Origin of the sequence: Microbacterium sp. SORGH_AS_0454 (assembly GCF_031453395.1) — a bacterium.
In the GTDB taxonomy this organism is placed as follows: Bacteria; Actinomycetota; Actinomycetes; order Actinomycetales; family Microbacteriaceae; genus Microbacterium.
On the sequence record NZ_JAVIYS010000001.1, the window covers coordinates 1825608 to 1880917 of the forward strand.

56 protein-coding genes, 1 tRNA gene and 1 pseudogene (2 of these 58 cut by a window edge) are annotated in these 55310 nt (G+C 70.9%); 35 read left to right on the plus strand and 23 right to left on the minus strand.

Going from position 1 to position 55310, the window contains the following annotated elements:
- Nucleotides 1-980, minus strand: partial view of an ABC transporter permease gene (locus tag QE454_RS08460; protein ID WP_307456155.1) — the 5' portion only. The gene continues 82 nt to the left of window position 1, outside the view; only the first 980 of its 1062 coding nucleotides appear in the window; it begins with the start codon at nucleotides 978-980; the stop codon falls past the left edge of the window.
- Between the two features lie 146 nt (nucleotides 981-1126).
- Here QE454_RS08460 and QE454_RS08465 point away from each other — a divergent pair, with 146 nt between their 5' ends.
- From QE454_RS08465 to QE454_RS08485, 5 genes are all read left to right on the plus strand, one after another.
- A complete protein-coding gene (locus QE454_RS08465) occupies nucleotides 1127-2290 on the plus strand; it encodes a sensor histidine kinase (protein WP_210073425.1) in 1164 nt (387 codons plus the stop codon).
- Nucleotides 2287-2907 (plus strand): response regulator transcription factor, encoded by a 621-nt coding sequence (locus QE454_RS08470; protein WP_210073427.1) that lies wholly within the window; start codon nucleotides 2287-2289, stop codon nucleotides 2905-2907. Before QE454_RS08465 ends, QE454_RS08470 begins: the two co-directional genes overlap by 4 nt.
- Before the next feature lie 37 nt (nucleotides 2908-2944).
- Nucleotides 2945-3481 (plus strand): bifunctional nuclease family protein, encoded by a 537-nt coding sequence (locus tag QE454_RS08475; protein ID WP_309668586.1) that lies wholly within the window; start codon nucleotides 2945-2947, stop codon nucleotides 3479-3481.
- 54 nt (nucleotides 3482-3535) lie between these two features.
- Nucleotides 3536-4597: a phosphogluconate dehydrogenase (NAD(+)-dependent, decarboxylating) gene (gene gnd, locus QE454_RS08480; protein ID WP_267787821.1), complete on the plus strand. Its 1062-nt coding sequence runs from the start codon at nucleotides 3536-3538 to the stop codon at nucleotides 4595-4597.
- Nucleotides 4598-4687: 90 nt separating this feature from the next.
- Nucleotides 4688-5254: a ribonuclease H gene (locus QE454_RS08485; protein ID WP_307456150.1), complete on the plus strand. Its 567-nt coding sequence runs from the start codon at nucleotides 4688-4690 to the stop codon at nucleotides 5252-5254.
- Here the strand turns inward: QE454_RS08485 and QE454_RS08490 are convergent.
- Entirely contained in the window at nucleotides 5251-6207 is a 957-nt protein-coding gene (locus tag QE454_RS08490) for an NAD-dependent epimerase/dehydratase family protein (RefSeq protein ID WP_307456147.1), read from the minus strand. The genes QE454_RS08485 and QE454_RS08490 overlap by 4 nt on opposite strands.
- Nucleotides 6208-6396: 189 nt before the next feature.
- Between QE454_RS08490 and yiaA the strand changes: the two genes are divergently transcribed.
- Nucleotides 6397-6864, plus strand: a complete 468-nt coding sequence (gene yiaA / locus QE454_RS08495; RefSeq protein WP_307456144.1) for an inner membrane protein YiaA — start codon at nucleotides 6397-6399, stop codon at nucleotides 6862-6864.
- Nucleotides 6865-6868: 4 nt separating this feature from the next.
- On the opposite strand, the gene QE454_RS08500 is transcribed toward yiaA, so the two are convergent.
- On the minus strand, nucleotides 6869-8035 hold the full coding sequence (locus QE454_RS08500; protein ID WP_307456142.1) for a GNAT family N-acetyltransferase: 1167 nt from the start codon (nucleotides 8033-8035) through the stop codon (nucleotides 6869-6871).
- A 193-nt stretch (nucleotides 8036-8228) separates the two neighbouring features.
- On the opposite strand from QE454_RS08500, the gene QE454_RS08505 reads away from it, so the two are divergent.
- Both QE454_RS08505 and QE454_RS08510 read left to right on the plus strand, forming a co-directional pair.
- Nucleotides 8229-8531: a hypothetical protein gene (locus QE454_RS08505; RefSeq protein ID WP_307456140.1), complete on the plus strand. Its 303-nt coding sequence runs from the start codon at nucleotides 8229-8231 to the stop codon at nucleotides 8529-8531.
- A gap of 29 nt (nucleotides 8532-8560) precedes the next feature.
- Nucleotides 8561-9052, plus strand: a complete 492-nt coding sequence (locus tag QE454_RS08510; RefSeq protein ID WP_307456138.1) for a hypothetical protein — start codon at nucleotides 8561-8563, stop codon at nucleotides 9050-9052.
- A gap of 15 nt (nucleotides 9053-9067) precedes the next feature.
- On the opposite strand, the gene QE454_RS08515 is transcribed toward QE454_RS08510, so the two are convergent.
- Nucleotides 9068-9532, minus strand: coding sequence for a GNAT family N-acetyltransferase (locus QE454_RS08515; RefSeq protein ID WP_307456136.1), 465 nt, complete (start codon nucleotides 9530-9532; stop codon nucleotides 9068-9070).
- A gap of 84 nt (nucleotides 9533-9616) precedes the next feature.
- Nucleotides 9617-10651 carry an LLM class flavin-dependent oxidoreductase gene (locus QE454_RS08520; protein ID WP_307456134.1) on the minus strand — a complete coding sequence of 345 codons (1035 nt, stop codon included), beginning with the start codon at nucleotides 10649-10651 and terminating at the stop codon, nucleotides 9617-9619.
- A 90-nt stretch (nucleotides 10652-10741) separates the two neighbouring features.
- Here QE454_RS08520 and QE454_RS08525 point away from each other — a divergent pair, with 90 nt between their 5' ends.
- The 3 genes from QE454_RS08525 to QE454_RS08535 all read left to right on the plus strand — a co-directional run bounded on the left by QE454_RS08525 (nucleotide 10742) and on the right by QE454_RS08535 (nucleotide 14485).
- A complete protein-coding gene (locus tag QE454_RS08525; protein WP_307456132.1) occupies nucleotides 10742-11491 on the plus strand; it encodes a hypothetical protein in 750 nt (249 codons plus the stop codon).
- A gap of 63 nt (nucleotides 11492-11554) precedes the next feature.
- Complete coding sequence (locus QE454_RS08530) at nucleotides 11555-14086, plus strand: RNA helicase (RefSeq protein ID WP_307456130.1); 2532 nt, start codon at nucleotides 11555-11557, stop codon at nucleotides 14084-14086.
- 114 nt (nucleotides 14087-14200) lie between these two features.
- Nucleotides 14201-14485, plus strand: coding sequence for a hypothetical protein (locus QE454_RS08535; protein ID WP_103206024.1), 285 nt, complete (start codon nucleotides 14201-14203; stop codon nucleotides 14483-14485).
- 99 nt (nucleotides 14486-14584) lie between these two features.
- Here the strand turns inward: QE454_RS08535 and QE454_RS08540 are convergent, their stop codons facing one another.
- Entirely contained in the window at nucleotides 14585-15145 is a 561-nt protein-coding gene (locus tag QE454_RS08540) for a Dps family protein (RefSeq protein WP_103206025.1), read from the minus strand.
- A 170-nt stretch (nucleotides 15146-15315) separates the two neighbouring features.
- Between QE454_RS08540 and QE454_RS08545 the strand changes: the two genes are divergently transcribed.
- The gene (locus QE454_RS08545; RefSeq protein WP_210073476.1) at nucleotides 15316-17121 is read left to right on the plus strand and encodes a glycoside hydrolase family 15 protein; all 1806 of its coding nucleotides are present in this window, start codon (nucleotides 15316-15318) and stop codon (nucleotides 17119-17121) included.
- Nucleotides 17122-17174: 53 nt separating this feature from the next.
- Nucleotides 17175-18068 carry an SDR family oxidoreductase gene (locus QE454_RS08550; protein WP_210073478.1) on the plus strand — a complete coding sequence of 298 codons (894 nt, stop codon included), beginning with the start codon at nucleotides 17175-17177 and terminating at the stop codon, nucleotides 18066-18068.
- A 78-nt stretch (nucleotides 18069-18146) separates the two neighbouring features.
- Here QE454_RS08550 and QE454_RS08555 read toward each other — a convergent pair whose 3' ends face one another.
- On the minus strand, nucleotides 18147-18608 hold the full coding sequence (locus QE454_RS08555; RefSeq protein WP_210073480.1) for a GNAT family N-acetyltransferase: 462 nt from the start codon (nucleotides 18606-18608) through the stop codon (nucleotides 18147-18149).
- 83 nt (nucleotides 18609-18691) lie between these two features.
- Between QE454_RS08555 and QE454_RS08560 the strand changes: the two genes are divergently transcribed.
- On the plus strand, nucleotides 18692-19621 hold the full coding sequence (locus QE454_RS08560) for a helix-turn-helix domain-containing protein (protein WP_210073482.1): 930 nt from the start codon (nucleotides 18692-18694) through the stop codon (nucleotides 19619-19621).
- A gap of 4 nt (nucleotides 19622-19625) precedes the next feature.
- Here the strand turns inward: QE454_RS08560 and QE454_RS08565 are convergent, their stop codons facing one another.
- Complete coding sequence (locus QE454_RS08565) at nucleotides 19626-19898, minus strand: hypothetical protein (RefSeq protein WP_210073484.1); 273 nt, start codon at nucleotides 19896-19898, stop codon at nucleotides 19626-19628.
- Nucleotides 19899-20040: 142 nt separating this feature from the next.
- On the opposite strand from QE454_RS08565, the gene QE454_RS08570 reads away from it, so the two are divergent.
- A complete protein-coding gene (locus QE454_RS08570; protein WP_210073487.1) occupies nucleotides 20041-20199 on the plus strand; it encodes a hypothetical protein in 159 nt (52 codons plus the stop codon).
- Between the two features lie 84 nt (nucleotides 20200-20283).
- Here the strand turns inward: QE454_RS08570 and QE454_RS08575 are convergent, their stop codons facing one another.
- Entirely contained in the window at nucleotides 20284-21288 is a 1005-nt protein-coding gene (locus QE454_RS08575; RefSeq protein WP_307456126.1) for an epimerase, read from the minus strand.
- A gap of 195 nt (nucleotides 21289-21483) precedes the next feature.
- Between QE454_RS08575 and QE454_RS08580 the strand changes: the two genes are divergently transcribed.
- The 3 genes from QE454_RS08580 (at nucleotide 21484) to QE454_RS08590 (ending at nucleotide 25175) form a co-directional block, all read left to right on the plus strand.
- A complete protein-coding gene (locus QE454_RS08580; RefSeq protein ID WP_210073491.1) occupies nucleotides 21484-22083 on the plus strand; it encodes a hypothetical protein in 600 nt (199 codons plus the stop codon).
- 272 nt (nucleotides 22084-22355) lie between these two features.
- A complete protein-coding gene (locus QE454_RS08585) occupies nucleotides 22356-23795 on the plus strand; it encodes a PepSY-associated TM helix domain-containing protein (RefSeq protein ID WP_373459390.1) in 1440 nt (479 codons plus the stop codon).
- Nucleotides 23796-23846: 51 nt separating this feature from the next.
- Nucleotides 23847-25175 (plus strand): Cpe/LpqF family protein, encoded by a 1329-nt coding sequence (locus tag QE454_RS08590; RefSeq protein WP_307456123.1) that lies wholly within the window; start codon nucleotides 23847-23849, stop codon nucleotides 25173-25175.
- Between the two features lie 17 nt (nucleotides 25176-25192).
- Here the strand turns inward: QE454_RS08590 and QE454_RS08595 are convergent, their stop codons facing one another.
- Nucleotides 25193-25675 carry a hypothetical protein gene (locus QE454_RS08595; protein WP_307456120.1) on the minus strand — a complete coding sequence of 161 codons (483 nt, stop codon included), beginning with the start codon at nucleotides 25673-25675 and terminating at the stop codon, nucleotides 25193-25195.
- Between the two features lie 124 nt (nucleotides 25676-25799).
- Here QE454_RS08595 and QE454_RS08600 point away from each other — a divergent pair, with 124 nt between their 5' ends.
- The gene (locus QE454_RS08600) at nucleotides 25800-26792 is read left to right on the plus strand and encodes an aldo/keto reductase (RefSeq protein ID WP_210073497.1); all 993 of its coding nucleotides are present in this window, start codon (nucleotides 25800-25802) and stop codon (nucleotides 26790-26792) included.
- 65 nt (nucleotides 26793-26857) lie between these two features.
- Here the strand turns inward: QE454_RS08600 and QE454_RS08605 are convergent.
- Nucleotides 26858-27311: pseudogene (locus QE454_RS08605) on the minus strand (SRPBCC family protein).
- Nucleotides 27312-27487: 176 nt separating this feature from the next.
- Nucleotides 27488-28681: an FAD-dependent oxidoreductase gene (locus QE454_RS08610; protein WP_309668587.1), complete on the minus strand. Its 1194-nt coding sequence runs from the start codon at nucleotides 28679-28681 to the stop codon at nucleotides 27488-27490.
- A 258-nt stretch (nucleotides 28682-28939) separates the two neighbouring features.
- Between QE454_RS08610 and QE454_RS08615 the strand changes: the two genes are divergently transcribed.
- Together QE454_RS08615 and QE454_RS08620 are read left to right on the plus strand one after the other, a co-directional pair.
- On the plus strand, nucleotides 28940-29299 hold the full coding sequence (locus tag QE454_RS08615) for a sugar ABC transporter ATPase (RefSeq protein ID WP_267787788.1): 360 nt from the start codon (nucleotides 28940-28942) through the stop codon (nucleotides 29297-29299).
- 87 nt (nucleotides 29300-29386) lie between these two features.
- Entirely contained in the window at nucleotides 29387-30214 is an 828-nt protein-coding gene (locus QE454_RS08620; RefSeq protein ID WP_307456114.1) for a UbiA family prenyltransferase, read from the plus strand.
- A 78-nt stretch (nucleotides 30215-30292) separates the two neighbouring features.
- On the opposite strand, the gene QE454_RS08625 is transcribed toward QE454_RS08620, so the two are convergent.
- The 5 genes from QE454_RS08625 to QE454_RS08645 all read right to left on the minus strand — a co-directional run bounded on the left by QE454_RS08625 (nucleotide 30293) and on the right by QE454_RS08645 (nucleotide 34838).
- Nucleotides 30293-31411: an NAD(P)/FAD-dependent oxidoreductase gene (locus QE454_RS08625; protein WP_307456112.1), complete on the minus strand. Its 1119-nt coding sequence runs from the start codon at nucleotides 31409-31411 to the stop codon at nucleotides 30293-30295.
- Nucleotides 31404-32066 carry a methyltransferase domain-containing protein gene (locus tag QE454_RS08630; protein ID WP_373459417.1) on the minus strand — a complete coding sequence of 221 codons (663 nt, stop codon included), beginning with the start codon at nucleotides 32064-32066 and terminating at the stop codon, nucleotides 31404-31406. Before QE454_RS08630 ends, QE454_RS08625 begins: the two co-directional genes overlap by 8 nt.
- Before the next feature lie 38 nt (nucleotides 32067-32104).
- Entirely contained in the window at nucleotides 32105-33199 is a 1095-nt protein-coding gene (locus tag QE454_RS08635) for a type III polyketide synthase (RefSeq protein ID WP_307456107.1), read from the minus strand.
- A 78-nt stretch (nucleotides 33200-33277) separates the two neighbouring features.
- Nucleotides 33278-34474 (minus strand): glycosyltransferase, encoded by a 1197-nt coding sequence (locus QE454_RS08640; RefSeq protein WP_307456105.1) that lies wholly within the window; start codon nucleotides 34472-34474, stop codon nucleotides 33278-33280.
- A 175-nt stretch (nucleotides 34475-34649) separates the two neighbouring features.
- Nucleotides 34650-34838: a hypothetical protein gene (locus tag QE454_RS08645; RefSeq protein WP_210073515.1), complete on the minus strand. Its 189-nt coding sequence runs from the start codon at nucleotides 34836-34838 to the stop codon at nucleotides 34650-34652.
- A 197-nt stretch (nucleotides 34839-35035) separates the two neighbouring features.
- On the opposite strand from QE454_RS08645, the gene QE454_RS08650 reads away from it, so the two are divergent.
- Nucleotides 35036-35488: a MarR family winged helix-turn-helix transcriptional regulator gene (locus QE454_RS08650; RefSeq protein ID WP_210073517.1), complete on the plus strand. Its 453-nt coding sequence runs from the start codon at nucleotides 35036-35038 to the stop codon at nucleotides 35486-35488.
- Between the two features lie 34 nt (nucleotides 35489-35522).
- Here QE454_RS08650 and QE454_RS08655 read toward each other — a convergent pair whose 3' ends face one another.
- Entirely contained in the window at nucleotides 35523-35864 is a 342-nt protein-coding gene (locus QE454_RS08655; RefSeq protein WP_210073519.1) for a hypothetical protein, read from the minus strand.
- 416 nt (nucleotides 35865-36280) lie between these two features.
- Between QE454_RS08655 and QE454_RS08660 the strand changes: the two genes are divergently transcribed.
- Complete coding sequence (locus QE454_RS08660; RefSeq protein ID WP_210073521.1) at nucleotides 36281-37216, plus strand: AraC family transcriptional regulator; 936 nt, start codon at nucleotides 36281-36283, stop codon at nucleotides 37214-37216.
- Nucleotides 37217-37292: 76 nt separating this feature from the next.
- Here QE454_RS08660 and QE454_RS08665 read toward each other — a convergent pair whose 3' ends face one another.
- The gene (locus QE454_RS08665; protein ID WP_210073523.1) at nucleotides 37293-38786 is read right to left on the minus strand and encodes a SulP family inorganic anion transporter; all 1494 of its coding nucleotides are present in this window, start codon (nucleotides 38784-38786) and stop codon (nucleotides 37293-37295) included.
- A gap of 115 nt (nucleotides 38787-38901) precedes the next feature.
- Between QE454_RS08665 and QE454_RS08670 the strand changes: the two genes are divergently transcribed.
- Together QE454_RS08670 and QE454_RS08675 are read left to right on the plus strand one after the other, a co-directional pair.
- Nucleotides 38902-39273, plus strand: a complete 372-nt coding sequence (locus QE454_RS08670) for a MerR family transcriptional regulator (protein ID WP_307456101.1) — start codon at nucleotides 38902-38904, stop codon at nucleotides 39271-39273.
- Nucleotides 39270-39845, plus strand: coding sequence for a GNAT family N-acetyltransferase (locus QE454_RS08675; RefSeq protein ID WP_307456099.1), 576 nt, complete (start codon nucleotides 39270-39272; stop codon nucleotides 39843-39845). Before QE454_RS08670 ends, QE454_RS08675 begins: the two co-directional genes overlap by 4 nt.
- A gap of 84 nt (nucleotides 39846-39929) precedes the next feature.
- On the opposite strand, the gene QE454_RS08680 is transcribed toward QE454_RS08675, so the two are convergent.
- Nucleotides 39930-40673 carry a FadR/GntR family transcriptional regulator gene (locus QE454_RS08680; protein WP_307456097.1) on the minus strand — a complete coding sequence of 248 codons (744 nt, stop codon included), beginning with the start codon at nucleotides 40671-40673 and terminating at the stop codon, nucleotides 39930-39932.
- 77 nt (nucleotides 40674-40750) lie between these two features.
- On the opposite strand from QE454_RS08680, the gene QE454_RS08685 reads away from it, so the two are divergent.
- The 5 genes from QE454_RS08685 to QE454_RS08705 all read left to right on the plus strand — a co-directional run bounded on the left by QE454_RS08685 (nucleotide 40751) and on the right by QE454_RS08705 (nucleotide 44933).
- A complete protein-coding gene (locus tag QE454_RS08685) occupies nucleotides 40751-41641 on the plus strand; it encodes a proline iminopeptidase-family hydrolase (protein ID WP_307456095.1) in 891 nt (296 codons plus the stop codon).
- A 37-nt stretch (nucleotides 41642-41678) separates the two neighbouring features.
- Nucleotides 41679-43103, plus strand: a complete 1425-nt coding sequence (locus tag QE454_RS08690) for an APC family permease (RefSeq protein WP_210073532.1) — start codon at nucleotides 41679-41681, stop codon at nucleotides 43101-43103.
- On the plus strand, nucleotides 43100-44026 hold the full coding sequence (locus QE454_RS08695; protein WP_307456092.1) for an acetamidase/formamidase family protein: 927 nt from the start codon (nucleotides 43100-43102) through the stop codon (nucleotides 44024-44026). The genes QE454_RS08690 and QE454_RS08695 overlap by 4 nt, the downstream gene beginning before the upstream one ends.
- 52 nt (nucleotides 44027-44078) lie before the next feature.
- On the plus strand, nucleotides 44079-44819 hold the full coding sequence (locus QE454_RS08700; RefSeq protein WP_307456090.1) for an MgtC/SapB family protein: 741 nt from the start codon (nucleotides 44079-44081) through the stop codon (nucleotides 44817-44819).
- Nucleotides 44820-44841: 22 nt separating this feature from the next.
- Nucleotides 44842-44933, plus strand: a tRNA-Ser gene (locus tag QE454_RS08705).
- Nucleotides 44934-44994: 61 nt separating this feature from the next.
- Here QE454_RS08705 and QE454_RS08710 read toward each other — a convergent pair.
- Genes QE454_RS08710 through QE454_RS08720 form a run of 3 tightly spaced genes read right to left on the minus strand, consistent with a single transcriptional unit; the run spans nucleotide 44995 to nucleotide 49608 of the window.
- Entirely contained in the window at nucleotides 44995-47316 is a 2322-nt protein-coding gene (locus QE454_RS08710) for a DUF3488 and transglutaminase-like domain-containing protein (protein ID WP_307456088.1), read from the minus strand.
- Nucleotides 47303-48559, minus strand: a complete 1257-nt coding sequence (locus QE454_RS08715; RefSeq protein WP_309668591.1) for a DUF58 domain-containing protein — start codon at nucleotides 48557-48559, stop codon at nucleotides 47303-47305. Before QE454_RS08715 ends, QE454_RS08710 begins: the two co-directional genes overlap by 14 nt.
- Entirely contained in the window at nucleotides 48556-49608 is a 1053-nt protein-coding gene (locus tag QE454_RS08720; RefSeq protein ID WP_307312873.1) for a MoxR family ATPase, read from the minus strand. Before QE454_RS08720 ends, QE454_RS08715 begins: the two co-directional genes overlap by 4 nt.
- 167 nt (nucleotides 49609-49775) lie before the next feature.
- Between QE454_RS08720 and QE454_RS08725 the strand changes: the two genes are divergently transcribed.
- The 5 genes from QE454_RS08725 to QE454_RS08745 form a co-directional block, all read left to right on the plus strand.
- Nucleotides 49776-50708: an ROK family protein gene (locus tag QE454_RS08725; RefSeq protein ID WP_307456086.1), complete on the plus strand. Its 933-nt coding sequence runs from the start codon at nucleotides 49776-49778 to the stop codon at nucleotides 50706-50708.
- Between the two features lie 88 nt (nucleotides 50709-50796).
- Complete coding sequence (locus QE454_RS08730) at nucleotides 50797-52002, plus strand: ROK family transcriptional regulator (RefSeq protein ID WP_307456085.1); 1206 nt, start codon at nucleotides 50797-50799, stop codon at nucleotides 52000-52002.
- A 138-nt stretch (nucleotides 52003-52140) separates the two neighbouring features.
- On the plus strand, nucleotides 52141-53499 hold the full coding sequence (locus QE454_RS08735; RefSeq protein WP_307456083.1) for an extracellular solute-binding protein: 1359 nt from the start codon (nucleotides 52141-52143) through the stop codon (nucleotides 53497-53499).
- Between the two features lie 2 nt (nucleotides 53500-53501).
- Nucleotides 53502-54434 carry a carbohydrate ABC transporter permease gene (locus QE454_RS08740; protein ID WP_210073548.1) on the plus strand — a complete coding sequence of 311 codons (933 nt, stop codon included), beginning with the start codon at nucleotides 53502-53504 and terminating at the stop codon, nucleotides 54432-54434.
- A protein-coding gene (locus QE454_RS08745) for a carbohydrate ABC transporter permease (RefSeq protein ID WP_267787752.1) crosses the window boundary here: on the plus strand, nucleotides 54431-55310 show its 5' portion. It continues 32 nt past the right edge of the window; 880 of the gene's 912 nt are visible here — the first part of the coding sequence; its start codon is at nucleotides 54431-54433; its stop codon lies off the right edge, out of view. Before QE454_RS08740 ends, QE454_RS08745 begins: the two co-directional genes overlap by 4 nt.

The window sequence follows — 55310 nt, forward strand, 5'->3', positions numbered from 1 at the left end:
ACGACCATGACCGCCGCGGGGGCGAGGGTCGTGAGCGGGTTCAGGACGAAGGGCAGCGCTGCGCCGGCGAGGGTGCCGAGCAGGGCGGTCAGGCCGATCCCGATGCCGACTCCGAGCCCCAGCACGACCAGAGCCTGACCGAGGGCATCGCGCACGAGTGCGGGAGTGCTCGCCCCGAGCGCTTTGAGCACGGCGATGTCGGCCGAGCGCTGCATCGTCCAGACCGTGAAGAACGCGCCGACCACGAGCGCCGAGACGCCGAACAGCATCGCGATCATCAGCGCGAGCGAGCCGATCTCGGAGCGGAAGGTCGTCAGCGCCGTGAGGCTCGACAGGGGAGTGGATGCCGTGGTCCCGGTGTCGGCGGCCACGGTGTCCCACGCCGGGGAGCCGGTGACGGCGAGAAGCGTCGGTTGCCCCGTGCCGCCCAGGTGCTGATCGAGAGTCGTCCACGCGTGCGCGTCGAGTGTGGCCACGGGGGTGTGGCTGTACCACCGGTCGCCTTCGATCGCGGCGACGCGGTATGAGAATCCCGCCACCGTGACCTCGTCGCCGACCGTCGCGCCCAGGCTCTCGGCCGCACTCGCCGACAGGTCGATCTCATCGTCGCGGTGGGGAGCGCCGAAGCTCGTTCCCGCGTCGAGGCCGAACAGGGCGACGGCGCCGACGGCTCCGGGTCCCTCCGCCCGTGTCTGCGTGATCCCGACGGCGGTGACGCTATCGACCCCCGGGGCCGCGCGCCATGCCGCGACGGTGTCGTCGTCGATCGTGGAGTCGGCGAAGGTCGCGCTCGCGCCGCCGACGGGGTGCAGGACGAGCCGGTCCCCGGGCAGGGCGAGAACGGCCGAGACGTTTTGCGCTGCGAGTCCGCCCGTGAGCCCGGAGAGGAACCCGACGAGCAGGGTGATGAGGGCGACGACCGCCCCGATGAGGGCGAATCGCCCGCGGGCGAACCGCAGATCGCGCCATGCGACGTACACGTCGCCTCCTTCCGCCGGCGTCTCTCGTCGGCTCCGTCCCACCCTCGTCCGGACCGCTCCGGCCGTCATCGGCGGGGTGGGCGAACCCTTCCTCCACCTTTCGGATGATCCGCCGGGGTCCCGGCATCCGTAGCCTGGATCGGGAAATGACCCATCGACCCCTCGCCCCGGTCTTCGCGGGGCTGCGCGCGGGCTTGCACGCTCTCTTCGGCGGACTGCTCGCTCTCGTCGTCGCGCGCGTGCTGCTGACGGACGGGTCCGTGCTCGCCCTCGTGCTCGCGGGAGCGCTGGGCGCGGTGTACCTCGCGGGACTCTGGATCGCCCGCGCGGGGCGATCGCGGCGCGGTGTCGTGTGGGTGGCGGCGCTCACGGTGGTGTGGGCGGCGCTGGTGTGGCTCGTCCCCGAGGCCGCGTATCTCGTCTTCCCGCTCTTCTTCCTGTACCTGCACGTGCTCCCGGGGGGAGCGGGTCCCCTCGCGGTCGTGGGCACGACCGCCCTCACGATCGCGGCCTTCGCCGTCCACGGGGGTCTCACGGTGGGCGGCGTCGTCGGGCCCGTCGTCGGTGCGGGTGTGGCGCTTCTCATCGGCCTCGGCTACAACGCCCTCGAGCGCAGGGCCGCGGAGCGCGAAGCCCTCGTCGCCGAGCTTCTCGCCACGCGCGACCGGCTCGCCGCCGCCGAGCGCGAGCAGGGGACCCTCGCCGAACGAGCGCGCCTGGCCCGCGAGCTGCACGACACCGTGGCGCAGGGACTGTCGAGCATCCAGATGCTGCTCCACGCGGCGGAGAGAGCGGATGCCGAGGGTCCCGGCATCGACCACGTACGGCTGGCGCGCCAGACGGCGGCAGACGGCCTCGCCGAGACCCGGCGGTTCATCCGAGAACTGGCCCCGCCGAGCCTCGACCGCGGCCTCGGCTCCGCCCTCGAGCGTCTCGCCGGCGGATGGGGTGCTCGCGAGGGTATCGACGTGGAGGTGGAGGTGGATGCCGTGGTCTCGCTGCCCATGGACGCCCAGACGGCCCTGCTGCGCATCGCCCAGGGGGCCCTCGCGAACGTCGCCCAGCACGCGCGGGCACGCTGCGTGCGCATCCGGCTCGTGCCGCAGTCGGGCGGGGCGCGTCTGACCATCTCCGACGACGGCGCCGGGTTCGACGTGCGACGCGCCGAGGCCGCGGCATCCGGAACGGACTCTTTCGGACTCCGGGCCATGCGCGAGCGCGTCGATCAGCTCGACGGCGTGCTCGACGTGGACAGCGCGCCGGGTGCCGGATCCACCATCACCGTGGTGCTGCCGGGGGGAGCGTCGTGATCCGCGTGGTGATCGCCGACGACCACCCGGTCGTACGGGCGGGCGTGCGCGCCCTGCTCGACGCCGAGACCGACATCGAAGTGGTCGGAGAGGCCGCCGACGCCGACGAGGCCGTCGCTCTCTCGGCATCGCTGGCGCCGGAGCTCGTGCTGATGGACCTGCAGTTCGGCGAGCGGGCCGCGGGGGCCGAGGCCACGCGGCGGGTGCGTGCGCTCGCCGCCCCGCCGTACGTCCTCGTCCTGACGAACTACGACACCGACGGCGACATCCTCGGCGCCGTCGAGGCGGGGGCCAGCGGGTACCTGCTGAAGGACGCCCCGCCCCACGAACTGCTCGCGGGCGTCCGCGCCGCCGCCGCGGGGCAGAGCGCCCTGGCCCCGGCGATCGCGGGGCGCCTTCTGGCTCGCCTGCGCGAGCCCCGCGTGACCCTCTCGGCGCGCGAGATCGAGGTGGTGCGACTCGTCGCCCGAGGGGCCTCGAACGCCGAGGTGGCCGCCCGTCTGCACATCACCGACGCGACGGTGAAGTCTCACCTCGCGCACGTCTTCTCGAAGCTCGGCGTCTCGTCGCGCACCGCCGCCGTCTCGGCGGCGCGGGCTCTCGGCATCGTGCGCTGAACCCTCTCGCGACGGGCACTCCCCGTACGATGGCTCCATGATCCGGGTGCGCGTCGTCGGGGTCGCGCTCGACCCGGGTCAGCAGCACGTCATCCTGCTCAAGCCCGTCGATACCGCGACCGACGGCAACCGGGTGCTCCCCGTGTGGATCGGGCCGCAGGAGGCCATGTCGATCCTCGTCGCGATCGAGCGCACCGGCTCGCCGCGGCCCCTCGCGCACGACCTCATGACCGCGATGCTCGGCGAGCTCTCGGCATCCGTGGACCGCGTCGAGATCACCCACCTCGACGAGGGGACCTTCCACGCCCGGGTGGTGCTGAACACCCCGGCGGGGCCACGGACCTTCGACTCCCGTCCCTCGGACGGCATCGCCCTCGCGTCCCGAGCCGATGCACCGATCCTCGTGGCGAACGCCGTCTTCGACGAGGCCGGTGTGCCGGACGAGGCCGTCGAGCTCGACGGCGGGGGCGAGGACGAAGACCGGGTGGAGGAGTTCCGGCGCTTTCTGGAGGGGCGTCGATCCCGAGGATTTCCAGGGCTAGCACCGATCCCTGGTGCCTCCGGACGCTCCTAGACTCGCGGAGGGACCGCGCGGCGCGGCCCGTCATGCACGACGAACGGGGAACCAATGCAACTCGCCATGGTCGGACTCGGACGAATGGGCGCCAACATCGTCCGCAGGCTCATGAAGGACGGTCACGACTGCGTCGTGTTCGACGTGAACCAGGATGCCGTGGCGTCGCTGGTCGCGGAGGGCGCCACCGGGGCGACGAGCATCGCCGACCTGGCCTCGAAGCTGCACAAGCCCCGCGCCGTGTGGCTCATGATCCCCGCCGGTCTCACCGGCACGGTCGTCGACGAGGTGGCCGAGGTGCTCGAGCCGGGCGACATCATCATCGACGGCGGCAACTCGAACTACCGCGACGACGTGCGTCGTGCGAAGAAGCTCGACGAGAGCGGCATCCACTACGTCGACGTGGGCACCAGCGGCGGCGTCTTCGGTCTCGAGCGCGGCTACTGCCTCATGGTGGGCGGCCACGACGAGGCCGTCTCCCACCTCGAGCCCGTGCTGCGCACCATCGCCCCCGGTCCCGGAGAGGTCGAGCGCACGCCCGGCCGCACCGGCGACTACACGACCGAGGAGCGCGGGTACCTGCACTGCGGTCCGTCGGGCTCGGGCCACTTCGTGAAGATGGTCCACAACGGCATCGAGTACGGCATCATGGCCGCGCTCGCCGAGGGGCTGAACGTGCTGAACAACGCCGACGCGGGCCTGCGTCAGGGCGAGCACTCCGCCGAGGTGGCGCCCCTGGAGGAGCCCGAGTACTACCAGTTCGACATCGACACGGCTCGCGTCACCGAGCTCTGGCGCCGAGGCTCGGTCATCTCGTCCTGGTTGCTCGACCTCACCGCGGCGGCGCTCGCGCAGAACCCGACGCTCGACGGTCTGGCCGGCCGCGTCTCGGACTCGGGCGAGGGACGCTGGACCGTCAAGGCCGCCGTCGACACGGGTGTGCCGGTGCCCGTGCTGGCCGCGTCGCTGTTTGAGCGGTTCGCCTCGCGCGGCGAGGACCACTTCGCCAACCAGGTGCTCTCGGCGATGCGTCTGCAGTTCGGCGGGCACCAGGAATTGCCCGCGGGCGATGTGCTCGAGGCCGGACAGAAGAAGGCCGAGAGCGGTCGCGACTGACCCTCGTGCAAGCGCCCCCGCCGTCGGTCGTTCACGCCGACGGCGGGGGCGTCGTCGTTCGTCCGTGGTGCTGCGGGGGAGACTAGAGGGATGAGCAGTACCGATTCGCCCGCATCCTCCGACCGCTACGTCGTCGCCACCGACGGCGCCTGCAAGGGCAACCCGGGTCCGGCGGGCTGGGCGTGGGTCGGCGAAGACGGACACTGGGCCGCCGGATCGATCCCCGAGGGCACGAACAACATCGGAGAACTGCTCGGGCTGCTGTACGCGATCACCGATCACGCCGACGTGCGCGAGCTGGTCGTGCAGGCCGACTCGAAGTACGCCATCGACACCTACTCGAAGTGGATGGACGGCCACCGCCGCCGCGGCTGGGTCACGAGCGCGAAGAAGCCGGTCGCCAACCAGGGCATCCTCGAAGCCCTCATCGCCGCGCGCGACGCGCGGCGGGCGGCGGGCCTTCCCGACGTCGTGCTCGAGCACGTGCGCGGGCACTCCGGGCACGTGCTCAACTCGTGGGCCGACGAGCGGGCCGTGCGCGCGTCGCAGCATGCGGCGAAGGGCGAGGAGCTCATCTGGACCTCGCTTCGCGGTCTCGACAAGCTCGAGGTGTCGTCGGCGCCTCCGCGTACTGCGGCTGACCGCAACGGGCGTTAGGCGCCGACGATCTCCGCCTCTTCGGCGGGTGTGAGTCCGGCGCGGCGGGGGCGGTCCAGTCCGCGCTCGCGCTCATCGTCGAGCGTGCGGCGTATCGTCTCGGCGAGGGAGCGGCGACGCCCGCCGGATGCCACGAAGGCGGCGTCGCTGCGCCGCGCGAATCCTCCCGCGCTCTCGGGCAGCCACAGGGGGAGTGAGCGCGGCCCGGCCCAGTAGGCGACGCCGCGCGCGATGAGGGTGTCATCGTCGAGGGTGACGGTCTCGCTCGCCGTTCCGGCCGCATCGCGGGCCGCCGCGAGCACCGCGGCGAGCGGCAGTTCTTCGCCGACCGCGTTGATCGGGCCCGTGACGCCCGTGCGTCCGGCGTGCGCGATCCACGCGGCGAGATCGTCCACGTCGATCGCCTGGACGTGACGGTCGGCCGCCACGGGCGCGACGACCCGCCCGCCGCGGGCATAGCGCGCGGGCCAGTAGCCGAAGCGGTCGGTGGGATCGCCCGGCCCCGCGATCAGCCCCGCCCGCGCGAGGAGCACCCGGTCACCCAGCCGCGCCGAGGTGAGCCGTTCTGCGTGCACCTTGGCATCCGGATACTGCTCGAGGTCGTTCGGCTCGACGAGCTCCGCCGTCTCGTCGGCGAAGGGGATGTCCGAGCGGGCATACACCGAGACGCTCGAGATCAGGCTCCAGTGCGCTGCGCGGTCGGCGAGGGCGTCGAGGGCGGATGCCACGAATCCCGGGTCCCACGAGAGCTCGACCACCTCGTCCCAGTCGCGCTGCACGCGTGCGTAGGAGTCGGGGTCGTTGCGGTCGGCGCGGATCAGTCGTGCGCCCGGTGCCGTCTCGCCGGATTCGCCGCGGGCGAGGCAGGTGACCTCGGCCCCCTGCGCGAGGGCCTGCGCCGCGACGGCGCGGCCGAGCCATCCGGTTCCACCGAGGATGAGGAGCTGTCGCATGCGGGCCAGCAAACCATCTTCGGCGGCGCCAGGTCGACGGGGTTCGCGGACGGCGGACGAGGACCCGTGGTCGCTCCCCGTGGTTGTCCACAGGTGAAGGGCTCATGGCGTATTCGGCATGAACTTTCCGCTAGCTTCTCCGCCACGGCATACGTCCCCGCCAGGGGACCCGACGAAGGGGTGGGAAAGATGACGGATATCCACACGCAGCAGATGCTCGGTCGTCCGACCGGAGCGTTCGTGGGAGCCTCGTGGGTGGCACTCGGCCTCGGCGCTTCGGTCTACGTCATCGGCCTCTACAACGCGCACATGACGCTCGCCGAGAAGGGGTTCTACCTCTCGGTCTTTCTGCTCGGTCTCTTCGCCGCCATCTCGGTGCAGAAGGCCGTCCGCGACCGTGCGGAAGACATCCCCGTGACCGGCGCCTACCTCGGCGTCGCCTGGGGAATGCTTCTCGTCGCGCTCGCCCTCATGGCGGTCGGCCTCTGGAACGCCGAGCTGCTGCTGTCGGAAAAGGGCTTCTACGGCATCGGCTTCGCGATGAGCCTGTTCGCCGTCGTCGCGGTGCAGAAGAACGTTCGTGACCTCGCGGCGTTCCGGAACCTCCACCCCGACACCTCGACCGTCGAGTACACCGGCTACCCCGCGAACGGCTGACGCCTCAGACGACCGGTGTCCCCTGGTGGAACAGGCAACGCGGTGCGGGGTCGCACCGCCAGAGGGACGACCGGCGGCTGACGCGGTTCTCGAATCGCAGCAGATAGGTCAAGAGGACCGTGTCAGGTCCGACGAGCCGACTTTCTCGTTCTTCGACGAGGGGCGAGGATTCGGTTCCCGGTTCTTCCCGCAGGGCGGCGACGATCGCGTCTCGCGTCCACCGACGGCCGGACTGTCCAACCTCCACGAACTCGGGGTCGAGCAACCGGTTCAGCTCGCGAGGGTCCGAGCGCACAGCCGGGTGCAGAAGCATCTCCTCGGCCGCCCAGGCCGTGGCGATGAGGGCGTCGGCATCCAGTGCCCTCCCGTGGATGACGTAGAAGCGCTGGATCCCGGCGGTCTCACGCCCCCACGTGCTCGCGGCGACGCGGCGCTGGTGGGCGTCGAACGCGGCTTCGTCGACGAAGCGCTCCGACACGCTCCAGACGCCGTCGGTGTCGGTGGGGTCGACGTCGAAAGAGAGGCATCCCGGTTCCGCACGTGTCAGAGCGATGTGCTCGGCGAGATGGGCGTGCACGCGCTGCGCCTCGGCTGCGTCGGCGCAGCGCAACTCGCCGCGGAGCGTCACCTCGGGGCCACGCGGCACGGGCGTCGTGGAGCCACTCGCCCAGTCGCGGCGCAGAACGCTGTAGGCGACGGATGCCAGGGGGGCGCCGCCCTCGACGGGCCAGCCGTCGCGGTAATGCGCCTCGAGCACCCAGCCGCATCGTTCGAAGACCCGCCGCATGGCGACGTTGTCGTCGCGGGTCTGGCCCTCGAACCGGATGACGCCGGGGTGGTGAGAGAAGACGAGGTCGGTCGCGGCCGACAACGCCGCCGAGCCGAAGCCTCGACCTCGGGCGCCGTCGGCGAGCCGCAGATCGACCATCGCGGTGGCGTCCTGCAGATCCTCCAACCGGATCACCCCGACGCGGCCGTCGGTCTCGTCGTCGATCCAATAGGTGTCGACATCGTCTCCACCCCACGAGCCGCCGCGAAGGGCGTCCTCGATCTGCGCGACCGTCGGCTGCGCGCGCACATGGAACGGGAAGACGTTCGAGGTGAGGAACGCCGTCAGAGCGGCGCGGTCATCCGCACTCGAGAGGTCGACGCGCGTCAGAGAGATGCCCACGTGTCCACCGTAGACACGAACACCCCGCGGAGGCGGATCGAGGCGCGGGTACCCTGGGAAGCCGTCCTCGCCCGCGATCGTCGGCGGGTTCGGTTCCCCGCCTTCAGCCCCATCCCAGGAGCACTCCATCGCCGCCTCGCCCTCTCCGACACAGATCCGCGCCCTCCGGACCGCATCCCTCACCACTGCCGGTGTGGGCGCCGCGATCACCATGGGGGCGCTGGGACCGTGGTTCACCCCCGTCATCCTCCTCGTCGCGACGGCGGGAGCTCTGCTGGTCATCTGGCGCACCGGCGCGGGTGTCATCGGCGCGCGGGCGATCGGGCCGGTACTCGCGGTGGTCGTCGTGCTGACGGTCGCGGCGTTGCTCGGGCTCATCGGCGTCCTGCCCTCCGCGTGGGTGTGGGCCGCTCTCGGCGCGTACGCGGTGGCATGGGGCGAGTACCTCGTGTCGCAGACCATCGCCCGCTCGCGCGGGCTGACGGGCTACCGGTGATCCCGGTCCCGTTTCGTCTCGTCGCTGCGGTGGCGCGCGCTCACGAGCGCGGCTGGCAGGGGATCCGCATCAACACGAACCTCTACGCGACGGGGCACTGGCGGTGCCGCGTGTTCGTTCCCGAACCGGGCGAGACGCACGACAGTCCTCTCGAGCGGGAGAGCAATGTCGTGCTGAGGTACTCCAGTGCGGGCGGAGAGGACGTCTTCCAGGACGGGCGCACCGACTGGACGGCCGAGACCCTGGCCGACCGCTTCATCGAGCTCGCGCGGCCCCACGCCGCGGCATCCGAACCGGATCCGGGGTACGCGACCTGGCTCGCCGAGCTGCGCCGTCGAACCGCAGGCGGAGCGTTCTGGATGGTCGAGGACGCGATGAGCCGCCAAGCCCTGTGGCGCGAGCGGGGGCTCGTCTGCCTCTGGTACGCCGACGCTCAGGCGGAGCAGGCGGATGCCACGGGCGCCGTCGATCAGAACGGGTGGACGCTCGACGGCACGATGCGGGTGCCGCCGTCGCGCTGAGCAGCGCGGTTCGGGTCACCGCAGCTCGAGGCACATGAGCCCCGGCCGATCGTCCCACGACGGGACGACCTCGAAACCCGCAGCGCGGTACATCCGCACCGCGGGCTCACGCCAATCCCAGACCGACAGACGCACCGGTCGCACGGCTCCGCTGAGCGCAGCCGTGAGCAACGCGGTTCCGACGCCTCGCCCCCGGGCGCGCGGATCGGTCCACACCCGCGAGAGTTCCGTGCCTTCGGGCACGGTCGATGAGACGACGAGACCGACATCTGCGCCGTCGACGGTGGCGATGAGGGCGTGCCGGCCCGCGAATGCCGCCGCCGGGTCGTCGATCTCCCGCGCGTAGCGCTCGGGAAAGATGTCGGCGGCGAGCCCGCGTTCGTCCTTCTCCGCCTCCGTCTGCCGCAGGTACGCCCCGACGAGGGCGCTGACGGCCGCGCCGTCTCGCGGGAAGACGGCTTCGCGGATGGTGACGCTCACCCTCTCACCGTACGACTCGGCGCGAAACGCCGAACGGACCCGGATGCCGATCGAGTCGGCATCCGGATCCGTTCGGGGAGTCGTTCAGACCGTCGCGAGGGTCGACTGCCATCCGAGGGCGGGGGCGACGTGCTTCGCGAAGTTCTCGACGAGGCGGAGGTTGAACTCCACGCCCATCTGAGAGGGGATCGTCAGCATGAGCGTGTCGGCGCTCATCACGGCGGCATCGTTCTGCAGCTGCTCCACGAGCTTGTCGGGGGTGGCCGCATACGTCTTGCCGAAGGTCGAGCGCATGCCGTCGATGACGCCGATCTGATCCGAGCCCGCCGACCCACCGAAGTACATCTCATCCTCGGCGGTGACGATGGGGAAGATGCTGCGGCTGACCGAGGTGCGCGGCTCACCGTCGTGACCGGCCTCGCGCCACGCGGCGCGGAAGGCGTCGAGCTGCTGCGCCTGCAGGAGGTCGAAGGGGGTGCCGTCGGCCTCGGTGAGCAGCGTCGACGACATGAGGTTCACGCCGATCCGCCCGGCCCACTCCGCGGTGGCCGTGGTGCCGGCGCCCCACCAGATGCGCTTGCGAAGCCCCGGGGAGTGCGGCTCGATGCGCTGCAGGCCCGTGCCGCCGCCGAAGGGGCTCATCGGGTCCCGCTCGGCGAGACCCTCGCCGTCGATCGCGCGGAGGAACAGGTCGAAGTGCTCGCGGGCGATGTCGCCGCCGCGCGGGTCCTCGGACCCGGTGTAGCCGAAGGCCTCGTAGCCGCGGACGACCGTCTCGGGTGACCCGCGGCTCACGCCGAGCGCGAGGCGGTTGGCGCTGATGAGGTCGACGGATGCCGCCTCTTCGGCGAGCATGAGGGGGTTCTCGTATCTCATGTCGATGACGCCGGTGCCGACCTCGATGCGCGAGGTGCGCGCGGCAATCGCGGCGAGCAGGGGCATGGGAGCCGCCTGCTGGCGGGCGAAGTGGTGCACGCGGAACGAGACGCCGTTGACCCCGAGGTCGTCCATGCCCTGGGCGAGGTCGATCGCCTGGAGCATCGAGTCGCCGGCGCTGAGCTGGCGACCGCCGCCGAGGGGGCCGTAATGGCCGAAGGAGAGTGTGCCGAAGGAGCGCATACCCGGTGCAACGTCGTGGTCGGCGATCTATTCCCGCGCATATACCGGAAGTCGGCCCCTGCCCCCGGCCGGTATGGAACCATTCAGGACATGGACGACGACGTGCACGAGGAGTTGCGTCTCCTGCGCGCGCGGGCCTACGGCCCCGAGGCCGACATCGTCGACGACCCGGTCGCGGTGTCGCGCCTGCGCGAACTCGAGAACCTCGAGCGCGAGGATCGGCTTCGTCCACCCGCGACACCGCCCTCGCCCTCCGCATCGGCCGGTTCGCGCCTCCCGGACGAATCCGTCCCGGACGATGACGCGGACGGTGAGGAGATCCCCCGCGAGCGCGCTCCCCTCGTGCACTCGAAGCGCCGCCTGTGGGTATGGGCGATCTCACTGGCGGTGGTCGCCTCCCTCGCGAGTGCGGCGACCGCGTTGAGCGTGTCGTTCGTGCCCGTGACGGCCGCGGCAGGAGCGCCCCAGGTCGACACCCTCGTGCCCGACCCCGACTCCGCCGTCCCTCCCGTCTTCGGCCAGCGCACCGGCGCCGAACGCGGGTACCAGGACTACTACGGGGTGGCCGCCTTCACCGGGCGGGCGCCCACCGACGCGACCGACAACCGCAACCCCTGTCTCTACCTGCTCGACGCCGACGAGGTGGACACCGACGACACGCGCGGCTTCCGCGGCAACTTCGTCTACGGCGGCTGCGGAGCCGGGGTCTTCCCCGCCACGGTCCAGTTCGTCGTCGCCGACGGCATGCCCGACGCCTTCATCCAGCGCTTCCCGATCGGTACGAGCGTGCAGTTCGTCTTCGACGGCGAGAACGTCGGCGTCTTCAGCGATCGCGGGTGAGGCCGCGTGCGTCCCCTCGCCTGTCGCGGGCTGCGCTCGCCCCCTGAATGAGAGGGTGGGGGAGTGACCCCCCTTCTCGAGAACGTCCCCGTCGGCGCCGATCCGGATGCCGTGTACCTGGGCTTCGTCGAATGGGCGGCCTCGCGAGGGCTCACGCTCTACCCCGCGCAAGACGAAGCGGTGATCGAGATCGTGTCGGGCGCGAACGTGATCCTGTCCACCCCGACCGGCACGGGCAAGTCGCTCGTCGCGGTGGCCGCGCACGCGGCATCCCTCGCCCGGGGCGGCCGTACTTATTACACGGCGCCGATCAAGGCCCTGGTGAGCGAGAAGTTCTTCGCCCTCGTCGAGATCTTCGGCGCCGAGAACGTCGGCATGGTCACGGGGGACTCCTCGGTGAATTCCGATGCCCCGATCATCTGCTGCACGGCCGAGATCCTGGCGAACCTGGCCCTCCGACAGGGTGCCGACGCCGACGTCGACCAGGTCGTGATGGACGAGTTCCACTACTACGGCGAGGCCGACCGCGGGTGGGCATGGCAGGTGCCGCTGCTGTTGCTCACGCGCGCGCAGTTCATCCTCATGTCGGCCACGCTCGGCGACGTCGAGGACATCGCCGACGACCTGACGCGCCGCACCGGCCGGAACACCGCGCGGGTGACGGGCGTCGAACGACCGGTACCTCTGCATTTCGAGTACGCCCGAACGCCCGTGCACGAGACGGTGCAGGAACTGCTCGACACCAAGCAGGCGCCGATCTACGTCGTGCACTTCTCTCAGGCCGCCGCGATGGAGCGGGCGCAGGCGCTGTCGTCCATCCGCATCATCGGACGCGAGCAGCGCGACGAGATCGCGGACGCCATCGGCGGCTTCCGCTTCACGACCGGCTTCGGCAAGACCCTCTCGCGCTACGTTCGCGCGGGCATCGGCGTGCACCACGCCGGCATGCTGCCGCGGTACCGGCGGCTCGTCGAGGCTCTCGCGCAGCGCGGGCTGCTGCGGGTCATCTGCGGCACCGACACCCTCGGCGTCGGCATCAACGTGCCGATTCGCACCGTGCTGATGACGGCGCTCACCAAGTACGACGGCACGCGCATGCGCCAGCTCTCGGCGCGCGAGTTCCACCAGATCGCCGGCCGCGCCGGTCGCGCAGGCTATGACACCGCGGGGACGGTCGTCGTCATGGCCCCCGACCACGAGATCGAGAACGCCGCGCAGATCCTCAAGGCCGGCGACGACCTCAAGAAGCAGAAGAAGATCGTCCGCAAGAAGGCGCCGCAGGGCTTCGTCAACTGGACCGAGCAGAGCTACGACCGCCTGGTCGCGGCCGAGCCCGAGCCGCTCGTCCCGCAGATGAAGCTCTCGGCCGCCATGCTCATCAACGTCATCGCGCGCGGCGGAGACGTCTTCGCGAACGTCCGCTCGCTCGTCTTCGACAACCACGAGCCTCGCGCCCGCCAGTACGAGCTCGCCCGCCGGGCCATCGCGATCTTCCGCACCCTCGTTCAGGCGGGGGTCGTCGAGGCCGGGGCCGACGGCATCCGTCTCACCGTCGATCTGCAGCCGAACTTCGCCCTCAACCAGCCGCTGTCTCCCTTCGCGCTCGCCGCGATCGGGATGCTCGACCCCGAGGTCGAACTCGGAAGGGGCCCGGATGCCGCGCCCCCGACGTCCTCGGTCGGCACCGGCCACTACGCGCTCGACGTCGTCAGCGTCATCGAGGCGACGCTCGACGACCCGCGCCCGATCCTGTCGCAGCAGCAGTTCCGCGCCCGCGGCGAAGCGGTCGCGGCGATGAAGCGCGAGGGCATCGAGTACGACGAGCGCATGGAGCTGCTCGAGCAGATCACCTGGCCCAAGCCGCTGGACGAGCTGCTCGCGCAGGCCTACGAGGTGTTCGCGTCGAGCCAGCCGTGGATCCGCGACTTCGAGCTGTCGCCCAAGTCCGTCGTGCGCGACATGTTCGAGCGGGCGTGCTCGTTCGGCGAGTACGTGTCGCTGTACCAGCTCGCCCGCAGCGAAGGTCTGGTACTGCGCTACCTCAGCGACGCGTATCGCGCGATCCGCCAGACGGTGCCGGTCGATGCGCAGACCCCCGATCTGCTCGATCTCATCGCCTGGCTCGGCGAGGTGGTGCGTCAAGTCGACTCGAGCCTGGTCGACGAGTGGGAGCAGCTCGTCAACCCCGCGGACGACCCGGATGCCCCGGTGGTGCCGCCCGCGCCGCCGTCGATCCTCACCAATCGTCGTGCCTTCGTCGTGCTCGTGCGCAATGAGATGTTCCGGCGTGTGCAGCTGGCGGCGCTGCAGCGCGACGACGAGCTGGTCGAGCTGGACCCCGACGTCGACTGGCCGGGGGTGCTCGACGACTACTTCGACGAGCACGACGCGATCGGCACCGGCGGAGCGGCGCGTTCGTCTTCCCTCGTGGTCATCGACGAGTCCTCGGTGGCCGAGGGCGTCTGGCGGGTCGAGCAGATCCTCGACGACCCCGCCGGCGACCACGACTGGCGCATCCGAGCCGAAGTCGACCTCGCCGCCTCCGAGGAGGAGGGCACCGCGATCGTGCGGGTGACCGAGGTGCTGCGGCTCTGATCGCTTCTCCCGAGTGCGGCCCGGGTGAAGTTCTCCACTGTTCGACAGTCATCCCCGCGGGGCGGGAGCACGGTGCTCTACAGTCATTGCATCCCACCCCGAAAGGATTGCCCGATGGAGACTCTTCCTCTGCTCTCGACGGCGGTCGGTCTGGTCGTGACGCTCTCCGTCACCATCCTGAGCGGGATGAAGTGGATGCTCGGCCGTGTCGAGCACCGGACCGATGCCCGCTTCGCGGAAATGGACGCGCGCTTCGAGCGGATGGACGCGCGGTTCGACCGGATGGAAACCCGCACCGATGAGCGCTTCGCGGAGCTCGGAGCGTCTCTCATGGAGGTCAAGCTCGGTCTCGCCCGCCTCGAAGGCCCGCACCCGCCGTTCCTCATCGCGCGCGGCTGAGCCGTCGCGCGGACGTGAGCCGTGGCGCGGACGGAACCACCGCACGAACGACGAATGCCGGGGCCCGAAGGCCCCGGCATCCGATGTGTTCTGCGGTGATTACGACTTGCGGGCGACGCGGTTCTCGGCGCTGACCATCCACGACAGCTGCTCGAGGCGCTCGAGCACGCCGTGCAGGATGTCGGCGCTGGTCGGGTCTTCGTCGTCGACGTCGTCGTGCACGTCGCGGACGGTGCCGACCGTTGCGTCGAGGCGCTCGGTGATCAGATCGATGACCTCGGCCGTGTCGACCTCGCCCTGGGGGAACTCCGGCAGGGTGGTGGTCTCGGCGATGGTGTCGCTGCGTCCGTCGGGCAGAGCGTGCAGGGCACGCATGCGCTCGGCGATCTCGTCGCTGAACTCACGGGCGGCGTCGATGATCTCGTCGAGCTGCAGGTGGGTGTCGCGGAAGTTCTTGCCCACGACGTTCCAGTGGGCCTGCTTCCCCTGGATCGACAGCTCGATCAGGTCGACGAGGACGGCCTGCAGGCTGTCGGTCAGCTTCTCCGAGGCCTGGAAGCCCTTCTCGGCGTTCTGCTCGTCGGTGGTCTCGGGACCGCTGCCGCCGCGGGCCGGGCGACGACGGTTCTTGGTGGGGGCGTCCTTGGTGGTGGTGGACATGCGCGTTCCTTTCACTCACGGTCGATAGCGACGTTAGGCGGGAAGCCGGAGCGCCCGACGGGGGTTGCGAGTGCGGCGGAGGAGGGGTAATCGGACGCCTGTCCGTAGCCGCTCCCGTCCGATCCGACAACCCCGGCCTGAGCGGAGGGCGTCATTCCTAGCGTGAGAACGTGCCCACGCCTCCCTCCCCGTCCCGACCGCTGCGCGATTACGCCGCGATCGGAGACGGGCGTACCGTCGCCCTGATCGGTCTCGACGGCTCCGTCGACTGGTTGCCGCTGCCCAACATCCACTCGCGGCCGGTGTTCGCGCGCTTGGTCGACGAGGCCGCGGGCGGGTGCATCAGGTTGGCACCCGTGGGGGAGTACGAGGTGAGTCGTCGGTACATCCCGAGGACGAATGTTCTGGAGACGACCTTCACCACCAAGACAGGTACCGCAACCCTCACGGACGCGATGGTCACCGGTATCGCGGGCCGGCTGCCCTGGGCGGAGCTCGCGCGCCGCGTCGAGGGCGTGACGGGAGAGGTCGAGTTCGCCTGGTGCGTGCAACCGGGCACGATGCTTCGTTCGGCCGCCCCCTGGACGGAGCGCATCGACGGCTTCTCGGTCATGCGCATCGGGCACGTCTCCCTCGCGGTGGTCGGCCACGAACACGGCATCCATGGTGAACCGGATGCCGGCAACGAGAGCATCGACGGCAGCTTCACGACCGCGGAGGGTTCGCGTCATCTCCTCGTGATCGCCGCGACCGAGGGGGAACCCCTGCGTATCCCCGACGCGCAGAACGTCGACCGCGGGATCGACCGCACCGCCGACGGGTGGGCGATGTGGTCGGATGAGTTCTCGTACGACGGCCCCTGGGCCGACGACGTGCAGCGCAGCGCGCTCGCTCTCAAGCTCCTGCTGTTCAGTCCCACCGGTGCGATCGCGGCCGCGGCGACGACCTCGCTCCCCGAGAACCCACGCGGTGGCAAGAACTGGGACTACCGCTACGCCTGGGTGCGCGACCTCGCCTACACCGCGCACGCGTGGGTCGGCTTCGGCCTGCGCGAAGAGACCCACGCGGCGATCTCGTGGCTGCTGCGCACCATCCGCAAGAACGGGCCCGAGGTGCAGGTGATGTACACCCTCGACGGCGACGCCGAGATCGGTCTCGAAAAGCACGACGTTCCCGGGTGGAACGGCAATCAGCCCGTCGTCACCGGCAATCCCGCGCAGGGGCAGCTGCAGCTCGGCGTGTACGGCGACCTCATCGCGCTGTGCCGCACCTACGTCGAGGCGGGCAATCGGCTCGACATCCAGACCGGACGCCTGCTCGCCGATGTCGCCGACCGCACGTGCGACCTGTGGCGCCGCGAGGACTCCGGCATGTGGGAACTGCCCGAGCTGCGGCATTACACCTCGTCGAAGATGGGCTGCTGGAAGGCTCTCGACGACGCGCAGTGGTTGGCCGGCGGCGGGCACATCCCCGACAACGGCGACCGCTGGCGCGCCGAGCGCGATCGCATCCACGCATGGGTCGACGAGCACTGCTGGTCGCAAGAGCTCGAGGCGTACACGATCTCCCCGGGCAGCCAGGACCTCGATGCATCCGTGCTGCTGCACGCTCCCACCGGCTTCGACCGGGGAGAGCGTATGTCGAAGACGCTGGATGCCATCACCGAACGACTCACGACCGAGAACCACCTCGTCTACCGGTACACCGGCATGGACCAGGAGGAACAGACCTTCGTCGCCTGCGCCTTCTGGCGGGCGACCGCTCTCGCGTGCGTCGGCCGTCATGACGAGGCCATCGAGGCGATGGACGCGCTCGTCGCCCAAGGCAACGACGTGGGCATCTACTCCGAGATGATCGCCGAAGCCGACGGGGCGTTCTGGGGCAACCTGCCGCAAGCGCTCAGCCACCTCGCCCTCATCAATGCCGCCCTCGTCATGCGCGAGCTCATCGACGACGCCGAGCTCGGCGACCGCTGAACCTCCGCCGGGGCGCCCCGTCCCGGCATCCATCCCCTCTGAAAGGACTCGCCATGAGCACGCAGTACACCTTCACCGACCCGGCGAAGCTCTACGCCGACATCGACCCGCAGTCGCAGGATCAGAAAGAGCCCGGCCTCGACGCCGAGTTGACGCCCAAGGCCGCGCTCGGCGAAGACACCTACGCGGGCAGCGGACGTCTCGAGGGGCGTAAGGCCCTCATCACCGGAGCCGACTCGGGCATCGGTGCGGCCACCGCGATCGCCTTCGCCCGCGAGGGCGCCTCGGTCGCGATGTCCTACCTGCCCGAGGAGAAGGTGGATGCCGACCGCATCGCCGGGATCCTCCGCGAGGCGGGCGCGACCGTCGTGCAGATCCCGGGCGACCTGCGTGAGCGCGAGTACGCCAAGACCCTGGTCGCGGAAGCGGTCGAGGGGCTCGGCGGGCTCGACATCGTCGTCAACAACGGCGGCAAGCAGATCTTCAACGAGGACATCACCACGCTGTCGGACGAGCAGTTCGACGACACCTTCAAGACCAACGTCTACGCGATGTTCTGGATCTGCAAAGAGGCGGTGCCGCACCTCCGGCCCGGCTCCACCATCATCAACACCACGTCGATCCAGGCCTATTCTCCGGCTCCGATCCTCGTCGACTACGCCTCGACCAAGGCGACCATCAACACCTTCACCAAGGCTCTCGGCCAGCAGCTCGCCCCGAAGGGCATCCGCGTGAACGCGGTGGCTCCCGGTCCGATCTGGACGCCGCTGCAGGTGACCGACGGCCAGCCCGACGAGAAGGTCGACGAGTTCGGCGAGGAGACCCCGCTCGGACGCATGGGTCAGCCGGCCGAGCTCGCGCCGGCGTACGTCTACCTCGCCTCGGCGGAGTCGAGCTACGTCATCGGCGAGACGCTGAACGTCAACGGCGGCATGCCCACGCCGTAAGCGGAACGCGAGGGGGCCGTCGTCCGGATTCGGGCGGCGGCCCCTCGGCATCCGCGGTCTCGAGGCACGGGCGGGCGATCAGCGCAGCGCTTTGCGGTAGAAGATCTCGCCGTCGGCGGTCTCTTCGGAGCGGTGGTACCCCTCGCGCTCGTACAGACGCTGGTTGGCCTCGCTGAGTGCGCCGGTGAACAGCTCGGCCTCGGTGGCTCCCGCTTTGCGGCCGCGGTCCTCGACGGCGGCGAGCAACAGCGTGCCGAGGCCTTCGCCCTGCTGGTCGGGAGCGATGGCGAGACGACCGATGAGCAGCAGCTCGCCGTCGAGACGAGCGCGAACGGCCCCCACGATGCGACGATCCGTGACGGCGACGCATCCGAGGTTCTCGACGAGCTCCGCGCGCAGCTCCTCGAGGGTCTGCGTCAGCGGAGGCATGTCGGGATCGCCGTAGATGAGCGCCTCGCTCGCGAAAGCGGCGCGTTGGATGGTCAACACCTCACCCGCGTCGTCGGTGTCGATGGGGCGGATGGAGGCAGAATCGGCCATCGGGGTCCTTTCGAGGGGGAGGCTTCGGGATAACTATCATGAGCAGGAGCGCCCCGCCTTTCCGGCGGTCGACGCCCCACTTCATGAACGAATTCTTCGACACCAGCGTCCGCACGAGCGACGTCGCCGAAACGCAAGCCTGGCTGCAAGCGCAGTACGGGCAGGTCGATGTGCAAGCGGATCGCGGCACCTTCGCGGAGCACGCCGTCGGCGACACCGCGTTCTCGATGCGCCGACTGATCTGGCAGTGCCGCGCCGAGGTGGTCTTCGAGGCGGACCGGTTCTACTTCGCGACATCGACGCCGGGATACGCATGGACCATCGGGTCTGAGACGGGGGAGTACAGCGTGGAGCCGGGCCTGGTGCAGCCGGGCCACGAACTGATCGGTCGCCCGGACGACACCGACCTGCGCCTGATCGCCTTCGATACCTGCTGGCTGACCGAGACGGCGCGGGCGATCTACGGCGACGACGAACTCGCCGTGCGCTTCGCCGGCACGGCCCCCGTGTCGCGCCGCCTGCGTGACCACTGGCTCGCGACGGTGCGCTGGTCGCTCACGCAGGTGCCTCTGCTGAACGAGCCGCTGGTGCGCGCCCACGTGCGCCGCACTCTGGCGACCGCGACCCTCGAAGCCTTCCCTCTCGTCGGCGACCCCCGCGAGCGCCGGGCGTCGGCGATCGAGCAGGCGTCGATCTACACCTCGGCGACGTCGTGGATCGACGACCACGCCTCGCTGCCGGTCACCATCGACGACGTCGCCCGCGCCGTGGGGACCTCGGTCGCGGGCCTGCGTCGAGCGTTCGTCGCGAACGCCCAGCTCAGCGCGACGCCCGAGGACTACCTCTCCGCCGCCCGGCTGAGCGCGGCGCACACCGATCTGGTCGACGCCGATCCCACCCGTGTCGGCGTCGGCGAGATCGCCGCCCGATGGGGATTCACCGATGCCGCGGCCTTCGTCGACGCCTATCACCGCGCGTACCGCGCCGACCCGCGTCGCACGCTCGAACGCTGACGTCTCAGCGATCGCGGTCGGTGTACTCGCCGGGGTCGTCGACGTTCTCGCGCGCCTCGCGGCCGCTGGGCCGCTCGACGTCGGTGTAGGCGCCGGCCTCGTCGGAGCGGGGCCGCGACTCGCTCCCGTCGGCGTTCTCGCGGTCGACGTATTCACCGGCGAGGTCGGAGCTCCCGCGGTCGGCGGTGCCGTCGGGCAACTGCACGTCGGTGTACTCGCCCTCCGTGGGCCCGGTGCCGTGTCCTGAGTCGTGTCCGTTGACGTCGCGCTCGGCCATTGCCGCCTCCTGGGTTGGTTGGTGTCCCCGACGTTAGACCCCGGATGCCGAGCCCATAGCGGTCTTGACACACCTCGTGTCGCGGGCTGCTCGCCCTGTCAAGGCGGGGGAGCGGGGGCCGATGTCGGAGCACAGTGGGGCCATGCCAGCTCTCGCCATCATCCTCGTCATCGTGGGCCTCGTGCTCCTGTTCCTCGGCATCTTCGTCGAGGCCGTGAAGTTCCTGCTGTGGATCGGTGTGATCATCCTCATCATCGGGATCGTCGCCGCGCTCATGCGTTTCATCCGCCGTCAGGTCTGACCTCCGGTCCCACCTCGCGGGATCGTTCGACGCCGCCCCCGTCCGACACCTCCGTCGGTGCGGGGGCGGCGTGCGTTCCGGTAGTCAGCGTGAGAAGAGATCGCGCGCCCGAGCGGGCCGCACCGCCACGACGGCGTCGAGAGCCGGGCCGATCCGCGGGTACCGGAACGAGAACCCCGCCTCCGTCAGCACCCGGGGCACCGCCCACCTGCTCTTGAGCACGAGCTCGGGCTCGTTGCGCAGCACCGCCATCGCCGGGTCGAGCATCCACCGGAAAGCCGGCAGCCCGAAGGGAGCGCGGGCGACGCGGCGCAGCTCGCGCATGAGCGTGCGGTTGTCGGTGACGCCGGGAGCCGAGAGGTTGACCGCCCCGGCGATCTCGTCGTGGTCGCGGATGAAGCGGACGGATGCCACCACATCGTCGATGTGGATCCAGCTGAAGCGCTGTCGCCCCGACGTCCTGCTCCAGCTCGAGCGCACGGGGCCCGTGGGACGGGGGCCGATTCCGCGGTAGCGACGGTGCGGGAACCACCAGCTGTCGATCTGGGGTCCGCCGAGACCGAGTCGCGCGAGGGCCAGGAGGATGCGGGTCGCCGGCCCGTCGCCGAACACGATCGCCATGCGCAGGGCGACGCGGCGCGTGGAAGGGAGGTCCCCCTCGAACAGGGCGCGTTCCCAGTTGGTCGCCACGTCGACCGAGAAGCCCTCGCCCGTGACGCCGTCCATCTCGTCGTTGCCCCGCTCGGTCTCGTGCCGATAGAGGGTCGCTGTCGACGCGTTCATCCAGACCCGGGGAGGGTGCTCCGCGGTCGCGACGGCGTCGCGGAGCGCGCGGGTGGTGTCGACTCTGGAGCGCAGGATCTCGTCGCGATTCGCGTCGGTGTACCGGCACGACACGATCTTGCCCGCGAGGTTGATCAGCACGTCGGCTCCATCGACCCGCTGCGCGATCGCGTCCGCGTCCGTCCACACGGCGTCTCCGGTCCGTCCCACCGTCGCCACCTCGTAGCCGTCCGCGCGAAAGGCCTCGACGAGCGCGTGGCCGATGAAACCGCTTGCGCCGGCGATCACGACACGGGGTGGGGTCACGGCATCCTCCTGGCCTGGGTGGGTCTCAGCCTAGGGGCGGGCTTCGTCACGGCGGGTCTCGAGATGGGCAACGCGACCGCGAGGTATCTCGCCGCCGTCGTCGGCTCGTCCTCGTTCCGACCACCGGGGCGTATCTCCTCTCCGGCCGACGACACCCGTCCGGCTCGGGCGCCCGCGCCTGACACAATGAGTTCCATGCGACGACAGGCCCGGGCGACGCGCGTAGCGCGCGGCACCGCCGCGGCATCCGTCGCCACCTTCGTCGCGCTGCTCTCGCACGTCAGCGGCGGAGGAGAGATTCCCGGCCTGTTCGGTGTCGCCGTGCCGCTGGCTTTGTCGTTCGTCGTGTGCACGGTGTTGGCCGGGCGCCGCCTGTCGACCTGGCGCCTCGCGGTGGCCGTTGCGGTGAGCCAAGTGCTGTTCCACACGCTGTTCGTGCTCGGCAGCTACGATCTGGCCGCCGCGGCGCACGTCCACGGCTCCGTTCTACCGGTGCTCACGGGCACCGCGCTCCCGGCGGTGAGCCCGGATGCCGCGATGTGGCTCGGTCACGCTGCCGCCGCTGTCGCCACCACCGTGGCCCTGCACCGGGGCGAGCGGACGCTCGCAGCCCTGCGCGTCCTCGCGGAGCGCAGCGTCGTCTGGCTCCGCGCGCGGGTGCGCGTCGTGCTGACCCTTCCTGCGGCGCCGTCCGTGCGGCGAACCGTGCCCGCCGTCGTCGTCGCGGTGCGTCCGCACTCGGCCCTCGTGGTCTCGTCCGCGCACCGGCGCGGGCCTCCTCTCGCGGCATCCTGAGTCTCGCTCCGCCCGCCTCTCGCGGCGGTGGAGCGATCGACCGCTGTGCCGTGCCCCTCGCCGGATCAGCGCGATCGTCGACGTGTCTTCGGGCGCGTCCCCACCCTTCCGGCCCACGCCGTCGCCCCTGAGGAGGGGCCGCCGTGGGCGACGGCGTCCGCCCCTGCGCGGCGTCCTGTCGCGAGCGCATCCTGCGCTCGGAAAGAGACCTCGATGTTTCCTGCTCGTCCCCTCACGCCGATCCCGGCCCCGCCGTCGATCGGAGCCCGCGCGTGACCGCCGTGGGTGCTGACCCGAAAGCCACGCCGTCCGCTCCCTCTGCCGCAGCGGGAGCGTCCTCTCGCGGGTGGTTCACCGCGCTGCTGCGGCGCCTGCACTTCTTCGCGGGGCTGCTGGTGGGGCCGTTCATCCTCGTCGCGGCGGTGAGCGGCGCGCTGTACGCGATCACCCCAACTCTCGAGAGCACCCTGTACGCGCACGAGCTCACCGCGGCCACGACGGCGCCGGCGGTACCGCTCGCCGAACAGGTGTCGGCCGCGGAGCAGTACGTCGGCGGCGGGGCGACTCCCGTCGCCGTGCGTCCGGCACCCCAGGCCGGGGCGACCACGCGCGTGATGTTCGCCGACGACACCTTGCCCGAGAGCACGACGAGGGCGATCTTCGTCGATCCCGCCACCACCGAGATCCGCGGCGACCTGCCGGCCTACGGCACGAGCGGTGCGCTGCCGTTGCGGCACTGGATCAGCGACCTGCACCGCTCGCTGCACCTCGGAGACGTCGGCCGCTGGTACAGCGAGCTCGCGGCATCCTGGCTCGGGATCGTGGCGCTGGCGGGACTGGGACTCTGGATCGGACGCTTCGTGCGCAGCCGCCGGGGGCGCCGCGATCTGCTGCGACCGAACCGACGGCACACGGGTTACCGGCGTCTGTCGGGCTGGCATTCGGCCGTGGGCATCTGGGTCGTGGTCGGGGCGCTGTTCCTGTCGGCCACGGGCATCACGTGGTCGACGTTCGCGGGAGCGAACGTGGCCGAGCTTCGCACCCTCGTGGGTGGGGGAACTCCCGCCCTCACCACCACCCTCGACGGGGCGGCCGCGGCCGGAGGTGAGCACGCGCACCACGGCGGCGGGCATTCGTCGGGTGCGCGGTCCGCGGATCCTGCGACCTTCGACGCGGTGTGGGCCGTGGCCCGAGACGCGAACGTGAACTCCGGCGACCTCGAGATCCGCCCTCCCGCGTCCGCGGGCAAGGCCTGGGTCGTGCAGGAGATCCACCGGAGTTTCCCGACCGAGGTGGATGCCGTGGCCATCGACGCATCGACCCTGCGGGTCACCGACCGGGTCGACTTCGCCGATTACCCGCTGCTGGCCAAGCTCTCGCGCTGGGGCGTCGACCTGCACATGGGAACCATGTTCGGCCTGGCGAACCAGCTCGTGCTGTTCGCTCTCGCGATCGGCATCGCCGCTCTCGTGGTGCTGGGGTACGCGATGTGGTGGAAGCGTCGTCCGACGGGAGGAGCCACGGGCGCCCCCGCCCGCGGCGTGCTGCGCCTGGCACCGTGGTGGGGGACCGGGGCGGTGCTGGTCGCGTCGGTGGCGATCGGGTTGGTGCTGCCGCTGGTCGGGTACACGCTCGCGGTGTTCGTGCTGGTCGACGTGGTGATGGGGTGGCGTGCGCGGCGCACCCCGAGATCCCTCTCGAGAGGGAGGTGACGACGAGGCGGCGTGCGTAGCGTGGGGTCCTCCCCCCCCGGAAGGAACCCCGTGACTCTCGCCCGCCGCCTCGCCGCCGTCCTCTCCGCCGCCGCCGTCGCGGCCCTCACCGCTTGCGCCAGCGCGGCACCGGATACGCCCGCGAGCCCGGCGGCATCCGTCGACGTTCCGAACACCCCCGTCGGGGAGCGCGTGACCTGGATCATCGACAAGCTCGAGGCCGAGGCCGACACCACCCCCGGCGAGTGGGCCCGCGTCCTGCACGAGAGCTTCCTCGCGCAGGTTCCGGCGGAGCAGGTCGCCGAGCTCGTCAACCGTCAGTTGCGACCGGCCGCCCCGTTCACCGTCACGGCCTACCAGGGCACCGAGACCCAGGCGGTGGCGACCCTCGCGGGCGCCCTCGGCGACCCCTTCGATCTCTCGCTCACGATCGACGGCGCGAGTCGCATCACCGGGATGGTCTTCGGCCCCGTGGCGAAGCCGTGGACCCCCTCGACCTCTCTCGACGAGGTCGAGCAGCGCCTCGCCGATCTCCCGGGCGAGGTCAGCGCCCTCGTGCTTCGCGGTGACGAGGAGGCGATCGCCGTCGATGCGAACCGGTTGGCCCCTCTCGCCTCGGCCTTCAAGCTGTACGTGCTTCTGGCGGTGGCGGATGCCGTGGCCTCCGGCGACCTGTCGTGGGACGAGAAGCTCGTCCTCCGTGACACCGACCGGAGCCTCCCCTCCGGCGAGCTGCAGACCGCGCCCACCGGGACCGACGTGTCGGTGCGGGACGCAGCCTCCGCCATGATCCGCATCAGCGACAACACCGCGACCGATCTGCTGATCACGCGGCTCGGGCGCGAGCGCGTGGAGGCGGCGGTGGTGCGGTCGGGTCACAGCGACCCGGCCGTGCTCTCGCCCTTCCTCTCGACCAAGGAGCTGTTCACCCTCGGCTGGGGCGACGCCTCGCTGCGGACCGAGTGGGCCGCCGCCGACGATGCGGGAAAACGCGCCGTACTCGACCGCATCGACGCGTCGCCCCTCGCCGTGGAGGTCGCCGACGTCACCACCCCCGTGTGGCAGGACGGATTCGACTGGTTCGCCAGTGCGAACGACATCGCCGCCGTCCACCGCGCGCTGCAGCAGACGCAGGATGCCGAGGTGCTCGGCATCCTGAGCGAGAACCCCGGGCAGGGGCTCGATCTCGGAACGTGGCCGTACGCCGCCTTCAAGGGCGGGTCGAGCCTCGGTGTGCTGACGGGCAGCTGGTTCGCGCGCGACGGCGATCTCGAGGCGACCGTGGTGTGGCTCCTGTCGGACGACGACGCTCAGGCGGTCACGGGGGCGATGAGCGACTTCTTCCACCTGGCTCAGGACGCCCTGCGCCTCGCCCACTGAGACGATCGATCCGCGCGTCAGGCGTCGTCGGGGTGGGGCAGGCTCTGCGCGATCTTGCTCGACGCGGCCGAGTCGCGTCCGACGCCCGGCTGGAATCTCGCGATGGGGTCGTCGCCGTCGACATGCGGCTCGCCGCCGTCCTCCGATCGCGGCGGGGAGGCGGGAGTGCGGATCGCCGCGTCTTGCGTGTCGTCGTGCGGCTGAGGCTCGGGGCGGCCGGTGTCCTCGGTGTGGCGCGAGGTGGATCCACCCTCGCGACGGGCCTCGTCGGTTCCGCGCTCGGTCATGCCGTCGGCGGCACGCGTGCCGACGCCGGGAAGGTCGTTCTGGCTCGAGATGCCCTGGAGGCGCGCCTCGTCGTCGGGGTCGATACGGGCCGTGCCCACGGCGCCGGAGTCCGCACCGGCGGCACCCGCGGGGACATCGGCGGCGAGGCCGTCGGATTCGGGGACGAGGTTCTCTTCGTCGGCTCCGGGGAGTCGGTCGGCGGGGATGTCCATGGTGTTCCTTCCGTGGGTGTTCCGCCACGCTAGGCGCGCCGCGGTCGCGGTCGGACGGGGTTGACGCGGCCCGCGATGCCAGGGGGCTGGCTAGGCTCGGATCACGCGTCGAAAGGAAACCGCAATGCAGCAGCGCCCTCTCTCCCGAACCGGCCGTCAGGTCTCGGCCATCGGTCTCGGTACCTGGCAACTCGGCGCCGACTGGGGCGATGTCAGCGAAGACGACGCGCGCGCCGTCCTCGCGGCCTCGGCAGAGGCCGGAGTCACCCTCTTCGACACCGCCGACGTCTACGGAGACGGTCGATCCGAGCAGATCATCGGCGCGTTCTTGAAGGACCGGGGGTCCGACGACATCACCGTGGCGACCAAGATGGGCCGCCGCGAAGACCAGGTTCCCGAGAACTACGTCATGGAGAACTTCCGCGGCTGGCTCGACCGCTCGCGGCGTCTGCTCGACACCGAGACGCTCGACCTCGTCCAGCTGCACTGCCCGCCGTCGGCCGTCATCGACGACGACGCCACGTGGGATGCTCTCGACCAGCTCGTGTCGGAGGGCGTGATCGCCGCCTACGGCGCCTCGGTCGAGACGATGGATCAGGCCCTGTCGGCGCTGAAGCGGTCGAACCTCACCAACCTGCAGATCATCTTCAATCCGTTCCGCCTCAAGCCGCTCGACGAGGTGCTGCCGCTCGCGGCCGAGAAGAACGTCGCGGTGTTCGCGCGTGTGCCGCTGGCCAGCGGCCTGCTGTCGGGCAGATACACGCGCAACACCACGTTCGATGAGAACGACCACCGTTCGTACAATCGCAACGGCGAGGCCTTCGACAAGGGCGAGACGTTCTCGGGCGTTCCCTTCGACGAGGGCGTCGCCGCGGCCGACGAACTGAAGGCATCGCTCCCCGAGGGCGTGACGCTGCCGGCCGCGACCCTCGCGTGGATCGCCTCGCGCGAGGGCGTCACCTCGGTGATCCCGGGAGCACGCTCGGTCGAACAGGCGACGGCCAACGCCCAGGCAGCCGAGCTGCTCGAGGGCGGTTTCGACCTCGGTGCCTTCGACACCCTGGTTCGCGACGTCTACGACCGTCGTCTGAGGGCGGAGATCCACCCGCAGTGGTGACGCGCACATGACAGAAGCCGGGCCCGTCCCTCGCGGACGGACCCGGCTTCTGTCGTCGAAGGACGTCAGCTGACGTCGCCGCGCCACGCTCCGGACTCGGCGCCGCGCGACTCGATGTACTTCTTGAATGTTCTCGAGGTCCTTCTTGACCGAGTGGTCGTCGGCGCCGAAGGCGGCCCCGAGCTTCTCGAGGACACCGGCGGGCGCCCAGTCGATCTGGACCGTGACGCGCGTCTCGTCGTCGGAAAGACGGTGGAAGGTCACGACACCGGCGTGGTTCTCGTCGCCCCCCACGCTGTTCCACGCGACGCGCTCGTCGGGGTGCTGCTCGGTGATCTCGGCGTCGAATTCGCGCTCGGCACCGGCGATCTTGACCTTCCAGTGCGTGAGGGTGTCGCTCTTCTGCGTGATGGACTCCACGAAGCTCATGAAGTGCGGGAACTCCTCGAACTGCGTCCACTGGTTGTACGCGACGCGGACGGGAACGTTGACGTCGATGGTTTCGATGACCTGTGCCATGGTGTCCTCTTTTCGTGTGGTTTCCGGGGCTTCCCCCAGCTTCGACCGATGCCGCCGACCCGCCCCCGGGGTTGAGGGATGAGCCTTCGTGCCCTATACGCGTGGGCGAGAAGTCGTCGCGTCATCCGCCCGCTCTTCCGGCTCGCGGATCCCGACGGGGAGGGCTCGCGCCCGCATCATCCCCGTCCGCGCAAGATCAGGTGCCAGTACACCCACGGCAGGATCCGGCGGTCGGCGATCCACGACATGCGGCGCTCGCGATACAGCGAGCGCCAGAACGGCACCGTCGGCTGCAGCCGGCCCATCCGGTCGAACTCGGCGAACACGACCGTGCCGCGCGAGACGGTGAACGGAACGACGCTGTAGCCGTTGTATCTCGCGGACGGCTTCCGCCCGGCCAGCGCGGCCTTCATGTTCTTCACCAGCGCTTTCGCTTGCGGACGAATCGCCCCTCCCGACCGTCGCGTCGCGACGGTGGCGGCATCTCCCACGGCCCAGATCTCCGGGTGGCGGGTGTGCTGGAAGGTCTCGGGATCGACGTCGACGAAGCCGTACGGATCATCGGATGCCGAGAGCCCGCTGCCGGCGATCCACTCCGGCGCCCGCTGCGGGGGGACGGCGTGCAGCACGTCGTAGGCCAACGTCTCCTCGGCGTCGCCGCGACCGATTACGAGCGTGCGGGAGTCGGCATCCACCCGTCGAACGTCCCGGCTGTAGTGCACCTCGATGCCGTACTCGTCGAGCTTGCGGCGCAGTTCGGCGTCGATGGCGGGAATGCCGAAGGGCACGGGGTCCGGGCACACGAACACGACGCGGAGGTCCTCGCGCACCCCGATCGCCCGCCACCAGTCGCACGCGAGGTACATCGGCTTCTGGGCCGCGGCTCCGCACGAGGCGGGCTCCGGCGGCTGGGTGAAGACCACCGTGCCCGAGCGGAGGTCGCGCAGCACCGGTGACGCCTTCGCGGCGAGTTCGAAGTCGTAGTTCGAGATGCCGGTGGGGGCGGCCATCGCCTCGGGGAGACCGGGGATCTGCTCCCACGCCATGCGCATTCCGGCACAGACCACGAGCTGGTCGTAATCGATGCGCCCGCCCGAGACGAGATGCACGCGTCGGGCATCGGCATCCACCGTGAAGGCTTCGTCGCGCAGCCACCGCACCCCCGGAGGGATGACCTCGGCCTGTGTCCGAGCGGCCTCGGACGCCCGAGCGACGCCACCCGCGATGTGCGACTGGAGGGGGGCGAAGACGTGGGTCGTGCGCGGTTCGATCACGGTGATGTCGCCGAGGCGTGCGCGGTGCAGGCGCCCGGCGACGGACAGGCCGGCGTTTCCGCCGCCGATCACGACGATGCGCGGGGATTCGGTCATGGGGGATCCTCTCGTCTCCCTCACGGTGCGGCCTCGCGCGTCCCCCGGCCAGCGCCTTGACACCGCCGCGTGCGCGGTCGACTCGTCGGGCGTGCGGTTCGACCCCGGTGGTCGCGGCGCCGACGAGGGATTCCGTCCCCGGTGGCCGTACGAAGGCGGGGGCGTGCGTGTCAAGGGGCGGGGCTCGAGGCGAGGAGCCCCGTTGGATGAGGGGACCGCCGATGTCGGCGGTGACGTGCGCCCCACGAAAGGACCCCCATGAGCGACGCTTCGATCGACCCGACCCCCGACGCCACGACCCCGGCCGCCGACGCGGGCATCGCGGGCGTGCAGCCCCTCCGCGACGGCGACACCTCCATCGAGCCCGACCCCGCGCTCGACCCCGCCCAGGCGGAGTGGGACGCGACGACCGCGCTCGACGAGGGTGCGGACCCCGCCGACATCAACCCCGCCACCGCGACGGGCGCCGACCCGGCCGAGATCCCGGCCGACGACAGCGATATCCCGCTCGAGGACATTCACCCCGACTCGACCGGCACCGACTCGCAGGGGGAGGATCCCGGCGTCGTCGAGCTCGGCGAAGAGGGCCAGGGCGACCTCGCCCCCGAAGACCTCTGACACGCCTTCGATGCCCCGGGCCCGTTCGCGGCGTCCGGGGCATCGTGCTGCGGGGGCGTCGGGTCGTGAGCGCGGTAGCGTCGGAGGGTGACGGATGCCGCGGCAGGGCCGCCCCTCGTGCGCGCGTTCTGGGGCGCCACCCACCCGGGCCCGACCCTCGTGGTCACCCTCCTCTCGCTCGCCCTCGGCGTCGCGGCGGGCGTGGAGCCGTGGCGCCTGGTCGTGCTCGTCGTCGCCGTCTTCGCCGGTCAGGTCTCGGTCGGGCTCTCGAACGACGCGATCGACGGCGCGCGCGACGCGGCGGTCGGTCGTACCGACAAGCCCATCGCCGGGGGAGCGATCACCCCGGAGCGCGCGCTCGCGGTGGCCGTGGCATCCGCGGTCCTCGCCGTCGCGCTGTCGCTCCCGCTCGGACCGGCTCTGGTCGCCGCCCACGCCCTGGCGCTCGCCTCCGCCTGGGCGTACAACGCGGGGCTCAAATCGACGCCGTTCTCGATCGTGCCGTTCGTACTGAGCTTCGGGCTGTTCCCCTCGTTCGCGACGCTGTCGCTCTCGCCGCCCGCGCTCGCCGCGTGGTGGGCGTCTCTCGCCGGGGCTGCCCTGGGAGCGGCCGTCCACCTCACGAACGTCGTGCGGGACCTCGACGACGACAGGCGCACGGGAGTCCGGGGCCTGCCGCACCGTCTGGGTGCCCGGGCGTCCGTGGCGATCGCGGCGCTGGGGATCGTGGCCGGAGCGGTCGCCGTCTTCGTCGGAACGGATGCCACGGTCACCGGCGTGGTCTTCTTCGCCGCGGTCACGGCGGTGGCCGTCGGCGTCGTCGTGCTCGTGTACGTGAGATCGCCCGGGCGGGCGGTGTTCCAGCTGACGATGTTGGCGGCGCTGTTGCTGGCGGCTCAGCTCGTCGTCTCGTGACGATCTCGTCCGTGCGGGCGTGCTCTTCCGACACGGGGCCGCACCGACCCCACGGCGGCGGCCGCACGACGTGCTGAGCTAGGCGGTCGCGGCGCGATCGAATCGCATCGCGTAGGCGCGCGCGAAGGCGGCGCCGCCCGGTCCCCGCAGGACCGTGCGCAGCGTCGCGGTCTTCGCCGCGTGGGCTGCGGGCCCCCGTGCCCGCCCGAGGAAGGTGTTCAGCGTCGCGAGTCGGGCGGCGTGCCGGGCCGAGGCGAGACGGTCGCGTTCCCACCGAGCCAGGTCGTCCGCTGATCCCGTCCGCAGCCATCGCGACAGCAGGGGCGAGAGGGTCAGCGCGTCGAGCAGCCCGAGGTTCATCCCCTGGCCCCCGATGGGGCTGACCTCGTGGGCTGCGTCACCGACGACGAACACCCGTCCGCGCCGCAGAGCGGGGGCCACGGCGCGGCGGACGCGGAACATCGTCGCTTGCGGGATGTCGACATCGAGACCGGCGCGCTCGGCGACGGCGCGGCGCAGGAAGGCCGCGGCATCCGGGATCTCCTCCGTTCCGGCCCAGGCCACGAGGCGGCGCCGACCGCTCGGGAGGGGGAAGGACTCGAGCACGCCGGCGCGTTCGAGGTGCACGCGGGCGACGGGCCCGCCCGGGGCGACGACGTCCGCCATCGCGTAGCGGTCGGGGTACTCGTGCGTGCGGACGGCGCCGGGGCGGTAGACGAGCTCACGGCCCGCCCAGCCGGAGGCGACCACGACCACCCGGGCCCGGACCTCTTCGTCGCCGCGCTGCCCGGTCGTCTGCACACGCACCGACGAGCCGTCGTCGGAGACCGCCGTCACGGTGATCCCGCGTCGGACGGGAGGGGCGAGCCGGGTGAGGATCTCGGTGGTGTCGACCTGCGGGAGGGCGGCGACGTACGGGTGACGGGCGCGGATCCGGTCGAAACGGATCTCGGCCAGCACCGTGCCGTCGGCGCGCGCCTCACCGCGCGCGATGCGGACGGCGCGCGAGAGAAGCTCGTCGGTCGCGCCCGAAGCCTCGAGGTGGGCCAGAACGGGGGAATGGATGCCGATGGCGCGGGTGCCGCCGCCGATCGCCGTCCGCCGCTCGACGACATCGACGTCGACGCCGCGGACGCGGAGGTCCGCGGCGAGGGCGAGACCGACGGGGCCCGCTCCGACGACGAGGACCTCACGCACGGGAGGCCTCCCCGCGGGCGACGGCGAGGACGCGGAAGGGCGCGGGTGTCTCCACGCGCCACGGTGCTCCGAGCGCTGCGGCGAGCTCGGGAGCCCGGTAGCTGCGACGGATCGAGCGGAGGCCGTCGACGCGAAGGAACGTGCCCGCCGACAGCGGTGCGATACCGACCGCGTACAGTCCGTAGGCCAGTCGTCCGCGTGCGATGTCGGCGTGCAGGACGCTGCCCCTCGACAGGGCGAGGGAGTCGTCGGTGAAGCCTCGGAGTGCCGCAGCGTCCAGGTGGTGCAGAACGTGGTTCGACACGACGATGTCGAAGCTCTCCCCGGCCGCGAGCAGGGCCCGCGAGTCCTGTGCGACGAACCGCACCCCCGGCCGCGCGCGATCGCGGGCGGCGGCGATCGCGCGCGGGTCGGGGTCGGCGCCGACGCACTCGAGCTCGAAGCCGTCACGCGCGGCCAGACCCGCCAACCTCACCAGGACGTCCCCTCCGCCGCACCCCAGGTCGAGCAAGCGCGCGGGGCGGCCGAGGGCGCGCAGCTCGGGCCGCACGCGGGATCGGTAGACGTGCCCCCAGGCCGAGACCAGGCGGTTCACGAGATCGAAGCGACGGTAGGTCGCAGCCAGCGCCTGAGGATCGCAGTCGGGGTCGTCCATGAGCTCGGTCAGCGCGGTGTCGCGCCGCGCCAAGCCGGTCACGCGGCCGGACGGCGCAGCGTCAGACGCGCCGCCTCCACCGTGAGGCCGGGGCCGAAGGCGAGGGCGGCCACGCGGTCTCCGTCGCCGCGAGAGGCGTCGGCGAGCAGGTCGCGGAGGATGAACAGCAGCGTGGCGCTCGACATGTTTCCGTGCTGGCGCAGCACCTCTCGCGAGGGGGCGAGGGCCGCAGCATCGAGGGAGAGCGCACTCTCGACGCGGTCGAGGATGCTCCGCCCTCCGGGGTGCACCGCCCACGCGTCGATCTCGTCGAGGTCGCCGATCACGTCCGCGGCGATCGCGGAGATCTCGCGACCGATGATGCGGGGCACCTCGGGGGTGAGGGTCATCTCGAAACCGGAGTCGCCCACCGTCCAGGCCATGTCTTTCTCGCCCTGGTCTACGAGGTGCGTGGCGAAGCCCTCGAGGTCGAGGCCCTCGTGGTCGGAATCTGCGGATGCCACGACCGCCGCCCCCGCTCCGTCGGCGAACACCGAGGCCGCGACGATCTGGTCGGGGTGGGACGAGGTCTGCCAATGCAGGGAGCAGAGCTCGGTGCACGCGACGAGCACGACCGCGGCGGGGTCGTCGCCGACGATGCGTGCGGCCAGCCGCAGGGCAGGGATGGCCGCCGCGCACCCGATGAAGCCGAGGTGGTAGCGCTCGACCGCGGGGGAGAGCCCGAGATCGCGCACCAGGTGGTAGTCAGGGCCGGGTGCGAACATGCCGGTGCACGAGACGGTCACGACGTGGGAGATGGCATCCGCGGTCCGTCCGGAACCTGCGATGGCGGCGCGAGAGGCCTCGGCGAACAGCGGTGGAGCGGTACGGCGGTACTCGTCGTTGCGCGCGCCGGTCGGGGGCATGAGGAGCGTGTCGCCGTCGCGGACCTCGAGTGCGTCGCCCTGTCCGCCCGCGAGTTGGGGGAGGACCACGTGCCGGGTGTCGATGGCCGCGGCATCGAAGGCGGCCCCCACGAGCCGCTGGGCCTTGCGGTCGAAACCGGGCTGTGCGGCGAACAGGTCACGCAGGGTCGACTGGTCGACACGAGTGTCGGGCAGGGCCGTGCCGATCGAGAGGATACGGGCGGTCATGCCTCACTGTAGACACGGCGCCGCCGCCCTTCGTCGGGGATGGCGCCGTGTCGGCACGCCGTCTATGGTGCGCCGGGCTCAGGCCGCCAGCATGCGCGACACGAGCAGGTCCTCGACCGTCGCTCGGTAGTCGGCGATCATGCGGCCCCGGTCCATGCGGGCCCGGGCCGCGAGGGCGGCTGCGCGCAGCGCCGGGCCGAGGGCGAGGGCGTCTCCCCAGGCCTGGACGATCGCGTCGACGTCGCGCGTCGTCACCAGGCCGAACCCCTCGACGAGGCGCGCGGCGTCTCCGACGTCGGTGGTCACTGGAACGGCTCCGGATGCCGCTCCCTCGACGAGGCAGAGGGGGGAGGCCTCGCCGAAGGCGCTCGTCAAAGCGACGACGTCGGCGATGCGGTACAGCTCAGGCATGTCCTCGCGAAGGCCCAGGGCGTGCAGGGGCACGCCGTCGACGACGCCGCTGTCGGCGAGGAGCGAGACGAAGGCCGGGTTGGTGCGGGTCATGCCCGATCCGCACACGACGTACTGCGTCCCGGGCGCCGTGCGCGCGTGCGCCGCAACGGCCCGGAGGAACAGTCCGGGGTCCTTCATCGCATCGAAGCGCGCGGCCAGCAGCACCACGGGGGCGGAGTCCGGGATGCCGAGCCCCGCGCGGATCCGTCGCCGCTCGGCGCGCGTGCCGGGGCGGAAGCGGCGGGTGTCGATGCCGTTGTCGATGACCCAGGCCTCACCGGCCGAGACGCCGGCGCGCGCGTAGGCGCGGGAGGTCGACTCCGCGCAGGAGATCGTCGCCGTGACTGCCCCGCAGGAAGCCGACTCGACGAGCCAGCCGAGGGCGGGGCCGGAGTGGGTGGGGTCGGAGCGGTGCAGGCAGGCGGCGATCGCGCGGTCGGGCAGCATGCCCGCGCGCTCGAGGGCGACGACCAGGCTGAGCGGCTGCTCTTTCAGCGAGAGGATGACGTCGGCCTCCGCGAACAGGCGCGCGGCGTGCGTGAGCTCGTCCCTCGTGTACTCGTCGGGGCCCGGGGGGCGGTCACCGGCGACGCGATCGAACGTGTCGATGCGGACCCCGCGCTCCTGCAGACGACGAAACCGGGTGTCGTCGTGCGCGAACTGCAGGGACGCGTCCCGCCGTGCGGCGGACGTCAGCGACAGTACACGGTGCTCCTGCGTTCCGTCGGCCACGAGACCCTCGACGACATCGGAATGGAGGATTCGCGCGCCTCCGGCGAAGAAGCCTTCGTAGAGCGAGAGCACGCGCACGGGTCGAGTCATCGAGGTCGCTTTCCAAGCCGGGATCCACTACCGCGGGTGCGGTCGTCCCATGCTGGAGCCTCGACCAGGTGCGGCGGGTTACACCGTGGAGACCATCGTGTGAACGCCCGGACACGAGCCGACGCGCCGACCTCCGGGGGAAGAAGCCGACGCGCCGGGTGAAGGGGCGGTGGAATCAGGCGCGGAGTGCGTCCGCCATCGCCTCACCGGCCGAGCCCGTGCGCGACCAGGGCCACCGCCTCGCCGTGCGCGGCGCGGGTGATTCCTCGATCGAGCGCGGCCCGATGCCGTTGCCCATCGCGGCCGTCATGGCGATGCTCCACACCGAGCCCGTCTGTCGTCCGCTCTGCTGTCCGTGGATCATGGTGTTCTCCTTACTCCCGTCTCCCGACGGCGCTGTGTCCGTCATAGACCCGGGGGGAGGGGCGTGAGACCGGCTTGACAGGAGTCTCGACGTACCCATCACCCGGTCCGCCGCGTGTCGAGCGGCCGGTGGAGCATCCTGCGCCGCTCCGTGCAAGCGGACTGGACACTGGGCCGGAGTGGGTACGATCATGGGTCGTGCACTCGTCCCCCGAAACTTCGTCTCGCCCCGCGCCGGGGTCGGAGGTCGGCCGCGCCCTCCTCGCCTACGGCGAAGCCCGCCGGGTCGCCGCCGCGGAAGCGCGTCGTGAGCTGTCCTTGAACGAGCTCGACGCTCGCGCCCTGCTGTTCGTCGCCGAGAATCCCGGGGCTCGGCCCTCGCACGTTCGTGACCACCTCGGCATCACCTCGGCCGGCGTCACCACGCTCATCGACCGCCTCGTGCAGCGCGGTGCCGTGCGGCGCGACCTCGACGAACAAGATCGTCGGGTGAACCACATCACGGTGATCATCGACCTCGACAGTGCGCCGTGGTCACAGCTTCGCGCCTTCGACACCGCCGTCGAAGCGGCGATCGCCGACGTGGATCCCGTCGATGCGAAACGGCTCGCCGAAGTCCTCGACCGCATCACCGCGCGAGCCGTGAGCTGAGCTTCTTCGACTCGACCCGTCGCGCCCGGCGGCCTCAGACGTTCGCGAGAAAAGCCTCGGATCGTGCCTGGAGGAAAGAACACAACGCCGACAACGTCGCCAATTCACCCGACAGCGCCATGACGCGACCGGCCGGCAGGGGAGCGGCGTCTTCGCGGGGCTCGAACGTCACGGCCCATTCGGTGGAGTGCAGCTCGGGGCCGGGGGCGATGAAGAACGTCGTCGAAACGCTCTTCAGTCGGGCGGCGATGAGTCCCGCATCGGCGCCGTCGTCGAGGTCCTGGGGAATGACGCGCAGCATGTCTGCGTCGTCGTAGCCGAGCGCTCGGAAATCGTCGACCCAGGTTTGCAGCGTGGTGGTCGTGCGAAATGGCATGAGAGCTCCCTTCCCTGGCGGACGCCGGGTAGCCCCCGTCCCATTATGGGCCGCACCAGGCGCCCCGGGCGGGGTCACGAGCTCCGCCTCGAGGCGCCTGCCGACCACCGCGCCGGGGAACGGAGAGCGGTCAGGATGCAGCGAGTTGCTGCTCGGGGATGATGGCCGGTCGACGTACGTCGGGTCAATCTGCACGGAGTCCATCTTTCGCATTTCGGATGCCGATTGACGTACGCGGTCCGAATCCGCCGAAATGCGCATTGCAATTTCTATGAGCGATAGCGTGGAATGCGGATGGGGGGCATCCACGACGCCGCGGTCTCTTCGGCTGAGCGTGTGAGAGCGTTCCCATAGTGGCCCCCGCCACTGAGCGCAATGGTCTTGCCGCACATCCTCGGACTATTTAGGAAAAAGGCGTGGAGCATACGAACATCGAAACCCGCGACGCCGAGACGGTGGAGCACCTGTGGCAGACCGTCGTTCCCGGAGCGCGCATCTCGCGCGCCGAGGTGATCCAGCCGGCTCTCGCCTGGCATGCGGCCTCCGAGCCCGGTTTCGCTTTCTGCGATTACACGATCGGTTCGACGATGATCGTCGAGTCCGATCCGCGCGATCAGGTCGTGGTCGGTCGTATCGCCGGTCCCCGGGTATCGGGTACCTATCGTCGCGAGCGCATCGACACGGCGGTGCCGTTCATGGTCGTCGACCGCCCTCTCGAGATCGCCTTCACCGGGCGCATCGCCGGTACCGCCGTCTCGTTCGCGCGCTCCGACTTCGACGAAGCCGCTCGGCGGCTGTCGGGCGACGACACCCTGCGCGTCCGGCCGACAGGGTACGCGCCGGTGAGCGAGCAGCGCCTGCGCTACTGGTCGCGCACGTGGGAGTACGCCCGCGACGTGCTGCTGCGCTCACCCGAACGAACCCCGATCATCGAGCAGCAGGCCCGCACCCTTTTGCTGGAGGCCTCGCTCCTCGCCTTCCCGACGACCTTCACCGAGGCCCTCGCGGCCGGCCGCCCCTCGCGGCCGCTGCCCGCCCCGGTGCGAAGGGCCAAGGCATACGTCGAGGCGCACGCGGCAGAGCCCGTGGTGCTGGCCGATATCGCGCAGGCGGCTCGTCTGTCGCCGCGCGGCCTGCAGTACGCGTTCCGCGCGGCCACCGGACGAACCCCGATGCAGTACCTGCGCCGCGTGCGCCTCGACGCCGCACGCGCCGAGCTGCGCAGCGCCGACCCGTCGGTCGAGACGGTCGCGGCGATCGCGGCACGGTGGGGGTTCTCGAACCTCGGGCGCTTCGCCGCGATGTATCGCGGGGAGTTCGGCGAGACGCCGTCGATGACGCTGCGGTCCTGAGGGCGGCGGCTCGCGTCGAGCGGGACCCGCCGGCGGGCTCGTGGCCCCGGCGTCACCCTTCGAGGCGAGCGCGGGGTCAGTGTCCCGCGCCGAGCCCTCCGCTCAGGCGCGCGTGCAGCCGGGCGGCGGTGTCGTTCATGCCCTCGATCTCGACCGTCGTGCCGAGGTGCGCGTACTTCGTCTGCACCGCGTCGAGAGCTGCAACCGTGGACGCGTCCCAGACGTGCGAGCGCGACAGGTCGATGACGACCCGCCGAGGGTCGTCGTGGTACGCGAACTTCGTGGTCAGGTCGTTGCTCGAGGCGAAGAACAGCTCGCCCTCCACGGTGTAGCGAGCGGTGTCGCCCTCCACGGACCGCGTCACCGCGGTGACGCTCGCGACCCGTCGTGCGAAGAGCACCGCGGCGGCGATCACGCCCACACCCACGCCGATCGCGAGATTGTGCGTCCACACCGTCACGGCGACCGTGAGCACCATCACGATCGTCTCGCTCAGCGGCATCCGGCGAAGGGTGGAGGGGCGGATGCTGTGCCAGTCGAAGGTGGCGATCGATACGACGATCATCACGGCCACGAGCACCGCCATCGGAACGACGGCGACCACGTCGCCGAAGGCCAGCACGAGCACGAGCAGGAAGACGCCGGCCAGGAAGGTCGAGATGCGGGTTCGCGCTCCCGAGGCCTTCACGTTGATCATCGTCTGGCCGATCATGGCGCAGCCGCCCATTCCGCCGAACAGCCCCGACAGCAGGTTCGCCGCCCCCTGGCCGAGGGACTCGCGCGTCTTCGACGAGGGGGTGTCGGTGATGTCGTCGACGAGGGCCGCGGTCATGAGCGATTCGAGAAGGCCGACGATCGCCATGGCGACGGCGAACGGCAGGATGATCGCGAGCGTCTCGCCGGTAAGCGGCACGTTCGGAACAAGCAGGGCGGGCAGGCTTTCGGGCAGGGCGCCCTGGTCGCCCACGGTGGGCACCGAGATGCCGAAGACGACCGCGGCTGCGGTGAGCAGGACGATCGCGACCAACGGCGCCGGGACGACCTTGGTCACGCGCGGCAGCAGATACATGATCGCCAGCCCCGCCGCCGCGATCGGGTAGACCGCCCAGGGCACGCCGATCAGCTGCGGTACCTGGGCGACGAAGATCAGGATCGCGAGGGCGTTGACGAAGCCCACCATGACGCTGCGGGGAATGAATCGCATGAGCTTGGCGACCCCGAGAATGCCGAGGATCACCTGCAGGATGCCACCCAGGATCACCGTCGCAAGCAGGTAGTCGACCCCGTGCTCGCGGGCCACGGGGGCGATGACCAGGGCGATCGCGCCGGTGGCGGCGGTGATCATGGCGGGGCGGCCGCCGAGGAAGGCGATCGCCACGGCCATCACGAACGACGAGAAGAGCCCGAGGCGCGGGTCGACTCCGGCGATGATCGAGAAGGCGATCGCCTCGGGGATGAGGGCGATGGCGACGACGAGGCCGGCCAGCACCTCGCGGGTCAGCAGGCGAGGCGAACGCAGGGCCTGCAGGACGGTGGGCTCGGTGCGCGGGCGCGCGGGGGCAGAGGTCATGGTGATGCTCCGGGGTGGGGGAGGGGTCCGCGTCGACGCGGGGAAGAATAGGGGGGTCGCGATCGCGACGTATCGAACTCTACCGTAACGAGAGGGTTGCGGGATCGGGGATGGCATGACCGACGCGCGGCCGATGCAGATCGGCGAACTCGCCGAGCGGACGGGGCTGTCGATCCGCACCCTCCGCCACTACGACGAGATCGGGCTGCTCCGCCCCTCGGCGCGCAGCGAGGGCGGGTTCCGGCTCTACACGGCCGACGACGAGTCGCGATTGCTTCTCATCCGCCGGATGAAGCCGCTCGGCTACTCCCTCGAGCAGATGGGGGAGCTGCTCGCCGTGGTCGACGGACTCACCGAGGCCCCGGGCGATTCCGCTCTGGTGGCCCGTCTCGCCGACATCCGCGACGAGGCGCATCGCCGTCGCGAAGACCTGCGGCGCCAGCTCGCCGCCGCCGACGAGTTCGTCAGCCAGCTGGAGGCGCGATGACCGCTCACGACGTCACGCTCGAGGGTCACGGCATCCGTCTGACCCCGGCGAAGCCGGCAGACGCGGCGCAGGCGTGGCCGCTGACCGACGCGGAGCTCTGGGGTCGCATGACGACCCCGTGGGCGGATTCGGTCGAGGCCTACGCCGCTCGGGTCGAGCAGCAGGTCGCGACGCCGGGTCTGTACGCCTTCACCGTGCGCGACGCCGAGACGCGAGAGGTTCGCGGTGCGACGACGTTCTACGAGTACGTGCCGTCGCAGGGGCGGGTCGAGATCGGGACGACCTGGTACGGCCGCGCCTTCCAGGGTGGGCGCACGAACCCCGCCGCGAAGCTGCTGCTGCTCGCCCACGCCTTCGACCAGTGGCAGGTGAATCGAGTGGCGCTGCGCTGCGACGCGCGGAACGAGCGCAGTGCGCGTGCGATCGAGCGCCTCGGCGCGACGCGAGAGGGGCGGCTCCGGCGGCACCGCATCGCACCCGACGGCAGTGTGTCGGACACGCTGTACTTCTCGATCCTCCGCGAGGAGTGGCCGGCCGTGCGCGCGGGTCTCGAGGGGCGTCTGGGCGGCTGACCCGCCCTCGCGAGCCAGGCTCGCGCGGCGGAGGATGCCCACGCGCGAGCGGAACGTTCTCCGCGGGCGAGGTGAGCGGAATGCTCAGCCGGCCGCAGCCTCGGCTGCCCGGCGGCGCGCGAACTCCCGCGCCTCGGTGAACAGCTCGAGGTCGATCTGCACGTGCCGGCGGGCCAGCTCGGCGGCCTGTTCGGGCGAGGCCTGAACGATCGCATCGACGATCGCGTCGTGCTCCCGCGCCGCGCGCGTCTCCATGCGGCGGTGACTGCCGCGATCGCCCCACGGGTGCGCGGGCGCCGACAGCGACAGATGTCGCTCGTGCTCGAGCAGGATGTCGCGCAGCGCGGTGTTGTGCGCCGCCTCGATGATCGCCAGGTGCAGCAGGCTGTCGGCGCGCTGCTTGGGGTCGCCCGACTCGGCGGCGTGGAACTCGGCGAGGCGCTCACGCATGACGGCGATGTCGGCGTCGCTGCGCCGCTCGGCGGCGAGGCGCGCGAGCGAGGAGTGCAGCATCGAGCTCGCGGTGCACGCGTCGACCAGGTCGCTCCAGCGCTCCTCGAACCAGCGGTCGACGCCGACGACGATGGAGGCGGGCCACTCCTCGGCGACGAACGTGCCGCCCCCGCGCCCCCGACGCCGTTCGATCAGACCCCTCGTGGACAGGTCGTCGAGGGCCGCGCGCACCGTCGTCCGGCCGACGCCCAGGAGGGGCGAGAGGTCGCGTTCGGCGGGCAGGCGGGTACCCGGGAGGAACTCGCCCACCGCGACGGCGGTGATCAATCGCTCGGTCACGCGCTCCACCAGGGAGGCGTCGTCGGTGTCGGCCATGGGCTCCCGTCGTTTCTCCCATGTTAAATCCGAAGAAAAGGTTTGCCAACGCACCTTTAAGGGGCCACGATGACTCCATGCAGCGCGAGATCACCGTTCCCTTCCACGACGGCTTCACCTGGGCCCGACTCACCGAACCGACCGAGCCCTCCGGGAAGGCCCCCCTCTTCGTCCTCCACGGCGGGCCGGGGATGGCGCACGACTACGTCTCGAACCTGGACGCCCTCGCCGATCTGACCGGGCGCACCGTCGTGCACTACGACCAGATCGGCTGCGGCAAGAGCTCGCACCACCCCGATGCCCCGGCCTCCCAGTGGGTGCCGCAGCTGTTCGTCGACGAGTTCCACAACCTGCAGCGCGCACTCGGCTTCGACGAGTACCACGTGCTCGGGCAGTCCTGGGGCGGCATGCTCGGAGCCGAGATCGCCGTCCGCCAGCCCGCGGGGCTGCGGAGCCTGGAGATCTGCAACTCCCCGGCATCCATGGCCCTCTGGCTCGCGGGGGCGGCCCGCCTCCGCGCCGAGCTCCCCGCACGAGCCCGCGAGGCGCTCGACCGCCACGAAGCCGCGGGTACCCTCGACGACCCGGAGTACGCGGAGGCCACCCGCGTGTTCTACGAGCGGCACGTCTGCCGAGTGACTCCCATGCCGCAGGACTTCGTCGACAGCGAGCAGCAGATGCTCGCCGACCCGACCGTCTACTTCACGATGAACGGCCCGAACGAGTTCCACGTCGTCGGCACCGGTCGCGACTGGACGATCATCGACCGTCTGCCCCGGGTCGCCGTGCCCACGCTCGTGGTCGCCGGCGAGTTCGACGAGGCCACACCCGAGACCTGGGAGCCCTTCGTCGAGCGCATCCCCGGCGCCCGGTCGCACGTCTTCGCCGGGGCGAGCCACTGCACCCACCTCGAGATGCCCGAGGCCTTCCGCGCGGTTATCGCCGACTTCCTCGCACCCCTTCCCTGACGACGCACCCCGACCCTTACCCGAACCAGGAGACCCGATGTCGCATCACGCCCCCGAGGCCCAGCAGTCGCTGGAGTCCTTCGGCTACAAGCAGGAGCTCAAGCGCTCCATGTCCACCCTCGACCTCGTGGTCTACGGTCTCGTCTTCATGGTGCCCATCGCGCCGTGGGCGATCTTCGGCGTCGTGTTCAACGCCGCCAGCGGCATGGTGCCGTTGGTCTACCTCACCGGGGTCATCGCGATGATCTTCACCGCCCTCGCCTACGCGCAGATGTCGAAGGCGTTCCCGATCGCGGGCTCGGTGTTCTCGTACGTCGGTCGGGGTCTGCACCCCACCGTGGGCTTCTTCGCCGGGTGGGCGATCCTGCTCGACTACCTGCTCGTGCCGACCCTGCTCTACGTCTTCGCGGCGTCGTCGATGGCGGGGATCTTCCCCGATGTCCCCCAGTGGATCTGGGCCGTGGTCTTCGTCGTCGTCAACACCGTGATCAACGTCCTCGGCATCGGCTCCATCAAGATCGCGAACCGCGTCATGCTCGCCATCCAGCTCGCCTTCGTGGTGATCTTCGTCGTCATCGCGATGATCGCGCTCTCGTCCGGCACGATCCCGGGCGCCGAGTTCACGATGGCGCCGCTCTGGGACGCCGAGAAGGTCAACCCCGCCCTCATCGCCACCGCCCTCTCGATCGCGGTGCTGAGCTTCCTCGGCTTCGACGGCATCTCGACGATGGCCGAGGAGTCCACGGGGGACCGGAAGTCCGGCGGACGCGCGATGATCATCGCCCTGCTCGTGGTCGCGGTGCTCTTCATCGCGCAGACCTGGTTCGCGAGCGCCCTGGCCGCCGGCACCATCGAGTTCGGCGACGACGAGGTCAACAACGCGTTCTTCCTGCTGGTGGCCAAGGCCGCCGGCAGCGGGTGGGCCACCGCGTTCCTCGCGGTCAACGTCATCGCGGTGGGTATCGCCAACGCGGTGGCGGCTCAGGCCGCGACCTCGCGCCTGCTGTACTCGATGAGCCGTGACCGGCGCCTCCCCGCCTTCCTGTCGAAGGTGACCTCTCGCCAGGTTCCGATGGCCGCCATCCTGATGGTCAGCGCCATCTCGCTGGTGCTCGTGCTGTTCTTCGTCGGCCAGATCGCCGTGATCTCGTCGCTGGTGAACTTCGGCGCCCTGCTCGGCTTCATGCTGCTGCACGTGTCGGTGGCGGCGTACTACCTCGGCAAGAAGAAGTCGAAGAACTATCTGCTGCACCTCGTCGTGCCGCTGGTCGGTTTCCTCATCATCGGTTACGTGCTGCTCAACGCCGACATGACCGCCAAGGTCGGCGGCATCCTGTGGCTCGTCGTCGGGGGGATCGTGTACCTGATCTTCGCCCGCAAGCACGGGGGAGCCGCCGGTCCTCTGCCCGAGCACGCCACGTCCACCGCCGGTGAAGGCGGGGGAGAGGTGGCCCCTCGATGACCGTCGATCACTGGCTCGGCAAGGATCACGGTCGTCCCGGCTACGACGCCTCGGTGCCTCCGGTGCTGCGCCTACGGCCCGGGACCGGTGAGACGATCGCCTTCGAGACCGACGACGCGGTCTACGCCGAGCTCCACGACCACGGTGATCTCGGTGCGCTACGGGCGCCGATCAACCCGGTGACCGGGCCCGTGTACGTCGAGGGCGCCAAGCCGGGCGATGCCCTCGCCGTGCACGTGCACGAGATCCGCCTCGGCGACTACGGCTGGTCGCAGAGCCTCCCCGGCGCGGGCGCGCTGCAGCACCGCATGCCCGACCGCGTCATCAGCCGTCGCATCCCGATCGACGCCGAGGGCGTGCATCTCACCGACCGGCACGTGGTTCCCGCACGACCCATGATCGGGTGCATCGGTACGGCTCCCGCGTCGGGGCGCAACTCCACCGTGATGCCCACGACCGCTCTCGGCGGCAACATGGATCTCACCGACGTCGCTCCGGGGGCCACGGTCTACCTGCCCGTCGAGGTCGAGGGCGCGCTCCTGTCGATCGGCGACATCCACGCCGTGATGGCCCGCGGCGAGTCGTCGTTCGTCGCCATCGAGGCGGCGGGCGTCGCCGTGGTCTCGATCGATCTCATCGCGGATGCCGCTCTGCGGGCGCCCCGGGTCGAGACCGACGAGGAGTGGATCTTCGTCGGCCTCGGAGACCCGGTCCAGGAGAGCATCCGGCGCGGGTACGAAGACGTCTTCGACGAGCTCGTCGACGCGCGGGGGTGGGACCGCATGGATGCCTACGCGGTCATGAGCGCGCTCGTGCACAGCGAGCTGGGCGGCCCGACCGGCTCCGAGGCGCCCGACCCGCTGCACCCGTTCCGAGCGGTGGGGGCGGTGACGCTGCACAGGTTGCCGAAAAGCGTGCTCTGACATACTGCGCCGGTGACCGACGCTTCCGACCCCGCCGCGAGGGGTGTTTCGCATGGCTGATCTCGACTTCGTGCTGCGCCTGCTGCTGGCAGCGGCGTGCGGCGTGCTCATCGGTTTGGAGCGGCAGTATCGCTCCCGCACGGCGGGCCTTCGCACGCAGGCGCTCGTGGCCATGGGGGCTGCCGCTTTCGTCCTCTTCGGCAGCGAGCTGGGGGTGGGCCAGGGCTCGCTGCAGATCGCCGCCTACGTCGTCTCGGGAGTCGGTTTTCTCGGCGGTGGTGTGATCCTCCGGCAGGGCCTGTCCGTGCAGGGACTCAACACCGCTGCGACCCTGTGGTGCTCGGCGGCCGTCGGGTGCCTGGCCGCGGGCGGGCTGGTGGTGCCGGCGCTGACGATGACGGCGCTGGTGCTCCTCGTGCACGTCCTCCTTCGTCCGCTCGGTCGCCTCGTCGACCGCGCCCCCGACGCCAACGCCGAGACGATCGGGGCATTCGTCCTCACGGTGCGCGCGCTCGAGGAGCGCGAGCAAGAAGTGCGCGAGCTGCTCTCCGACACCCTGGAGTCCCCCGATGTCCTCGTGCTCGCGATGTCGAGCCACGAAGACGACGGCGTCGATGAGGAGCCGGCGGGCGTGATCCTCGACGCCGAACTGCTCATCGAGGGAGACGCGCCCGAGTTCCTGGATGCCGTGACCACCCGGCTTTCGCGCGACACCGGTGTGCGCGCGATGTCGTGGAGGGCGGAGGACAGCCCGATCACCGTCCGAACCCGGCGCCGATTCGGGCGGGGCTGAGCGACGTGTAAGATCGTCCCTTGGAAGTGTGTCCGAGCGGCCTAAGGAGCATGGCTGGAATCCATGTAGGCGGGGTAACTCGCCTCGCAGGTTCAAATCCTGTCACTTCCGCCACGACGAAGAGCGTCACCCCGTCCCGCCAGACGAGGGTGGCGCTCTTCGTCGTTCTCCTCCGTCAGCGGGAGACGCTCTCGCGCTCCGGCGCCGCGACGGCACCCGGACGCACGACGAGCGAGCGGGGGTAGGCCCGCGCGAGGAACCGCCGCAGCGGCGTCGCTCTCCCCGCCAGAGCCGCACGCACGCCACCGACGGCGGTGACGAGCGCCGCTCCCCGGTCGGGGTCGCGGCTCTCGCCCGCGTAGCTCACCCGTTCCACGGCCTCGCGGAGCGCGTCGACGTCATCGGCGCGAGCGCCATGCTCCTCGACGAGGATCGCCGCGAGGGCGCGCGGCGAGAGGGCGGGCGAGACCGGGATGCCGAGATCCACCGCGTCCTCCCGCATCGCCGTCCACGCCGCCACCGGGTCGCCCGCCCGCGCGGCGGCGAGGCGCCGGCGGCGGAGCACCAGTCGGGTCACCGCAGGGGACGCGGCGAGTATCAGCAGCAGCAGGGCTCCGAGAACCGGGGCGACCCACGCCGTGCTCTGACGAGCGATCACCGAACCGCCGCCGGTGCTCTGTGCCCCGGGGTCGTTCTCGGCGGCCGACGAAGGGGCCGACGAGGGCTGTTCGGTCGGGGTCTCGGCATCCTGGCTCGGGGTGTTCGGGGTGGTCGTGTTGTTCCCGGAGGAGCCCGAAGCGAAGTTCGTGGGGACGCCGAGGCTGTTCGTCGGCTCGAAGGGCACCCATCCGATGCCTTCGAAGTACACCTCGGGCCACGAATGCAGCTGACTCGAGCTGACCGAGTATTCGGTGCCGCCCTGCTGGGGGATGCTCGAGGCCGTGCCGGGAAGGTACCCGATGACGATGCGCGCCGGGATGCCGAGGGTGCGGGCCATGACGGCGAAGGCCGAGGCGTAGTGCACGCAGTACCCGGCGCGCACCTGCAGGAACTGCGCCACGGCGTCGAGGCCCGCTCCGTCGAACCCGGAATCGACGGGGGCGTCGAGCGAGTAGCGGAACTGGCTGCCGCGGAACCAGTTCTGCAGGGTCACGAGCTTGTCGTAGGGCGTCTGCGCGTTCGCGGTGACCTCACGGGCGGTGTCGCCGATGACGGCGGGCACGTCGGCGGGGAGCGCGGTCAGCGCGGGGTCGAGGTCCGTTCCGCCGACGGTCTTGGAACGGATCTGCTCGAGGGTCGGGCGGGGGACGCTCGCCTGCACCTCGTAGACCTGCTCGCGTGTGGATCCGGCGCGGGTCACCACCGTGCGGTTCTGCGGCATGCCCAGCCAGTCGCCGTTCAGGCCCGTCACCGTCGAGGCCGGGTACGGCACCGGCAGCCAGGGGCTGTCGAGCTGGTCGACGGTGACCGTAGTCGTCCAATCGGCCAGGGCGACGTCGCCGTCGACGCCCACGCGGTCGAACACCGCGCCGTCGGAGGGCAGCGGGACGGTGTCGAAGCTGTCGGGCTGCCAGACGGCACCGTCGAAGCGCGACAGGGTGACCGCGCGCAGGTAGGGCGCCGTCGGACCCGTCGTGCGCACCTTCAGCACCTCGACGTCGCGCGGCTGCCGCAGGTCGTTGCCGAGCTCGAGGTTGGGGTTGATCGTCGTACCCAGGCCGCCGGTGCCGCCGCTGGCGAACCGCAGGCCTGGCTGCGGGAGCAGGGGGGTCGCGACCACGGCGACGATCACGGCGACGGCCGCGACCCCCAGAGCCGTCGCCGAGACCCCGAAGAGACGGCGGCCCTGCGCGGGGCGAGCGCGATCGTCCCGGCGTGCGGAAGCCGCGGTACGGGCTCGCGTGTCGATGCGGAGCAGGAACAGCAGAGCGGCCGCCAGCGCCACGAAGCTTGCGACGTCGACGTCGGAGGGGATCGCGATCGTCGGGATGAGCGAGACGGCGACCAGGCCCACCCCGGCGAGCAACGGCATCCGGGCGGTCAGGACGACGTGGTCGAGGACGATGGCGAGCGCGCCGATCGCGGCGATCAAGAGGAACGCCAAGCCCTCATCCGGCGGGACGGGGGCGACGCCGTCGCGGATCTCCGCCGAGGCCTGGGCGACGAGCCCGGGTACCGAGGCGAAGGTCGAGGGGGTGGGGATGACACCGAACAGGGCCGTGGAGCGGCCGAAGATCGCCGTGAGCAGCACGATCCACACGACCACCTCCGCGATGCTCGCCACCAGGGCGGGCAGCCGCGACAGACGGACGACCAGCCCCGCACTGAGTGAGCCCCCGGCGACGAGAACGGCCCCCGCGACCCAGGCGCCCGGGGCGATGACCGAGAAGACCGGCAGCATCGCGGCGGCGATCGCGGCGCACAGACCGATGGTCAGCAGGGTCGCGTCGCGGCGACGGCGGGGAGTGCGCAGCACGGTGAGATCAGCGACCGACACGGGCGTACCCCTGTTCCATCGCGTCGTCCCAGGCGAGGACCACGTCCGCCCCCGGGCGCAGGTGCGGCGCGCGCCAGCCGGCGGTCCGCACGGCATCGAGCTGCGCGTGCTCGGCCACCACGATCAGTACGGGAAGGGCCGAGTGCGTGCCGACCGCCCCGAGGGTCGCGCGGTCCTCGGGCTGCAGGTTCCCCGTGATGACGACGACGGGACCCAGCAGAGCCGAGACGGTCACCGGTACCACGCGGTGGGACGCGTCGTCGGCGCGCGCCCTCAGGCTCGCGAAACCCGCGGCGGCCGCGCGCGCCTCGACGTCGTCGCCGCCTTCGACCGGGTCGGTGAGAAGAGTGCCGTCGCTGTCGACGACGTCGACGGTGTACCCCTCGTGCACGAGGTGGGCGACCGCCGAGACGCACGCGGTCACCGCCGTCTCGAAAGCGGGGTCGCTGCCGGGAGCGTGGGCGGCCAGCGGCGACCACCGCGAGAGCGCGCGGTCGATCACCACGGTGGCGGCCGGCGAGGACTCCTGCTCCTCCTGGCGCACCATCAGCGTGTCGCGGTGGGCGGTGGCCCGCCAGTGGATGCGACGCATCGAATCGCCCGGCGCGTAGGGACGGGCGACGAGGTTGTCGGCCCCCTGTCCCAGCTGCAGGGCCGCGGTCTGGCGCGTGCCGCCCGCCTCACCCGACGCCGAGGGGAGCGGAGCCAGATCGACGATCGCCGGGGCCACCGTCACGGAGGTCGCCCGGCCGAGGGCGATGCGACGGCGCACCAGGCCGAAGGGATCGGTGGTCGTCACTTCGAGGGGACCGATCGAGTGGATGCCGCGCGAAGCGCCGACCACGTCGTAGCGCACCTCGACCGTGCCCGCTGCACCCGAGAGCGTCGAGGCGATGGGTGCCGAGGTACCCCGGGCATGGCCGGTGAGTCCCGCCGGAAGCGTGTCGCTCCATCGTCCGGGACCGGTGGGGAGGGCGCTGGAGAGCGTCGTCCGCACCACGACGGTCGCCGGACCTCCGACCTCGGGGGTTTCGGGCGTGACCACACGTGAGACCGACCCCGTGCCGCGCGTCAGCAGCAGCGCGATCGCCGACACCGCCAGCAGAGCCACGAGCAGGGTGGCGAAGTACAGCAGTTCCGGGATGCCGGCGCGCTGCGCGACCACGAACCCGGCGACGGCGAGGAGGACGGCCCCCGTGCCCCGCAGGGTGAAGGGCCACAGGCGCTTCACACCGGCGCTCACGGCCGCGGGGCGAGAGGAACGCGCACGCTCGTCGCGATGCGCTCGAGCGCGTCGGCGACGACCGCGGCCCCGGCCCGCCCGCCCGCGGCCGAACGGTTGGCGATCAGGCGGTGCGCGAAGACCGGTGACAGCAGAGCGGTGATGTCATCGGGGATGACGTAGGCGCGCCCGTCGAGAGCGGCGCGCACCTTGGCGGCGCGCACGAGCTGCAGGGTCGCGCGCGGGCTCGCCCCCAGACGGATGTCGGGGTGGCTGCGGGTGGCCTGCGCGAGGGCGACGACGTAGTCCTCGAGAGCGGGAGCCACGTGCACGCCACGTGCCCAGGCGATCAGCGCGGTCACCTGACGCGCGGTCACGACCGGTGTCAGGGCGTCGAGAGGGTTCACCGCGTCGCGCTGGCGGAGCATGAGCGCCTCGGCCGCGGCATCCGGGTATCCCATCGAGATCCGCAGCAGGAAACGGTCGCGCTGGGCCTCGGGGAGCACGTACGTGCCCTCCATCTCGAACGGGTTCTGGGTCGCGACGACGAGGAACGGCGAGGGGAGCACGTGCGTGCGGCCATCGACCGTGACCTGGCGCTCCTCCATGGCCTCGAGCAGCGACGACTGCGTCTTGGGGGAGGAGCGGTTGATCTCGTCGGCGATGACGATGTGCGCGAACACCGCGCCCGGGGTGAACTCGAACTGCCGCTGCACGGGGTTGAAGACCGACACGCCGGTGATGTCGCCCGGCAGGAGGTCGGGAGTGAATTGGATGCGACGCACGTCCGCATCGACCGTGGCAGCCAGTGCCCGCGCGAGCATCGTCTTGCCGACGCCCGGGACGTCTTCGATCAGCAGATGGCCCTCGGCGAGCAGCGCGATGAGGGCGCTGCGCACGGCGTCCGGCTTGCCGTCGATGACGGTCGACACCGAGGCCAGAATGTCCCCGGTCAGCCGGGCGAAAGACGCCGCGTCGAGAGGGGTGTCGACCCCCGGCCGAGCCGAGCCGGTGGGGGTGTCTGCGCGGCGCAGCCGCGTGGTCGCCTCGGGCGTGACGGTCTCGTCCATGGCATCTCTCTTGTCGCGGAGGCGGGCGCGTCCTCGCCACCGTGACCCGATCGTAACCCGGGCCGCGGCGGCGGGGGTCGGAAAGCCGCGGGTGCACAGGCGTCACTCGGGGAGAGGGGGCTCGCCCCTAGGATCGGGGAGCGTTGGTCCACCCGAGGAGCCCGCGCATGTCGCACACCACCCCGTCCCTGCCCGCCGTCACCCATGTGCTCGCCGTCGACATCGGCGGCACCAAGGTCGACGCGGCCCTGGTCTCGGCCTCCGGCGAGGTGGTCCGCGCGAGCGTGAACCGACGCCCCACCGGCCGTGAGAACGACCGCGACGTCATCGCCGGAAACGTCCGCGCGGCCGCCGAAGCCGCGCTCGCCGCCGTACCGGGAGCCACGGTCACCGCGATCGGCGTCGGCAGCGCGGGCCCGGTCGACCTGCCCTCGCGCTCGGTGTCGCCCCTGAACCTCCCGCTGGCGGCGGGGCTGCCCGTCGACGAGGTGCTGGGCGGGCTGGTCGACGGCCCGATCCATCTCGCGCTCGACGGCACCTGCATCGCCCTCGCCGAGCACTGGCGCGGGGCCCTCGTCGGCTGCGACGACGCGATGGCCATCGTCGTGTCGACCGGCGTGGGCGGCGGCCTCGTCCTCGGTGGTCGTCCCGTCAGCGGAGCGAGCGGCAACGCCGGCCACTTGGGCCAGACCTTCGTCCGCACCCTCGAGGGGGGCGAGATCGTGGCGGCGACGCTCGAGGCCGTCGCCGCGGGGCCCGGGACCGTCGCGTGGGCGAGGTCGCAGGGCTGGGAGGGCGAGACCGGTCTGGACCTCGCCGCTTCGCACGCGGCGGGGGATGCCACCGCCATCGCCGCCGTGAGCCGTTCGGCGACCGCGGTCGGCCAGGCCATCGCCGCGGCCGCCACGCTGTGCGACCTCGAGGCCGTGGCCATCGCCGGCGGTTTCTCGCAGGTCGCCCCCGATTACGTCGACCAGGTGCGCGCCGCAGCCCAGGCCGCCTCGCTGCACGCCTATGCGAGGCGGTGCCGCATCGTCGGGTCGGGTCTCGACGGCGACGGACCGTTGCTGGGCGCGGCCGCACTGGCGCTGCAGTCCTGAGCGCACCGTACCGAGAAGTGCGTGGATGAGCGGGCGTAATCTGGGCGAGAGGGCCCGCGCCGCGGACCGGCGAACGAGGGCGGGGGTCATGCGCACCGGATCCAACCTGCCCGCCGTCGGGGAGTACAACCAGACGCTCGTGCTGGACCACATCCGGCGCTCGCCCGAGGGACTCAGCCGGGTCGAGCTGACGGCGCGCACCGGTCTCAGCGCGCAGACGCTCAGCAATGTCACCCGTCGCCTGGCCGACGAGGGACTCATCGTCGAGGCGGGCAAGGTCATCTCCGGCCCCGGCAAGCCGCGCACGATGCTCAAGCTCGCGCCGCGCTCGCGATTCGCGGTCGGCGTGCACCTGGATCCCGTGGTCGACACGATCGTGGTCGTCGACATGGCGGGCGAGGTCATCGTCCACGACGAGATCGCCCGCCCCGTCGTGTCCGCCCCCGGGAGTCTCGTGGATGCCCTGGGTGCCGCCGTCGATGCGATCGTCGAGCGCGCCGGCATCCCGCGCGAGCTCGTGCTCGGTGTCGGCGTCGCCGCCCCGGGTCCTTTCGACGCGCGTGGGGGGCGCCTGCTCGACCCGCCCCTGCTGCCCGAGTGGCACAACGTCAACGTGCGCGAAGACCTGGGAGCCGTGACGGGCCTGCCGGTCATCGTCGAGAAGGACGTGACCGCCGCCATGGTGGGCGAGATGTGGTTCGACCGCTCCGATGCTCTCGGCGACGCGATGTTCCTGTACTACGGCGCCGGCGTCGGCGTCGGACTTGCGATCGCGGGTGCTCCCGTGCGCGGACGGACCGGCAACGCGGGCGGCATCGCCCACGTCGTCGTCGATCCCGAGGGCCCGGAGTGCGCCTGCGGGGCACACGGCTGCCTGGGGGTGTCGATCGAGCCGCGCGTGCTGCTCGCCGAGGCGGGGTACGCTCCCGCGCGCGCCGGGGACACCCGTCCCGATCTGGATCGGCTCGTGCGAGACGCCCGCGAGGGCGAGGAGCGCGCGGCCGCCGTGCTGCGACAGGCGGGGGCGCGCATCGCCCGAGCGCTCGTGGTGACGAACAACCTCATCGACGTCGACGAGGTGGTCCTCGGCGGTCCGGTGTGGGAGCGTCTCGCGGGAGTCCTGGGCGACATCGTCGCCGAGCGCGTCGCGGTCGACGCCGCCTCGACCGCGACGCGCGAGATCGTCGTGCGCCGCTCACGTGTCGGGTCCGATGTGGCGGCCGTCGGGGCCGCCTGCCTCATGCTCGACGGTGCCTTCTCCGCGCGGCCGGCGCGCATGATGATCGCGCTCTGAGGCGCGCCCACCGTCTCTCATAGCCGGGCGAGTCCCGATCGTTACGCGCGCTCGCGCTCTCGGACTTGCCGAGTTAGTCCATTTGATTTATAAAAGGTTCTGGCGACGCGGTGTCTCCACCCGAGCAAGGGAGCTTCAATGAAGAAACTGACGATGGCGACCGGTCTTCTGACCGCCACCGCCCTGACCGTGGCCCTCGCCGGCTGCTCCGCGGGGAGCGCGGGTGCGGGCGACGGAAAGACGATCCGCGTCGCGTACCAGACCACGGCGACCTTCAACCAGATGCAGACGCTGATGGAGACCGCCAAGTCGCAGTACGAGGCCGCGCATCCGGGTATGACCGTCGAGCTCGTGCCGATCCAGGCCGAGGGCGCCGACTACTACACGAAGCTCGCGCTGATGAACAAGTCGGCCAGCACCGCCCCCGACGTCCAGTACGAAGACACCTTCAAGATCCAGTCCGACGCGGCCGCCGGCTACCTGCTTCCCCTCGACGACTACCTCTCGACGTGGAGCGACTGGTCGCAGTTCGCCGAGGGGGCCAAGCAGGCCGGTCTCGGCCCCGATGGCAAGACCTACGGCGTCTCGCTCGGCACGGACACCCGCGGCCTTTGGTACAACAAGGAGATCTTCGCGAAGGCCGGCATCTCGGTGCCCTGGCAGCCGAAGACCTGGGCCGACGTGCTCTCCGCGGCCGAGAAGGTCAAGGCGGCCGACCCCGACGTCATCCCGATCAACGTCTACTCGGGCAAGACGGCCGGCGAAGCGGCATCCATGCAGGGTCTCGAGATGCTCCTCTACGGCACCGAAGACAGCCTCTACGACACCTCCTCGAAGAAGTGGGTGGTGGGCAGCCAGGGCTTCAAGGACTCGCTGCAGTTCATCAGCGACGTCTACCAGGGCGGCCTCGGGCCCTCGCTCCAGCAGGCGCTCGACCCCAACATCTTCACCAGCGTGACCGCCGACTGGCTGCCCAAGGGCAAGCTCGCCATCGCCCTCGACGGCTCCTGGCAGTCGGCCGCCTGGGTCGACGGCGGCACGGCCCCGTGGCCCGCATGGAGCGACGCCCTCGGCATCGCCGCGATGCCGACGCAGAAGGGCCAGGCGCCCGGCACGACCAGCATGTCGGGTGGGTGGACGCTCGCGATCGGCAAGAACACCAAGAACGCCGACGCCGCGTGGGACTTCCTCTCCACGGCCGTCAACAAGGACAACGCCACGTCCTACAACATCGACAACAGCCAAATCGCGGTGCGCTCCGACGTGGCCCAGTCCAGCGAGTACCTCGACGCGAACCCGAGCTTCAAGACGTTCTCGAGCTTCGTCGACACCACGCACTTCCGTCCGGCGACCGAGGACTACGACAAGATCTCGAACCAGATCCAGGTCGCCATGGAAGCCGTCATGACCGGGCAGTCCAGCGTCGACGACGCGGCCGCCGCCTACGATCAGGCCGTCATCGGCATCGTCGGCGAAGACAACACCCAGAACGGCTGAACATGACCGCCCTGGCTCAGACCGGGGCGACCGGAACCGACCGGGGGTCGCGCGCCAAGACGCGCGGCCTCCGGTCCTCGGCCCGGGCGCTCCCGCTCCTTCCCGCAGCATTGCTGCTCGCCGTGTTCCTGCTCGGTCCGATCCTCGTCTCGCTGTGGGGCTCCCTCACCAACGCGACGCTCTCGGGCTCCACGGCGGTCGCGAGCGAGTTCGTCGGCCTCGACAACTACACCCAGCTCTTCAAGGCCCCCGACTTCCCGGTCGCGGTCGTCAACACGATCGTCTTCGTGTTCTTCTCGGCCGTCATCGGCCAGAACATCCTGGGTCTCGCACTTGCTCTCATGATGCGCTCGGGCAACCGCGTCGTCACCGCGGTGGTCGGCACGATCGTCGTCACGGCGTGGGTGCTGCCCGAGATCGTCGCGGCCTTCGCCGCTTACGCCTTCTTCCGCGACAACGGCACCCTCAACGCCATCCTCGCCGTCTTCGGGCTCGACCCGGTCAGCTGGCTGTTCACGATGCCGGTGCTCATGGTCATCTTCGCCAACATCTGGCGCGGAACGGCCTTCTCGATGATGGTCTACTCGGCGGCTCTGGCCGACGTGCCGCCCGAGATCACCGAGGCCGCCGAGGTCGACGGCGCGAGCGGCATCAAGCGCCTCCTGCTCATCACGATCCCCATGATCCGCTCGACCATCGGGACGAACTCGATGATCGTCACGCTGCAGACCCTCTCGGTCTTCACGCTCATCTTCGTCATGACCGGCGGTGGCCCCGGCAACAAGAGCACGACGCTGCCGATCCTCGCCTACCAGGAGGGCCTGAAGTTCGGCGAGCTCGGGTACGGCACCGCGATCGCCACGATCATGCTGCTCATCGGTGCGATCTTCTCCTTCTTCTACGTCCGCGCGCTGCGCGAGGAGGTCTCCTCATGACCACCGCCACCCTTCCCGAGGTCACCGGCGCTCGCGTCCGGTCGTCGCGCCGTGCCCCCGCGCGCAAGAAGGCGTCCCTGTCGTCGCCGCGTACCCGTGTGCTGCGGGTCGTCGCCAACACGCTGCTCCTCGTGGTCGGCATCCTGTTCGTCGTGCCTCTCGTCTGGCTCGTCACGGCCTCGCTCGATGCGCAACCCACTCTCGCCATCAAGATGCCCGAGGTCGTCACCCTCGACAACTTCGCCGCCGTCATGAAGCCCGACCTGCTCTTCCAGCCCCTGTGGAACAGCGTCCTGCTGGCGGGAGGCACCTCGATCGCGACGGTCGTGCTCGCCTCGCTCGCCGCCTATCCGCTGTCGCGGTACAGGATGCGCGTGGGAAAGCCCTTCCTCTACGCGGTGCTCTTCGGCACGTGCCTTCCGATCACGGCGATCATGGTGCCGGTCTACAGCTTGTTCGTGCAGCTGAATCTCATCGACTCGATCGGCGGCACGATCCTCTTCCTGACCGCGAGCGCTCTGCCGATCGCGATCTGGATGATGAAGAACTTCATGGACGGCGTGCCCGTCGAGCTCGAACACGCCGCCTGGATGGACGGTGCGGGTTCGATGCGCACCCTCGTCCAGATCGTGCTGCCCCTCATGCGCCCGGGCATCGCGGTGGTGTTCATCTTCACGTTCATCCAGGCGTGGGGGAACTTCTTCGTTCCCTTCGTGCTGCTGCTCAGCCCCGACTACCAGCCGGCGGCGGTCAGCATCTTCAACTTCTTCGGGTCGTTCGGAGCCGTGGCCTACGGCCAGCTCGCGGCCTACTCGATCGTCTACTCCCTTCCGGTCCTCGGCCTGTACGTGCTCGTGCAGCGCGGACTCGGCGGCC

Coding starts and splice junctions, on each gene's coding strand:
- QE454_RS08465 (WP_210073425.1), top strand. CDS start 1,127: ATGACCCATCGACCCCTCGCCCCGGTCTTCGCGGGGCTGCGCGCGGGC.
- QE454_RS08475 (WP_309668586.1), top strand. CDS start 2,945: ATGATCCGGGTGCGCGTCGTCGGGGTCGCGCTCGACCCGGGTCAGCAG.
- gnd (WP_267787821.1), top strand. CDS start 3,536: ATGCAACTCGCCATGGTCGGACTCGGACGAATGGGCGCCAACATCGTC.
- QE454_RS08485 (WP_307456150.1), top strand. CDS start 4,688: ATGAGCAGTACCGATTCGCCCGCATCCTCCGACCGCTACGTCGTCGCC.
- QE454_RS08490 (WP_307456147.1), bottom strand. CDS start 6,207: ATGCGACAGCTCCTCATCCTCGGTGGAACCGGATGGCTCGGCCGCGCC.
- yiaA (WP_307456144.1), top strand. CDS start 6,397: ATGACGGATATCCACACGCAGCAGATGCTCGGTCGTCCGACCGGAGCG.
- QE454_RS08520 (WP_307456134.1), bottom strand. CDS start 10,651: ATGCGCTCCTTCGGCACACTCTCCTTCGGCCATTACGGCCCCCTCGGC.
- QE454_RS08525 (WP_307456132.1), top strand. CDS start 10,742: ATGGACGACGACGTGCACGAGGAGTTGCGTCTCCTGCGCGCGCGGGCC.
- QE454_RS08535 (WP_103206024.1), top strand. CDS start 14,201: ATGGAGACTCTTCCTCTGCTCTCGACGGCGGTCGGTCTGGTCGTGACG.
- QE454_RS08540 (WP_103206025.1), bottom strand. CDS start 15,145: ATGTCCACCACCACCAAGGACGCCCCCACCAAGAACCGTCGTCGCCCG.
- QE454_RS08550 (WP_210073478.1), top strand. CDS start 17,175: ATGAGCACGCAGTACACCTTCACCGACCCGGCGAAGCTCTACGCCGAC.
- QE454_RS08555 (WP_210073480.1), bottom strand. CDS start 18,608: ATGGCCGATTCTGCCTCCATCCGCCCCATCGACACCGACGACGCGGGT.
- QE454_RS08560 (WP_210073482.1), top strand. CDS start 18,692: ATGAACGAATTCTTCGACACCAGCGTCCGCACGAGCGACGTCGCCGAA.
- QE454_RS08565 (WP_210073484.1), bottom strand. CDS start 19,898: ATGGCCGAGCGCGACGTCAACGGACACGACTCAGGACACGGCACCGGG.
- QE454_RS08570 (WP_210073487.1), top strand. CDS start 20,041: ATGCCAGCTCTCGCCATCATCCTCGTCATCGTGGGCCTCGTGCTCCTG.
- QE454_RS08580 (WP_210073491.1), top strand. CDS start 21,484: ATGCGACGACAGGCCCGGGCGACGCGCGTAGCGCGCGGCACCGCCGCG.
- QE454_RS08595 (WP_307456120.1), bottom strand. CDS start 25,675: ATGGACATCCCCGCCGACCGACTCCCCGGAGCCGACGAAGAGAACCTC.
- QE454_RS08600 (WP_210073497.1), top strand. CDS start 25,800: ATGCAGCAGCGCCCTCTCTCCCGAACCGGCCGTCAGGTCTCGGCCATC.
- QE454_RS08610 (WP_309668587.1), bottom strand. CDS start 28,681: ATGACCGAATCCCCGCGCATCGTCGTGATCGGCGGCGGAAACGCCGGC.
- QE454_RS08615 (WP_267787788.1), top strand. CDS start 28,940: ATGAGCGACGCTTCGATCGACCCGACCCCCGACGCCACGACCCCGGCC.
- QE454_RS08630 (WP_373459417.1), bottom strand. CDS start 32,066: ATGGACGACCCCGACTGCGATCCTCAGGCGCTGGCTGCGACCTACCGT.
- QE454_RS08635 (WP_307456107.1), bottom strand. CDS start 33,199: ATGACCGCCCGTATCCTCTCGATCGGCACGGCCCTGCCCGACACTCGT.
- QE454_RS08640 (WP_307456105.1), bottom strand. CDS start 34,474: ATGACTCGACCCGTGCGCGTGCTCTCGCTCTACGAAGGCTTCTTCGCC.
- QE454_RS08645 (WP_210073515.1), bottom strand. CDS start 34,838: ATGATCCACGGACAGCAGAGCGGACGACAGACGGGCTCGGTGTGGAGC.
- QE454_RS08655 (WP_210073519.1), bottom strand. CDS start 35,864: ATGCCATTTCGCACGACCACCACGCTGCAAACCTGGGTCGACGATTTC.
- QE454_RS08665 (WP_210073523.1), bottom strand. CDS start 38,786: ATGACCTCTGCCCCCGCGCGCCCGCGCACCGAGCCCACCGTCCTGCAG.
- QE454_RS08670 (WP_307456101.1), top strand. CDS start 38,902: ATGACCGACGCGCGGCCGATGCAGATCGGCGAACTCGCCGAGCGGACG.
- QE454_RS08675 (WP_307456099.1), top strand. CDS start 39,270: ATGACCGCTCACGACGTCACGCTCGAGGGTCACGGCATCCGTCTGACC.
- QE454_RS08680 (WP_307456097.1), bottom strand. CDS start 40,673: ATGGCCGACACCGACGACGCCTCCCTGGTGGAGCGCGTGACCGAGCGA.
- QE454_RS08685 (WP_307456095.1), top strand. CDS start 40,751: ATGCAGCGCGAGATCACCGTTCCCTTCCACGACGGCTTCACCTGGGCC.
- QE454_RS08690 (WP_210073532.1), top strand. CDS start 41,679: ATGTCGCATCACGCCCCCGAGGCCCAGCAGTCGCTGGAGTCCTTCGGC.
- QE454_RS08695 (WP_307456092.1), top strand. CDS start 43,100: ATGACCGTCGATCACTGGCTCGGCAAGGATCACGGTCGTCCCGGCTAC.
- QE454_RS08700 (WP_307456090.1), top strand. CDS start 44,079: ATGGCTGATCTCGACTTCGTGCTGCGCCTGCTGCTGGCAGCGGCGTGC.
- QE454_RS08720 (WP_307312873.1), bottom strand. CDS start 49,608: ATGGACGAGACCGTCACGCCCGAGGCGACCACGCGGCTGCGCCGCGCA.
- QE454_RS08725 (WP_307456086.1), top strand. CDS start 49,776: ATGTCGCACACCACCCCGTCCCTGCCCGCCGTCACCCATGTGCTCGCC.
- QE454_RS08730 (WP_307456085.1), top strand. CDS start 50,797: ATGCGCACCGGATCCAACCTGCCCGCCGTCGGGGAGTACAACCAGACG.
- QE454_RS08735 (WP_307456083.1), top strand. CDS start 52,141: ATGAAGAAACTGACGATGGCGACCGGTCTTCTGACCGCCACCGCCCTG.
- QE454_RS08740 (WP_210073548.1), top strand. CDS start 53,502: ATGACCGCCCTGGCTCAGACCGGGGCGACCGGAACCGACCGGGGGTCG.